Origin of the sequence: Paeniglutamicibacter selenitireducens (genome assembly GCF_051550675.1) — a bacterium.
Classification (GTDB): Bacteria; Actinomycetota; Actinomycetes; order Actinomycetales; family Micrococcaceae; genus Paeniglutamicibacter.
This window is the reverse complement of sequence record NZ_JBPULF010000006.1, coordinates 56,406-113,757: the sequence shown is the minus strand read 5'-3', so window position 1 is coordinate 113,757 and position 57,352 is coordinate 56,406. Positions and strand designations below refer to the sequence as shown.

At 67.5% G+C, this 57,352-nt stretch carries 53 protein-coding genes and 4 tRNA genes (2 of these 57 only partly in view); 35 read left to right on the top strand and 22 right to left on the bottom strand.

Features of this window, described 5'->3' with window-relative positions; translation table 11 throughout:
- From ACSYDW_RS12035 to ACSYDW_RS12020, 4 genes are all read left to right on the top strand, one after another.
- Positions 1-717, top strand: partial view of a cystathionine beta-synthase gene (locus ACSYDW_RS12035; RefSeq protein ID WP_438338962.1) — the 3' portion only. 660 nt of this gene lie to the left of the window's left edge; only the last 717 of its 1,377 coding nucleotides appear in the window; its start codon lies beyond the left edge, outside the window; the stop codon is at positions 715-717.
- 27 nt (positions 718-744) lie between these two features.
- Entirely contained in the window at positions 745-1,911 is a 1,167-nt protein-coding gene (locus ACSYDW_RS12030; protein WP_438338961.1) for a cystathionine gamma-synthase, read from the top strand.
- A gap of 208 nt (positions 1,912-2,119) precedes the next feature.
- Positions 2,120-2,686, top strand: a complete 567-nt coding sequence (locus ACSYDW_RS12025) for a heme NO-binding domain-containing protein (protein WP_438338960.1) — start codon at positions 2,120-2,122, stop codon at positions 2,684-2,686.
- Between the two features lie 8 nt (positions 2,687-2,694).
- Positions 2,695-4,734 carry a putative bifunctional diguanylate cyclase/phosphodiesterase gene (locus ACSYDW_RS12020; RefSeq protein ID WP_438338959.1) on the top strand — a complete coding sequence of 680 codons (2,040 nt, stop codon included), beginning with the start codon at positions 2,695-2,697 and terminating at the stop codon, positions 4,732-4,734.
- Here the strand turns inward: ACSYDW_RS12020 and ACSYDW_RS12015 are convergent.
- Entirely contained in the window at positions 4,731-5,192 is a 462-nt protein-coding gene (locus ACSYDW_RS12015; protein ID WP_438338958.1) for a hypothetical protein, read from the bottom strand. The genes ACSYDW_RS12020 and ACSYDW_RS12015 overlap by 4 nt on opposite strands.
- 4 nt (positions 5,193-5,196) lie before the next feature.
- The gene (locus ACSYDW_RS12010; RefSeq protein ID WP_438338957.1) at positions 5,197-6,681 is read right to left on the bottom strand and encodes an alanine/glycine:cation symporter family protein; all 1,485 of its coding nucleotides are present in this window, start codon (positions 6,679-6,681) and stop codon (positions 5,197-5,199) included.
- Positions 6,682-6,830: 149 nt separating this feature from the next.
- On the opposite strand from ACSYDW_RS12010, the gene ACSYDW_RS12005 reads away from it, so the two are divergent.
- The 8 genes from ACSYDW_RS12005 to ACSYDW_RS11970 all read left to right on the top strand — a co-directional run bounded on the left by ACSYDW_RS12005 (position 6,831) and on the right by ACSYDW_RS11970 (position 13,580).
- Positions 6,831-7,103, top strand: coding sequence for a metal-sensitive transcriptional regulator (locus ACSYDW_RS12005; protein WP_438338956.1), 273 nt, complete (start codon positions 6,831-6,833; stop codon positions 7,101-7,103).
- Between the two features lie 10 nt (positions 7,104-7,113).
- A complete protein-coding gene (locus tag ACSYDW_RS12000; RefSeq protein ID WP_438338955.1) occupies positions 7,114-7,794 on the top strand; it encodes an MOSC domain-containing protein in 681 nt (226 codons plus the stop codon).
- A 301-nt stretch (positions 7,795-8,095) separates the two neighbouring features.
- A complete protein-coding gene (locus ACSYDW_RS11995) occupies positions 8,096-10,063 on the top strand; it encodes a DEAD/DEAH box helicase (protein WP_438339084.1) in 1,968 nt (655 codons plus the stop codon).
- 618 nt (positions 10,064-10,681) lie between these two features.
- Positions 10,682-10,753: transfer RNA gene (locus ACSYDW_RS11990), tRNA-Thr, on the top strand.
- Between the two features lie 71 nt (positions 10,754-10,824).
- A tRNA-Met gene (locus tag ACSYDW_RS11985) sits at positions 10,825-10,898 on the top strand.
- A gap of 345 nt (positions 10,899-11,243) precedes the next feature.
- Positions 11,244-12,563: an alpha/beta hydrolase gene (locus ACSYDW_RS11980; RefSeq protein WP_438338954.1), complete on the top strand. Its 1,320-nt coding sequence runs from the start codon at positions 11,244-11,246 to the stop codon at positions 12,561-12,563.
- Between the two features lie 104 nt (positions 12,564-12,667).
- A complete protein-coding gene (locus tag ACSYDW_RS11975; protein ID WP_438339083.1) occupies positions 12,668-13,357 on the top strand; it encodes a VTT domain-containing protein in 690 nt (229 codons plus the stop codon).
- Between the two features lie 151 nt (positions 13,358-13,508).
- Positions 13,509-13,580 (top strand) — tRNA-Thr (locus ACSYDW_RS11970).
- Positions 13,581-13,670: 90 nt separating this feature from the next.
- Here ACSYDW_RS11970 and ACSYDW_RS11965 read toward each other — a convergent pair.
- Positions 13,671-14,279, bottom strand: a complete 609-nt coding sequence (locus ACSYDW_RS11965) for a DedA family protein (RefSeq protein ID WP_438339082.1) — start codon at positions 14,277-14,279, stop codon at positions 13,671-13,673.
- Between the two features lie 487 nt (positions 14,280-14,766).
- On the opposite strand from ACSYDW_RS11965, the gene ACSYDW_RS11960 reads away from it, so the two are divergent.
- From ACSYDW_RS11960 to ACSYDW_RS11925, 8 genes are all read left to right on the top strand, one after another.
- The gene (locus ACSYDW_RS11960) at positions 14,767-16,167 is read left to right on the top strand and encodes a MinD/ParA family ATP-binding protein (protein ID WP_438338953.1); all 1,401 of its coding nucleotides are present in this window, start codon (positions 14,767-14,769) and stop codon (positions 16,165-16,167) included.
- A complete protein-coding gene (locus ACSYDW_RS11955; protein WP_438338952.1) occupies positions 16,168-17,103 on the top strand; it encodes a DUF2797 domain-containing protein in 936 nt (311 codons plus the stop codon).
- 33 nt (positions 17,104-17,136) lie between these two features.
- Complete coding sequence (locus ACSYDW_RS11950; protein ID WP_438338951.1) at positions 17,137-17,412, top strand: hypothetical protein; 276 nt, start codon at positions 17,137-17,139, stop codon at positions 17,410-17,412.
- Between the two features lie 55 nt (positions 17,413-17,467).
- Positions 17,468-17,917, top strand: coding sequence for an FAS1-like dehydratase domain-containing protein (locus ACSYDW_RS11945; protein WP_438338950.1), 450 nt, complete (start codon positions 17,468-17,470; stop codon positions 17,915-17,917).
- Positions 17,917-18,357, top strand: a complete 441-nt coding sequence (locus ACSYDW_RS11940) for a MaoC family dehydratase (RefSeq protein ID WP_438338949.1) — start codon at positions 17,917-17,919, stop codon at positions 18,355-18,357. The genes ACSYDW_RS11945 and ACSYDW_RS11940 overlap by 1 nt, the downstream gene beginning before the upstream one ends.
- Positions 18,358-18,410: 53 nt before the next feature.
- Positions 18,411-19,718, top strand: a complete 1,308-nt coding sequence (locus tag ACSYDW_RS11935) for an MFS transporter (protein WP_438338948.1) — start codon at positions 18,411-18,413, stop codon at positions 19,716-19,718.
- Positions 19,719-19,833: 115 nt separating this feature from the next.
- Positions 19,834-20,910, top strand: coding sequence for a UDP-N-acetylmuramate dehydrogenase (locus ACSYDW_RS11930; RefSeq protein ID WP_438338947.1), 1,077 nt, complete (start codon positions 19,834-19,836; stop codon positions 20,908-20,910).
- Positions 20,911-20,942: 32 nt separating this feature from the next.
- Complete coding sequence (locus ACSYDW_RS11925; RefSeq protein ID WP_438338946.1) at positions 20,943-22,076, top strand: winged helix DNA-binding domain-containing protein; 1,134 nt, start codon at positions 20,943-20,945, stop codon at positions 22,074-22,076.
- A gap of 22 nt (positions 22,077-22,098) precedes the next feature.
- Here the strand turns inward: ACSYDW_RS11925 and ACSYDW_RS11920 are convergent, their stop codons facing one another.
- From ACSYDW_RS11920 to ACSYDW_RS11865, 12 genes are all read right to left on the bottom strand, one after another.
- Positions 22,099-23,880 carry an HNH endonuclease gene (locus ACSYDW_RS11920; protein WP_438338945.1) on the bottom strand — a complete coding sequence of 594 codons (1,782 nt, stop codon included), beginning with the start codon at positions 23,878-23,880 and terminating at the stop codon, positions 22,099-22,101.
- A gap of 333 nt (positions 23,881-24,213) precedes the next feature.
- The gene (gene asd / locus ACSYDW_RS11915) at positions 24,214-25,332 is read right to left on the bottom strand and encodes an aspartate-semialdehyde dehydrogenase (RefSeq protein ID WP_438338944.1); all 1,119 of its coding nucleotides are present in this window, start codon (positions 25,330-25,332) and stop codon (positions 24,214-24,216) included.
- Between the two features lie 189 nt (positions 25,333-25,521).
- Positions 25,522-25,761 (bottom strand): NF038396 family protein, encoded by a 240-nt coding sequence (locus ACSYDW_RS11910; protein ID WP_438338943.1) that lies wholly within the window; start codon positions 25,759-25,761, stop codon positions 25,522-25,524.
- Positions 25,758-26,330 (bottom strand): dihydrofolate reductase, encoded by a 573-nt coding sequence (locus tag ACSYDW_RS11905; RefSeq protein ID WP_438338942.1) that lies wholly within the window; start codon positions 26,328-26,330, stop codon positions 25,758-25,760. The genes ACSYDW_RS11910 and ACSYDW_RS11905 overlap by 4 nt, the downstream gene beginning before the upstream one ends.
- Positions 26,327-27,130: a thymidylate synthase gene (locus ACSYDW_RS11900; protein ID WP_438338941.1), complete on the bottom strand. Its 804-nt coding sequence runs from the start codon at positions 27,128-27,130 to the stop codon at positions 26,327-26,329. Before ACSYDW_RS11900 ends, ACSYDW_RS11905 begins: the two co-directional genes overlap by 4 nt.
- Positions 27,131-27,242: 112 nt before the next feature.
- Complete coding sequence (locus ACSYDW_RS11895) at positions 27,243-27,626, bottom strand: GntR family transcriptional regulator (RefSeq protein WP_438338940.1); 384 nt, start codon at positions 27,624-27,626, stop codon at positions 27,243-27,245.
- Positions 27,623-29,455, bottom strand: a complete 1,833-nt coding sequence (locus ACSYDW_RS11890; protein WP_438338939.1) for a hypothetical protein — start codon at positions 29,453-29,455, stop codon at positions 27,623-27,625. The genes ACSYDW_RS11895 and ACSYDW_RS11890 overlap by 4 nt, the downstream gene beginning before the upstream one ends.
- An 87-nt stretch (positions 29,456-29,542) precedes the next feature.
- Positions 29,543-29,869 (bottom strand): GNAT family N-acetyltransferase, encoded by a 327-nt coding sequence (locus ACSYDW_RS11885; RefSeq protein WP_438338938.1) that lies wholly within the window; start codon positions 29,867-29,869, stop codon positions 29,543-29,545.
- An 86-nt stretch (positions 29,870-29,955) separates the two neighbouring features.
- Positions 29,956-30,915, bottom strand: a complete 960-nt coding sequence (locus ACSYDW_RS11880) for an NUDIX hydrolase (RefSeq protein ID WP_438338937.1) — start codon at positions 30,913-30,915, stop codon at positions 29,956-29,958.
- Between the two features lie 10 nt (positions 30,916-30,925).
- On the bottom strand, positions 30,926-33,139 hold the full coding sequence (locus tag ACSYDW_RS11875) for an RNA degradosome polyphosphate kinase (RefSeq protein ID WP_438338936.1): 2,214 nt from the start codon (positions 33,137-33,139) through the stop codon (positions 30,926-30,928).
- A gap of 82 nt (positions 33,140-33,221) precedes the next feature.
- Complete coding sequence (mshD, locus tag ACSYDW_RS11870; RefSeq protein ID WP_438338935.1) at positions 33,222-34,211, bottom strand: mycothiol synthase; 990 nt, start codon at positions 34,209-34,211, stop codon at positions 33,222-33,224.
- A gap of 25 nt (positions 34,212-34,236) precedes the next feature.
- Positions 34,237-34,935 (bottom strand): response regulator transcription factor, encoded by a 699-nt coding sequence (locus ACSYDW_RS11865; RefSeq protein ID WP_438338934.1) that lies wholly within the window; start codon positions 34,933-34,935, stop codon positions 34,237-34,239.
- A 235-nt stretch (positions 34,936-35,170) separates the two neighbouring features.
- Here ACSYDW_RS11865 and ACSYDW_RS11860 point away from each other — a divergent pair, with 235 nt between their 5' ends.
- From ACSYDW_RS11860 to ygfZ, 3 genes are all read left to right on the top strand, one after another.
- Positions 35,171-35,908, top strand: a complete 738-nt coding sequence (locus ACSYDW_RS11860) for a hypothetical protein (protein WP_438338933.1) — start codon at positions 35,171-35,173, stop codon at positions 35,906-35,908.
- A gap of 349 nt (positions 35,909-36,257) precedes the next feature.
- Positions 36,258-36,857: a heme-binding beta-barrel domain-containing protein gene (locus tag ACSYDW_RS11855; protein ID WP_438338932.1), complete on the top strand. Its 600-nt coding sequence runs from the start codon at positions 36,258-36,260 to the stop codon at positions 36,855-36,857.
- A 3-nt stretch (positions 36,858-36,860) separates the two neighbouring features.
- A complete protein-coding gene (ygfZ, locus tag ACSYDW_RS11850; RefSeq protein WP_438338931.1) occupies positions 36,861-37,931 on the top strand; it encodes a CAF17-like 4Fe-4S cluster assembly/insertion protein YgfZ in 1,071 nt (356 codons plus the stop codon).
- 41 nt (positions 37,932-37,972) lie between these two features.
- Here ygfZ and ACSYDW_RS11845 read toward each other — a convergent pair whose 3' ends face one another.
- The 5 genes from ACSYDW_RS11845 to ACSYDW_RS11825 form a co-directional block, all read right to left on the bottom strand.
- Positions 37,973-38,701: a GNAT family N-acetyltransferase gene (locus ACSYDW_RS11845; protein ID WP_438338930.1), complete on the bottom strand. Its 729-nt coding sequence runs from the start codon at positions 38,699-38,701 to the stop codon at positions 37,973-37,975.
- A gap of 88 nt (positions 38,702-38,789) precedes the next feature.
- Complete coding sequence (locus ACSYDW_RS11840) at positions 38,790-39,818, bottom strand: 6-phosphofructokinase (protein WP_438338929.1); 1,029 nt, start codon at positions 39,816-39,818, stop codon at positions 38,790-38,792.
- A 239-nt stretch (positions 39,819-40,057) separates the two neighbouring features.
- On the bottom strand, positions 40,058-40,306 hold the full coding sequence (locus tag ACSYDW_RS11835; protein ID WP_438338928.1) for a PspC domain-containing protein: 249 nt from the start codon (positions 40,304-40,306) through the stop codon (positions 40,058-40,060).
- Between the two features lie 101 nt (positions 40,307-40,407).
- Entirely contained in the window at positions 40,408-40,635 is a 228-nt protein-coding gene (locus ACSYDW_RS11830; RefSeq protein WP_438338927.1) for a hypothetical protein, read from the bottom strand.
- Positions 40,632-42,290, bottom strand: a complete 1,659-nt coding sequence (locus tag ACSYDW_RS11825; RefSeq protein ID WP_438338926.1) for a PspC domain-containing protein — start codon at positions 42,288-42,290, stop codon at positions 40,632-40,634. The genes ACSYDW_RS11830 and ACSYDW_RS11825 overlap by 4 nt, the downstream gene beginning before the upstream one ends.
- Before the next feature lie 125 nt (positions 42,291-42,415).
- Here ACSYDW_RS11825 and ACSYDW_RS11820 point away from each other — a divergent pair, with 125 nt between their 5' ends.
- Both ACSYDW_RS11820 and ACSYDW_RS11815 read left to right on the top strand, forming a co-directional pair.
- Positions 42,416-43,711 (top strand): PspC domain-containing protein, encoded by a 1,296-nt coding sequence (locus ACSYDW_RS11820; protein WP_438338925.1) that lies wholly within the window; start codon positions 42,416-42,418, stop codon positions 43,709-43,711.
- A complete protein-coding gene (locus ACSYDW_RS11815; RefSeq protein WP_438338924.1) occupies positions 43,683-44,345 on the top strand; it encodes a LuxR C-terminal-related transcriptional regulator in 663 nt (220 codons plus the stop codon). The genes ACSYDW_RS11820 and ACSYDW_RS11815 overlap by 29 nt, the downstream gene beginning before the upstream one ends.
- 107 nt (positions 44,346-44,452) lie before the next feature.
- Here ACSYDW_RS11815 and ACSYDW_RS11810 read toward each other — a convergent pair whose 3' ends face one another.
- Together ACSYDW_RS11810 and ACSYDW_RS11805 are read right to left on the bottom strand one after the other, a co-directional pair.
- A complete protein-coding gene (locus ACSYDW_RS11810; protein WP_438338923.1) occupies positions 44,453-45,652 on the bottom strand; it encodes a pyridoxal phosphate-dependent aminotransferase in 1,200 nt (399 codons plus the stop codon).
- 101 nt (positions 45,653-45,753) lie between these two features.
- Positions 45,754-46,368 carry a hypothetical protein gene (locus ACSYDW_RS11805; protein WP_438338922.1) on the bottom strand — a complete coding sequence of 205 codons (615 nt, stop codon included), beginning with the start codon at positions 46,366-46,368 and terminating at the stop codon, positions 45,754-45,756.
- A gap of 169 nt (positions 46,369-46,537) precedes the next feature.
- Between ACSYDW_RS11805 and ACSYDW_RS11800 the strand changes: the two genes are divergently transcribed.
- From ACSYDW_RS11800 to ACSYDW_RS11755, 10 genes are all read left to right on the top strand, one after another.
- A tRNA-Trp gene (locus ACSYDW_RS11800) sits at positions 46,538-46,610 on the top strand.
- Positions 46,611-46,726: 116 nt separating this feature from the next.
- The gene (gene secE, locus ACSYDW_RS11795; RefSeq protein ID WP_438338921.1) at positions 46,727-46,993 is read left to right on the top strand and encodes a preprotein translocase subunit SecE; all 267 of its coding nucleotides are present in this window, start codon (positions 46,727-46,729) and stop codon (positions 46,991-46,993) included.
- Between the two features lie 56 nt (positions 46,994-47,049).
- A complete protein-coding gene (gene nusG / locus ACSYDW_RS11790; protein WP_438338920.1) occupies positions 47,050-47,805 on the top strand; it encodes a transcription termination/antitermination protein NusG in 756 nt (251 codons plus the stop codon).
- A 131-nt stretch (positions 47,806-47,936) separates the two neighbouring features.
- Positions 47,937-48,368: a 50S ribosomal protein L11 gene (gene rplK / locus ACSYDW_RS11785; RefSeq protein WP_438338919.1), complete on the top strand. Its 432-nt coding sequence runs from the start codon at positions 47,937-47,939 to the stop codon at positions 48,366-48,368.
- A 162-nt stretch (positions 48,369-48,530) separates the two neighbouring features.
- Positions 48,531-49,238 (top strand): 50S ribosomal protein L1, encoded by a 708-nt coding sequence (gene rplA / locus ACSYDW_RS11780; RefSeq protein WP_438338918.1) that lies wholly within the window; start codon positions 48,531-48,533, stop codon positions 49,236-49,238.
- Positions 49,239-49,444: 206 nt separating this feature from the next.
- Complete coding sequence (locus tag ACSYDW_RS11775) at positions 49,445-53,170, top strand: nitrate reductase subunit alpha (protein WP_438338917.1); 3,726 nt, start codon at positions 49,445-49,447, stop codon at positions 53,168-53,170.
- On the top strand, positions 53,170-54,831 hold the full coding sequence (narH, locus tag ACSYDW_RS11770; RefSeq protein WP_438338916.1) for a nitrate reductase subunit beta: 1,662 nt from the start codon (positions 53,170-53,172) through the stop codon (positions 54,829-54,831). Before ACSYDW_RS11775 ends, narH begins: the two co-directional genes overlap by 1 nt.
- Positions 54,828-55,505, top strand: a complete 678-nt coding sequence (gene narJ / locus ACSYDW_RS11765; protein WP_438338915.1) for a nitrate reductase molybdenum cofactor assembly chaperone — start codon at positions 54,828-54,830, stop codon at positions 55,503-55,505. The genes narH and narJ overlap by 4 nt, the downstream gene beginning before the upstream one ends.
- 1 nt (position 55,506) lies before the next feature.
- On the top strand, positions 55,507-56,274 hold the full coding sequence (gene narI, locus ACSYDW_RS11760) for a respiratory nitrate reductase subunit gamma (protein ID WP_438338914.1): 768 nt from the start codon (positions 55,507-55,509) through the stop codon (positions 56,272-56,274).
- 6 nt (positions 56,275-56,280) lie between these two features.
- Positions 56,281-57,352: the 5' portion of a nitrate/nitrite transporter gene (locus ACSYDW_RS11755; RefSeq protein WP_438338913.1), read on the top strand. Its footprint extends 152 nt past the window's final position; 1,072 of the gene's 1,224 nt are visible here — the first part of the coding sequence; its start codon is at positions 56,281-56,283; its stop codon lies off the right edge, out of view.

Below are 57,352 nucleotides of genomic sequence, written 5' to 3'. Positions count from 1 at the left end.
ACCGGGCGCCCCTACTTCGTCGAGGGCGTGGGGGAGGACATGTGGCCGGAAAACTACGACAAGTCCGTCCCGGACGAGGTGCTGCCCGTGGGGGACGCCGAGGCGTTCGAGATGACCCGCAGGCTGGCCAAGGAGGAGGGCCTGCTGGTGGGCGGCTCCTCGGGCATGGCCGTGGCGGCAGCCCTGCGCCTGGCCCGCACGCTGCCCGCCGACGCGGTGGTGGTAGTCATCGCCCCGGACGGCGGACGCGGCTACCTGGCCAAGATCTTCAACGACACCTGGATGCGCTCCTACGGCTTCCTGTCCACCGACGGGCAGGACACCGTGGCCAAGCTGCTGGGCTCCAAGGACGCGGCCCTGCCGGACCTGGTGCACGTGCACCCCAACGAGTCGGTGCGCGACGCGATCGGCATCATGAACGAGTACGGTGTCTCCGCCATCCCGGTGCTCAGCACCGAACCTCCCGTGCGGTTGGGGGAGGTGCGCGGCTACCTTGACGAGCGTACGCTGACCGAGAAGCTCTTCCGCAACGAAATCGCCCTCACCGACCCCGTCGGCCCGCTGGCGAGCGTCCCGCTGACCATGATCGGCGTGCACGAATCCATCGACAACGCCCGCACGCTGCTCGCCGGGCACGATGCCCTGCTGGTCACCCACGACGGCGCGGCCGTCGGGGTGATCACCCGCCACGACCTGCTGACCTACCTCACCCACTAGCACGCCCCCGCAAAGGACCCGTACGCCATGAGCCAGAACAACCACGCCGACCAGGGCTTCAACACCCGCGCCGTCCACGCCGGACAGGCCTTCGAACCGCGCACCGGGGCCGTCGTGCCGCCGTTGCACTTCTCCTCCACCTACGCCCAGGACGGGATCGGCAACCTCCGCGACGGCTACGAGTACGGCCGCGGCGGAAACCCCACCCGCGATTCCCTGCAGGAACAGCTCGCCGCGCTGGAGGGGGGAACGCACGCCTTCTCCTTCGGCTCGGGCCTCGCCGCGGAGGACTCGCTGATCCGCGCGCTGACCGCGCCGGGCGACCACATCGTGCTGGGCAACGACGCCTACGGCGGCACCTACCGCCTGATCGCACGGGTGCTCGGCGGCTGGGGGATCGGGAACACCCCGGTGAACATGGCCGACCACGCGGCGCTCGCCGAGGCCATCGCCGCGAACAACACCAGGCTGGTGTGGGTGGAGACCCCGTCGAACCCCATGATGCGCATCTCCGACATCGAGGCCATCGCGAAGATCACCCACGACGCCGGCGCCCTGCTGGTCGTGGACAACACCTTCGCCTCCCCGTACCTGCAGCAGCCGCTGGCCCTGGGCGCGGACGTGGTGGTGCACTCGACCACCAAGTACATCGGCGGGCACTCCGACGTCGTCGGCGGCGCGGTGATCGTCAAGGACGCGGAGCTGGCGGAAAAGATCGGCTTCATCCAGTTCGCCGTGGGTGCGGTTTCCGGCCCGATGGACGCGTTCCTGACCACCCGCGGGCTGAAGACCCTGGGCGTGCGCATGCGCACGCACTCGGAGAACGCCATGGCCGTCGCCACCTGGCTGGCCGGGCGCCCCGAGGTCGAGGCCGTGCACTACCCGGGCCTGGAGGACCACCCGGGGCACGAGCTGGCCAAGAAGCAGATGCGCGACTTCGGCGGCATGGTCTCGGTGCAGTTCACCGGCGGCGAGGCCGCGGCCCGCACCGTGGCGGAGGCGACGCGCATCTTCACGCTTGCCGAATCCCTGGGCGGCATCGAGTCGCTCATGAACTACCCCTCGGAGATGACGCACGCCTCCGTGAAGGGCACCGAGCTGGCGGTTCCGGTGAACCTGCTGCGCCTCTCGGTGGGCATCGAGGATGTCGCGGACCTGATCGCGGACCTCGAGCAGGCCTTCGCCAGGCTCTGAGCCGGCGCTCCCGGGGCCGGGTAACTCAACTCACCGCCCGGCGCGCCACGGCGACCCGCGGCCCAACCGCCCGATCCGGCATCGTGCCGGTAATCTGGAGATGATCAGTCTTTTTGTGATCCATGTCTGGAGGGTGGTGTCCGGGCCGCTGCCCCGGCCCGGGGTCCCGGGCCCGCGCCGGGCCCCGCGTTGTCCGAGGAATGGGGAAGTGCCCGTGCAGGGGATCATGTTCAACCTTGTCGAAGAGGTCGTGGGCCGCCACCAGGGCGAGGACGCCTGGGACGCCCTGCTGGAGCGGGCCGGCCTGGGCGGCGCCTACACGGCCGCGGGCAGCTACCCCGACGACGAGGCGCTGCGGCTGCTCGACGCCGCCGTCGGCGCCCTGGGTTCCACGCGGTTCGACGTGCTGCGCTGGTTCGGCCGCGAGGCCATCCCGATGCTCGCGGTCCGGTACCCCGCCTACTTCTCCGGGCACCGCGACGCGCGGTCGTTCGTGCTCCGGGTCAACGGCGTCGTCCACCCGGAGGTCGGCAACGTCTACCCGGGCGCCGCAGCCCCGTCCTTCGGATTCAGCGACGGGCCCGACGGCTCCCTGGTCATGGACTACGCCTCGCCGCGCAGGCTGTGCGCGCTGGCCCACGGGCTGGTGGAGGGGGCCGCCGACCACTTCGGGGAAACCGCGTCGTTCGAACACCTGCGCTGCATGAACGACGGAGCCGCATCCTGCCGCTGCCGCATCGACTTCCACACCGTGCAACCGGCCACCGCGGCATGAGCCGGCCGGTGCAGGCACAGCCGGAGATCCGGAAGCTGCAGCGGCGGCTCGAACGCGAGCGGCGGATCCGCCGCGAGGCGGAGTCGATCGCCGAGCAGGGGCTGCGCGAGCTCTTCACCAAGCACCAGCAGCTCCAGCTGCTCGAGGCCATCGCGGACGCGGCCAACCACGCCGAGTCCCTGCCCGACGCCCTGCAGGCCGCCGTGCGTTCGGTGTGCCGCTTCAGTCGGTGGCAGGTGGGCCACGCGTACGTTGTCGAGGAGGGTGCCGGCGGGCAGCGCCTGGTCTCCACCTCCATCTGGGACGGGGCGGGGGAGAGGCACTTCGAGGACTTCCACCGCTCCACAGGACTCATCGAATTCACCTCCGGCTTCGGGTTGCCCGGCCGCGTGTTGGCCGACGCGGCCCCGGTCTGGATCGGGGACATCGCCGCCGAGCCGGGCTTCGCCAGGTCCGCCTCGGCGGAACGCGCGGGGCTGCGGTCCGCGGCGGCGTTCCCCGTGTTGCTGGGCACCGAGGTCATCGCGGTGCTGGAGTACTTTGCCGACCGGGTGCAGGAGCCGGAGGAGACGCGGCTGCGCCTGATGCAGAAGGTGGGCACGCAGCTGGGCCGGGTCGCCGAGCGCGAGCGCGCCGAACGCCGGCTGATCCACGACGCCTTCCACGACCCGTTGACGCAGCTTCCCAACCGGGCCCTCTTCGCCGAGCGGCTGGCCGGCGCCGTGGCGCACAGCCGCCGGCACCGGGACGAGGATTTCGCCGTCCTGTTCATCGACATCGACAGATTCAAGCTTGTCAACGACAGCCTCGGGCACCCGGCCGGCGACAGCCTGATCACCGAGGTTGCGGCCCGGCTGCGGGCGCGCCTGGGCGGGGAACACACGCTGGCGCGGCTCGGCGGGGACGAGTTCACGGTGCTGATGGACGGGATAGCCGACGTCAACGACGCGGTGCGCACCGCCAAGGCGCTCATGGGCGCCTTCGACGAGCACTTTGCCGTGGCCGGGGAGGAGATCTTCGCCAGCGCGAGCATCGGGATCGCCACCGGCAACGGGGAGGATGTCACCGGGGACGAGGTCCTGCGCCACGCGGACCTGGCCATGTACCGCGCCAAGACCCAGGGCAAGGGCGGCTTCGAACTCTACGACCCGGACATGCACGAGTCGGCCGTCAGCCGGCTCGCGCTGGAGAGCAGGCTGCGCCGGGCCCTGCAGGACCAGGAGTTCGTGCTGCACTACCAGCCGATCATCTCCCTGGCGGAAGGCTCCATCGTCGGCGTCGAGGCCCTGGTCCGCTGGCGCAAGTCGGACACCGAGCTTGTGCCTCCCGCCGAGTTCATCCCCGTCGCGGAGGAGACGGGCCAGATCCTGTTCCTGGGCGTGTGGGTGCTGCGCGAGGCGTGCAGCACCATGGCCCGCTGGCACCGCGAGGTCCCGGGAAGCGCGGGCCTCTCGGTCAGCGTCAACGTCTCGGCCCGCCAGTTTGCCCAGCCCGACTTCGTGCAGCAGGTTTCACGGGTCATCCGGGAGACCGGCATCCGCCCAGGGGCACTGAACCTGGAGATCACCGAGGGGATCTCGATGGCCGATTCGGAACACACGATCGCGGTGCTCACCGAGCTGCGCGGACTCGGGGTGCGCATCAGCATCGACGACTTCGGCACCGGGTACTCCTCGCTGGCCTACCTGCACCGCTTCCCGCTGGACATCCTGAAGATCGACAGGTCCTTCGTGGCGCAGCTCGACGCGGGCGAGGAGGGCCGGCACGTCGTGCAGACCATCATGAACCTGGCCCGGAACCTCGGCCTGAACGTGGTGGCCGAGGGCACCGAGAACTCCGGCCATGTCGCCAGGCTCAAGACGATGGGCTGCGGGTTCGCACAGGGCTACTACTTCTCCAAGCCCGTCGCTGAGGAGGACCTGTCCCGGCTGCTGCGCAGCCGGGCCGCGGGGTCCGGCCAACGGAACGACAGCTGCCTCGACCCGGAGGCAACCCCGGAGGCAATCCCTGGGACACACCCGGAGCCGGCACGGACGCTGCGCACCTAGCGAGCTCCGGCCCGCTTGCGTGCCGCACGGCGTTCCGCACGCGCCGCCCGCGCCTGCGGGGCGAAGAACCTGGTGCTGCCCGGGGTCCACAACAGCGCGACGCCAACCAGCACCAGCCCCGCGAAGATCCCCAGGCGCAGCCCGCGGGTCATCAGCGGAAGCCCGATGATCAACCCGCACCAGGTCAGCGACATCCGTGCCGCAAGCTTGCCGCGCCACAGCTGGACGACGGCGAAGCCGACGAGCAGCCCGATCCCGACAAGCACCAGGCCCGCGGCCCAGAGCCCCGGTGCCTCGGCGGGCGGGCGCTGCGTGGAGTTGTGGAAGAAGCTCGCGGCGAACCCCAGCGCCGCCAGCGCCGTGGCAACCCACCACCAGCGCGCCACCACCAGCGAATGCGGAACGGAGGCCCGGGGCGTCACCTGCGGGGTCTGCGGGGATTGCTTGTCCGGTCCCAACGCCCTACTCGGCGACCTTCGCGGGAACGGCCCGGTAGTCGAGCACGTCCTCCTCGTTCCAGCAGTCGATGTTCTTCAGCTCGGGCAGCTGGGAGTGCACGAACGTGGGGTTCAGGCCCTGCTTGTGCTGCCGCGAGTAGTTCTTGAGCATCTTGAACGCCACGGGGGACAGCAGTGCGATGGCGATCAGGTTGATCAGCGCCATGATGCCCATGACCATGTCCGCCAGGTTCCAGACCACGTCGGCGGTGGCCATCGTGCCGCCGAGCACCGCGAGCGTGACAAGCACGCGGTAGGCGGCCATGACCTGCGGGTTGTCGGTGATGAAGCCGATGTTCGATTCACCGTAGTAGTAGTTCCCGATGATCGAGGAGAACGCCAGCAGGAAGATGATGATGGTCAGCAGCACGGCCGTCCAGGAGCCCAACGATGCGCTCAGCGCCTGCTGGGTCAGCTCGATGCCCTTGCCCGCGCCCACCGGGTCCTCGATCGCGACAAGGATGATGAAGGCGGTGATCGAGCAGATCAGGAACGTGTCGAAGTAGACGCCGAGGGTTTGCACCAGGCCCTGCTTGACCGGGTGCGTGACGGCAGCCGTCGCCCCGGCATTCGGAGCCGAGCCGAGGCCCGCCTCGTTGGAGAACATGCCGCGCTTGACGCCGATCATGATGACGGTGCCCAGGCCGCCGCCGATCACGGAGCTGAAGTTGAACGCCTCGGAGTAGATCGAGCCGAAGACCGCCGGAACCTGCTCCAGGTTGGTGAAGACGACGGCCAACCCGAGGAACAGGTAGAGCACCGCCATCGAGGGAACCAGGGACTCGGTGACCTTCGCGATGCGGCGCACGCCGCCGAAGACCACGGCGCCGGTGAGCAGGGCCAGCGCGACGCCCACGCCCAGCAGCAGCCCGGTGTTCGATTCGCCGGGGGTCCCGAACGCTCCTGCCACGGTGGCGCCGATGGTGTTCGCCTGCAGGGAGCTGAAGGCGAACGGGAAGCAGATGATCAGGATGACGGAGAATGCGACGCCCATCCAGCGGGCGTTCAGGCCCTTCTGCATGTAGTAGGCCGGCCCGCCCCGGTAGCCGTCGGCGGTGCGCACCTTGTACAGCTGGCCCAGGGTGGATTCGACGAAGCTCGAGGCGCCGCCGATGAACGCCATGGTCCACATCCAGAACACCGCGCCGGGTCCGCCGATGGCGATGGCCGTGGCGACGCCTGCGATGTTTCCCACACCCACGCGCGAGGCCGCGGAGATGGTGAACGCCTGGAACGCGGAGATCGACTTCTTCTCGCCCGCCTCGTTCAACAGCGCCTTGTCCGTGAGGGTCTTGAACATCGCGGGGATCATCCGGAACTGCACTGCCCCCGTGCGCACCGTGAAGTAGATGCCCACGACGGCCACCACGGGCAGCACGGCGAATGTCCACAGGAGGTCGCCCTGGTCGGCCAGCCATCCGGCAAATGCGTCATTATCTAGCAAGTTCATGTTCCGGAGGATACCGGAAATCGGGTGGCGGCGAGAGCGTGCCGACGCCGACGGGCCTCTCCCGGACGGTCCGTGTGCATGTGACAAACGATGACCCGGCGGCCGCTGCCGGTTCGCAGAAATTACCCCCGGGGGCATATTCTCAAGGCATGGAACTGGACCCAACAGAACTCAAACCGGTGCTCAACAGGCTCAAGCGCGCCCAGGGGCAGCTCGGCGCCGTGATCCGCATGATCGAGGACGGCCAGGAATGCGCGGACGTGATCACCCAGCTCTCGGCGGCCTCCAAGGCGCTGGACCGTGCCGGGTTCAGCATCATCGCCAGCGGCCTGGAATCCTGCATGCAGGCCGAGGCTGCGGAGGAAGGCTCCGGTGCCATGGACCGGCAAAAACTCGAGAAGCTCTTCCTCTCCCTGGCATAGACTGCAAGCCATGAGCGCACAGGTCAACATCGAAACAGCGAACCACCCGAAGCCCGGGACACTGGAGCAGGTCTGTGTCGTCCACGCGTTGAAGCCCGACCGGGGCATCGGCGTCACGGCGATCGACAAGCGAGCGGTTCCCGGTCCGGTCAAGGCCACCAAGGTCGGCCTCTACGCCGACGTGCAGGCCGACCGCGTCCACCACGGAGGCTACGACCAGGCGATCTACGCGTATTCGGAGGCCGAGGCGCAGCGTTGGGCGCTGGAGCTGGGCCGCGAGGTCCCCGGGGGAGGCTTCGGCGAGAACCTGAGGGTCTCCTCGCTGGAAACCACCGATGCCATCGTGGGGGAGCGTTGGCGGATCGGGCGGGACGTTGTCCTCGAGGTCACGCTTCCGCGCACCCCCTGCTCGACGTTCGCCCGGCACATGGAGGAAGACGACTGGGTTTCGCGTTTCACCGCGCGCGGCGACGTCGGCTGCTACCTGCGCGTGGTGAGGGTCGGCAAGATCCGGGCAGGTGACTCCATTGAAGTCGTTTCCCGTCCGGCGCACGGCGTGCGCGTGCGCGACGTCTTCACCGGCCCTACCGCGGAGCAGGCGCGTGCCATGCTCGACGAGCAGCGGGATACGGGAAACCCGCTGCCGGAGAAGATCCTCAAGAAATTCGGGCAGCTCGGGTTCGCAGAGTAGCGTTTTCCGGCCGCGGCGAACGGAGGGGAACTGCCGTGTGCGCAAGCTCACCGGGCAAAAAGGACCCCTGTTTGCGCCGGGGGCGATAAGCTTAGGTGTTCACTGTATCCGGCTTCCCTCGCATTCTGCCCAATTTTTGAGGCAGGAGCTCGTCGTGTGTGAGCCCGCCAAATCGTGCGGGAAGTTTCTTTCATAGGGGAGTCGCCGGACCAAGGTGATTGAGTCCGAATGTGCTGCGGAGCCTCGTTGAAACGGGGTGCATCCGCCCCTATGAATGAGGTTATTTTCCTTGTCTACTGACATGCCCGAAAACCAGAACACCAACGCCGACGCCAAGACCGAGGAGAACACCGTTCTCTTCACCGAGCTCGGCCTCGACGGCCGCGTCCTTGCCGCGGTTTCCGACCTCGGCTACGAGAAGCCGTCGCCGATCCAGGCGGCCACCATCCCGCTGCTGCTCGACGGCCACGACGTCGTTGGCGTCGCACAGACCGGCACCGGCAAGACCGCCGCGTTCGCCCTCCCGGCCCTGTCCAAGATGGCCGAACTGGCCGACCTGAACGGCACCGCACGCAACACCCAGGTCCTGGTCCTCGCCCCGACCCGCGAGCTTGCACTCCAGGTCGCCGAGGCCTTCACCTCCTACGCCAAGCACATGGGCGACTTCACCGTCCTCCCGGTGTACGGCGGATCGGCCTACGGCCCGCAGCTCAATGGCCTCCGCCGCGGCGCCCAGGTCGTCGTCGGCACCCCCGGCCGAGTCATCGACCACATCAACAAGGGTTCCCTGGACCTGTCGGACCTGCAGTACGTGGTCCTGGACGAGGCCGACGAAATGCTGCGCATGGGCTTCGCCGAAGAGGTCGACAAGATCCTCGAAGCGACCCCGGAAGAGAAGCAGGTCGTGCTGTTCTCGGCCACCATGCCTTCCTCGATCCGCCGCATCTCCAAGCAGTACCTGCGCAACCCGAAGGAAATCTCGGTCAAGGCGCAGTCCACCACCGGCAACAACATCCGCCAGCGCTACGTGCAGGTCATGGGTGCCCACAAGCTCGATGCCATGACCCGAATCCTGGAGTCGGAGTCCTTCGACGGCGTCATCGCCTTCGTGCGCACCAAGATGGCCACCGAGGACCTCGCCGACAAGCTCAAGGCCCGCGGCTTCACCGCGGCAGCCATCAACGGCGACATCCCGCAGCAGCAGCGTGAGCGCACCATCGACAACCTGCGCGACGGCAAGATCGACATCCTGGTCGCCACCGACGTTGCAGCCCGCGGCCTCGACGTCGAGCGCATCTCCCACGTCATCAACTACGACATCCCGCACGACACCGAGTCCTACGTGCACCGCATCGGCCGCACCGGCCGTGCCGGCCGCTCGGGCGACGCGATCCTCTTCATGACCCCGCGCGAAAAGTACCTGCTGCGTGCCATCGAAAAGGCCACCCGCCAGTCTGTTGAGCTGATGCACCTGCCGAGCGTCGACGCCGTGAACGACAAGCGCCTCTCGAAGTTCGCCGACAAGATCTCCGAGACCATTTCGTCGCAGGACCTGACGGTCTTCCGCAACCTGGTCGAGAAGTTCTCCGCCGAGCACGAGGACATCGACGAGGTCGAGATCGCAGCTGCACTGGCCCACATGGCACAGGGCGGCCGCCCGCTGCTCATGCAGGAACTCCCGGTTCCGCCGGCCAAGCAGGCACGCATGTCCAAGGGCGCGAACGACGGCTTCGGCTCCCGCGGCCCGTCGCGTCCGCTGACCGAGGGCAACGCCACCTACCGCCTTGCGGTTGGTCGTCGCCAGCGCGTCATGCCGGGCTCCATCGTTGGCGCGCTTGCCAACGAGGGCGGCCTGACCTCCGCACAGATCGGTGGCATCGACATCCGTGCCGACCACACCCTGGTGGAACTGCCGGCGGACCTCTCCTCGGAGCAGCTGCAGTCGCTTTCCCGCACCCGCATCGGCGGCGAGCTGATCCACCTCGAGCTGGATTCCGGCCGCAAGCCGCGCGGCGAACGCGATGACCGCGACGGCGGCCGTGGCGGCTACCGCGGCGGCAACGACCGCGGTGGATACCGTGGCGGCAACGACCGTGGCGGTTACCGTGGCGGCAACGACCGCCGCAGCGAAGGCGGATCCTCCGACGGCGGCCGTGGCGGCTTTGACCGCGACCGCGGCGGCTACCGCGGCAACGGCGGCGAGAACCGCTTCGGCGGATCGCGCAAGCCGCGTACCGCAGGTGGCGCACCGCGCCGTCGCGACTACTAGGCGCTGAATAGGCGAAGCCCCCGGCAAAGACGTCCTCCCCGCAAGTGGAGGCTCGTCCCTGCCGGGGGCTTTGTCGTGCCCGGCCAAGCACGCCATGCGGACAGGCCCTTTCGAGGGTCCTGGCGGGCCTCCGACCGCGTTGTTTCCCAGGGGCGAGCGGATGCCGCCCGGTGGACGGCCTGCGGTTGGAACCCGGGCATTGTGGGCAAATTACCCTCGATGCGCCCGCAGTGCGACTCGGAGGGCGCCTTGGACATCCGGATTCTGCCTCCGGCACTCCATCGGAGCGAGGTCCACGGTCGGCCCGGGCGAACTGCGGCCCGGATTCATGGCAAGCTCGCGCCGAGTGCCCAACTGCGGCAAGGCTTGGGCGGAGCCAGGGAGCAACTGCGGGCTAGTTCGTGGCAAGCTGCGGATACGAGCGGCGGTGCTCCGGACCTGGGGTCACCAAGAACCGTGCACTCACCGGCGCCGACCTGAACGACATGATCCCGGTCACCACTCGAGGCCCGATGAGGTACTCCAAAGACCAATAATCAGGCACTTTTGTGTCCTCTGACACAAAAGTGCCCATCGATTTCACAGTGCCGAAAATTGCTGGTAGAGTTCTTACTCGTTGCCCCCCTAGCTCAGTGGTAGAGCGCGTTCTTGGTAAGAACGAGGTCACCGGATCGATTCCGGTGGGGGGCTCTGAATGGAATGGCCCGCGTGTGATTCTGCCCGAAAGGGAACGTGATGCGGACGCGGGTTTTACCATTCGTGGCGGCTTAGCTCAGCTGGTTAGAGCGCACGACTCATAATCGTGAGGTCCCGGGATCGAGTCCCGGAGCCGCTACAGAATGATCCCCGTCTCCCTCGTGGAGGCGGGGATTTTTTGTGTTTTCGGATGTTGCCCGTATCTGCTTCCGGGACGAGATCCTGCAACGGGGCAGTCGTGGTTCCAGACGGTGCTGGACAGGATGAGACGGTATCGTCGCCTGGACGGCCTTGCATGAGTAGAGGCACCGCAATCACGGAGCGAGCCGCGCCAACTCGGTGGGCGCAGGTGATTCACAGGGTATTTTTCGCAGGTGCACAGTTCGCCCAGGGGCTCGTCGAGCGGAAATCAGCCTAGTCTCATTTCAGGACGAGGGCCGCGGCCCCCCCCGAAACGTTGTTGAGCCAAGGAATGGAAGCGGCCATGGGTTTCGTGAATTCGATCAGTTTGATTGGCGGTTGGTTTCCCGCAGTTGTGTGGATCTGTGGGGTGGTCGGGTTGTTGGTCCTGATTCTTCCCCGCAATCAGTCCAGATGGCTGCTCAAGGTCCTGACGTTGGCCGTCGTTGCGATACTCGTGACATTGCTGGGTCATTGGTTGCTGGTCTGGGTCTTCTATCTGCTTCCCGAGCCAATGCCCGGAGTCGTGATCACGTGGGGGTGCGTGGGCGTCTTCGCGGTGTTGCTGGGAGTCTTCGGGATGAGGGGCCTCGAAACGTGGCGCAGACTGGCCACGCCCTTTGCCGTGGTCGCGGTGGTCCTGTTGTCCGCGGTGCAGGTCAATGCCTATTTTGGCCAGTACATAAACATCGGGAGCTTCTATGATGCCGACACGTCGGGACTGCCAACCCTGAGTCAGCAGGACATGCGCACACCTAGGGAACTCGCCCATGAAATCGCCTCCAAACTCCCGGCCAGCGAAGGCTGGAGGCCGCCGGCCGATATGCCCGCGGGAGGCAAACTGTTCGAGAATGGCATTCCTGGAACTGTCTCAGGGTTCTCGGCCCGCAACGCGGTGATCTATCTTCCTCCGGCATATCTGGTTGCGAAACGCCCCCAACTGCCGGTGATGGTCATGGTGGCCGGCCAGCCGGGCAGTCCTCAGCGATGGCTCGACTCTGGGAACCTCGAGCGCATCATGAACAAGTTCGCCCATGGGCACCATGGTCTGGCCCCCGTTGTGGTCGTGGTCGATCCCAACGGCAGCGAGAACGGGAACACCATGTGCATGGATAGCCAAATCGCCATGGCCGGAACCTACCTCGCAGTGGATGTCCCGACGTGGGTCAAGGAGAACCTCGACGTCCAAACCGACACCTCCCGGTGGGCCTTCGGTGGTTTCTCCTTTGGCGGGACGTGCGCGATCCAACTGGGCACCGAGCAACCCGACATCTACCCGAACATCCTGGACCTGTCTGGTCAGCTCGAGCCGGCGCTGGCGGCGAACCGGTCCGTCACGATCCAACGCTCGTTCGGGGGCAACGCCGCCGCATTCAATGCCAAGACGCCGCTGGCCCTGCTGAGCCGGAACAAATACCACAAAAGCTTCGCGTACTTGTCCGTTGGTTCCGACGACCAGCACTACGGTCCGGAGATGAGTACACTCTCCGCAGCGGCCAAGGCATCGGGAATGACGGTCGTCGTGGCCTCTGTCGCGGGCATGGGCCATTCATGGAAAGCCGCAAAGGTCGGGCTGGCGGACGGCTTGAATGCGTTGGCCCAGCGGATGGGGTTGTCCCCGTAGTTCCGTGTGCTTTCTGAGCCTTGGCCATGAATTAACTGCGAGCCTGTTCCTGCGGAAACAGATCCGTCCATGGGCGACTGTGTGTGGCCTAGTGTTGGGTGGTGATTTCTTTTTCGAACGTACATGCGGCACTTGCCGCAGTTTCGGTACGGCCCGTAACCTCGAGTTTTCTGCCGGATTGGTTGAATCCGGACGTGTTCCTTCGTGATCCGGCCCTCGGCCCATGGGTCATCCTGCTGGTTTGCGGCATTGTGTTTGCGGAGACGGGCCTTTTGGTCGGATTCTTCCTGCCCGGCGATTCCATGCTCTTCACGGCGGGACTTTTGGTCGCGACTGGCGCGCTGGACGTCAGCCTGCCGGTTTTTGCGCTGCTGATATTCATCGCCGCATTCGTGGGCGACCAAACCGGGTACTTGATCGGACGCAAGGCGGGCCCGGCAATTTTCAACCGCCCCGATTCTCGGTTCTTCCGCCAGGAATACGTCGAGAAGGCCCACGCGTTCTTTGAGCGGTTTGGTGGCAGGGCGGTGGTCCTGGCCCGGTTCGTGCCCATCGTCCGGACCTTCGTGCCCGTCATCGCGGGAGTCGCACACATGAGCTACAAGGTCTTTGCGCTCTACAACTTGCTCGGCGCAATGCTGTGGGGCGTTGGCGTGACACTCCTGGGGTACTGGTTGGGGCAGTACGAATGGGTCGGCAAGAACATCGACGTGATCTTCGTTGTCATTGTCCTGATCTCCGTGATTCCCATCGGTCTGGAATTGTTCAAGGCAGGACGTAAGAAGGCCCGGTAAAGCTGGACACGGTTTCGGTGGCTTTGCTTTTCCCGGCAGGGCCTGAAGCGGTTTCGACGCCGTCACATCGGCAACAGAATGCGAGCTTCGTCACTTTCGGTGCTCTCGATGTGCATTTTGGGTCGGTTGTTGGGTAGAGTATTTCTTCGTTGCCCCCCTAGCTCAGTGGTAGAGCGCGTTCTTGGTAAGAACGAGGTCACCGGATCGATTCCGGTGGGGGGCTCGGAGATGAAAACCGCCGTTCACCCATGTTGATGGGTGAACGGCGGTTTTTTGTTGCCCACTAATTTCCTTTTCCGTTTTGCTGCAGCTTCTACTTCCGGAGCGACGTGTTGCCGCTGATGCGGGCGACGACCCTGTCGATCGCGATGCCGAGTGCCAATGCCACAATCACTGCGACCACCATTCCCAGAAGGTGGTACTCCTGGAACCACTGCCCGGCCAGCATGCCGATGAGCACGGAGTATGCGGCCCAGCCAACACTGGAAAAGCAGGTGAGCACAAGGAAATTGCGATGCGGGTAGCCGGTGGCTCCGGCGACCAGATTGACCGCAACACGGCCAATGGGCACGAAGCGGGCCACAAGGATCAATGACACGGGCCGTAGACGCAGCTCGTAGCCGGCCCAGGCAAAGGCGTGCTGAAGCCGTTTGCGGCGCATCCATGCGAATCGATCCGTGCCGATGGCCCTGCCGATCAAGTAGGCGACGTTGTCGCCCACGAACGCGCCCATCCCCGCCATGAGACCCAAGAGCCAAGGGTTGGGCATGCCCCTGCTGGGTATCAAGGACGCCAGCGCCACGACCAGTGACTCGCTGGGAACGGGCGGGAAGAAGCCGTCAATAGCGCAGAACAGGAAAATCATCAGGTAGGAGAGTGGGTGGCCCGCAGCCGAAAGGATAAAAGCGCTCAATGCGTCCAATGCGGTGCTGAGAATATCCATGGGCGGTCCTGTTCGTTGCGTGCATGGCGTCGTCCGCGCCGAGCGATGGGTCTCCACCAAGGCTAGCCATCGTCGAAATCAAAACCTACTTCGGTGTCCGATGGCACCATGCCGGGGGCAATCTGCTGGTTCGGCCGGGTTCCCCGATATGATGGAAGAAGTGCGAAATCTGTGGTCATGGGTGGCTTGTAGCTCTATGAAGGGCCGATGAGAGTAAGCGCTCGTGACGACGAAGACCCTTTATGAGAGGACAAAGCGCATGCCCCAGGCCGACTTCAACCAGGAGTTCCCGACCCGAGCCTCACTGAGACGTGCACGCCAGGGCCAGCCGGATTCGGGGAACCTGAGGGGTAACGCGGACGCTGAGCCGGCCGCAGCGCCCGAGCCTGCGGATGAGTTTGATTCGGTTCCGGAATCTGCGCGTCGGGAAGTTCCAACGCCCGATAGTGCTGCCACGGCGAAGCCGGTGGCTCCAGTCCCGGCAGCAATCAAGAAGGGTGCGCCGACCGCCAAGAGCGGCGCATCCACCTCGGAGCCAAAGCCCGCGAAGAACGCCAAAAAGGCGGGGAAAGCGACGGCGGACTTCACCAAACCTGCCAAGAAGGCCGAGCAGAAGGCTTCTGAAGGCGCAGGACCGGCGACAACCAAGGTTCCTGTCGTGGGTGATTCCCCGAAAGCAGGCGCCACGAAACCTGGGCCGACGGCAGTGTCCGAGGCGAAGGCTGCAATTGTCTCCGCACCCGCTGCTGCAGGCAAGCCCGGCGAACCTGGCCAGGCTATGGCTGCTCCCGCCCCATCCGCAGCTGCGGAGACAGCCCCGGTCGATGCCGAAGCAGGGGCGGCCGCCAGTGCGTCCGGGGAGACCGGTCCCGCAACTCGCGAGGACCTCTCCACTGCGGATGGACGGCGCCAGGCTTTCAGGGACATGACGCCGGGAGCGGGGGAGCGCGACACCTTCCTGAGGCCCGAGGACGAGACATCGTTCCGTGCCGAGCGAGGGTTCCGCGGTTTCCTCTCGCGGATGGGCTTCAACATGGAGCCATCGGCGCAGGAAGTGGAGGAGCGCAACTGGCGCCGGGCCGTGGGTACCCGCCTGAACGAGCCGAAGACCATCTCCGTGGTGAACGGCAAGGGCGGCGCCAACAAGACCCCGACTGCGGTGTTGCTCTCTGCGGTCTTCGGGCGCAACGGCGGCGACCCCGTCTTGGTCTGGGACAACAACGGGACGCGCGGAACCCTCGGATGGAGAACCGTCCAGAACTCGCATTCCCGGCACTCGATGGACCTGCTGGGGGAGGCTGGCAAGCTCAAGGACGTGAAGGTCGGCGATCCGGTCATCCACGACTACGTGCACTACCAGCCGGAGGACTGCTACAGCGTGCTGCGCACCGACCCGACGCTGCTGGCCTCGGAGCAGCACGTGAACGCCGCGGACTTCGACGTCCTGCACGAAATCGTCTCGCGCTTCTTCGCCCTGACCATCGTCGATTCCGGGAACGACGAATCGGCAGAGCGCTGGATGCGCATGATCGACCACACCGACCAGCTCGTCATCGCCAGCACCACGGTGGAGGAACATGCCGAAGCGGGCGCGCTGCTGCTCGAAGCACTGGCCAAGCGCGGCGGACACTACGCCGAGCTGGCGAAGAACGCCGTCGTCATCGTTTCTCAGCACCAGCCGCAGGGCAACAACGACCAGCTCAACCGGATCACCCACGGATTCCGCCGGCTGGCGCGCTCGGTGGTGACGGTTCCATACGACGCGGCGCTGGTGAAGGGGCAGATCCGTTTCGACGAGCTGCGTCCGGCCACCCGCCGGTCGTGGTTGCACGCAACGGCAGCCGTCGCCGATGCCTTGACCGACTAAATGCCGGATCAAGCGCTGCTGTGCCGGGGCGTCCTCTGGCCCGCCGGTCCCGGCGTTCCCCGGTTGGCCCTGCGCGATTCGGGCGACGGGGACCGCGGCATTGCGCTTCTCGCAGGGGTAGAACTCGGTTTCGAGGTACTTCCCGGGCGCTGGTGCCTGGGGTACCAGATGGTCCACGACCGGATACACCGTACCCAGGTTCCGTGCCCCGCCGGTGCGAGTGTGACACGCGGAACCCAGTGCGCTTCCTGCGAGGCTGCGGACCAGTCGCGGGCAATGCACGACTTCCACCGTTCCGGACGCGCCGGCGCCGGGCTGCGGGACTACCTCATGCAGGAACATTGGCTCTATGTGGCGTCTTTCGCCCACGGGGTCAGCAAGATCGGCACTGCGGCGAATCCCAGCAAGTGGCGCAGGCTTGCCGAGCAGGGAGCCGTCAGCGCCCGCTACGTCGGGCTTGCCGCCGACGGCGGCCAGGTGCGCATCCTTGAAGACCTGGTGACCGGGGAGCTGGGACTCACGCAGCAGGTGCGTGCCCGCTCGAAGGTTCGCGGCCTGCTGGACTCGCGCAGCAGCCTCGCCGCGCTGGAGGCCGCAACCGCCGACCGCGCGGCGCAAGTCAGGGAGTTGCTCGAGGGGCTTCCGGACCGGGGCGACGGCACCTTCACGGTTCTCGACGAACCCTGGACCGCCCCGGCGCAGGCGTCGGCCTTGCTGGAAGGCTGGGAATCCAACGCCCTGCAGCCCTATCCCGCTGACCTGGCCGCCGGCGGGCACGGGTTCACCGTGGATGCGGTCTTGGGGCAGGGCCTCGGCGTCCGGCTCGGGAACGCCCCCGATCTGTTCGTGGCCGACGCCTCGCTGCTCAAGGGAAGGAAGCTGGTGCCGGGGCCATACGTGACGAAGTCCCCGGCCATCCAGTCGGCCTTGTTCTGATGTCCGTGCGTGCATCTGAACTAGGATTGACCCATGACCAACACTCCCTGGGAAGCCTCTTCCGGACTCTACAAGAAACTGGCCTTCGGGTCGATGATCATCTCGGGAACCGGCATCATCCTGGCCGTCATTGGCGCCAACCTCAAGAACCAGCCGCTGATGTACACGGCCATCGGCATCATCGGCGTCGGGGTGCTGACCCACCTGGTCGGCATGACGGTGCGCGCCCGCGACGCACGGGCGTGGCGCGTTTCCCAGGGCCTGGTCCCGGCCTCACGGCCACGGCGCGAGCGCCGGAAGAAGTCCTAGCGCCACCCGCACTGCCCCTTTGTTTCCACACACCTGCCCAGGAGAGAAATATCCGATGAGCATCAACCCCGAGCTGGCCGGGCGCGTTTACCCGGCCCAGGATCCCTACGTCGTCGGCCGCGAGAAGGTGCGCGAGTTCGCCGCGGCCGTGAAGGCCACCCACCCGGCGCACTTCGAGCTGGCCGCCGCCGCCGAACTTGGCCACGCGGACCTGCTGGCCCCGCCGACCTTCGCCATCATCGTGGCCCAGCGTGCCGACGCGCAGCTGATCGCCGACCCGGCCAGCGGCATCGATTTCTCGCGTGTGGTCCACGCCGACCAGCGCTTCACCCACCACCGCCCGATCCTTGCCGGTGACGAGCTGCTTGCCGAACTGCACGTGGACACCGTCCGTGCCATGGGCGGCGGCGCGATGATCACCACGCGCGCCGAAATCACCACGACCGCGGGCGAGAAGGTCGCCACCACGGTTTCCTCCCTTCTGGTACGCGGAGAGGACCAGTAATGATCGACTTTGCAACCCTCGAAAAGGGCATGGAGATCGGCTCCACCACCATTCGCGTGAACCGCGCCGACCTGGTGCGCTACGCCGGGGCGTCGGGGGACTTCAACCCGATCCACTGGAACGAGCGCTTCGCGACAGAGGTCGGGCTGCCCGGCGTCATCGCCCACGGAATGTTCACCATGGGCTCGGCAGTGCAGCTGGTCAGCAACTGGGTGGGCAACCCGGGGGCGGTCATCGACTACCAGACGCGCTTCACCAAGCCGGTCCCGGTGGCCGATCCCGCCGGCAGCAACCCGAGCGACCACGAAGGCACGGCCGTCGAGGTCAGTGGCGCGATCGGCGCCCTTGACGCGGAGGCCCGCACCGCGCGCGTCGACCTGACCGTCACGCTCGATGGCACCAAGGTGCTCGTCAAGGCGCAGGCCCTGGTGCAATTCTGAGCAGCGGATCCCGTGCCGGGCGCGGCGCCGCGGGGCCGCGCCCGGCCAAGGCCGTGGCCAACCCCGAGGTGCTGCCCTGGCGCAATGGCGTCATCGCGGCGTACTTCGCCTCCGGGCTCGTCATCTCCACACTGGTGGCCCGGCTGCCTTCGGTGCGCGATGCGCTGGGGCTGAGCCACGGGGAGATCGGCCTGCTGCTGCTGTGCATGACGGCCGGGTCCTTCCTCTCCGTCTCCGCCTCCGGGTTCATCGTGATGCGGCTGGGTTCCAAGCGCACCATGGTGCTCGGTGCGACGCTTGCCTCAGTGGCCATGGCGGCGGCGGGCATCGGCTCGGCGGTCTTCGGATCAGTCGCCCTGACCGGGGTGGCCCTGGCGCTGCAGGGCCTGGGCACCGCCAGCTGGAACGTCGCCTCGAACGTACAGGGCGCGGCCATGGAACGGGCGCTGGGCAAGGGCATCATGCCCGCGCTGCACGGCTTCTTCTCCGTGGGCACGGTGGTCGGCGCGGCCGCCGGGGCACTGGGCGCTGCAGCAAACCTGTCGATCGCCTGGCACTTCGGGATCATGGCGCTGGCCGTGGCGCTGCTGGTCCACCTCGGCGCGCGGTCCTTCGGCGCCGAGACCGCGAGCACCGGCAGCGGTTCGTCCAACAAGGCGCTGTTGGCCGCAGCCTGGCGCGAACCGCGCACCCTGGTGCTCGGCGTGCTGGTGCTCGGTATGGCGCTGGCCGAGGGCGCCGCAGGCGACTGGGTCGCGCTCGCGCTTTCCGACGGCTACGGTTCGGCGAACACCGTCGGGGCCCTGGGCTACGGCGTGTTCGTGACGGCCATGACGGTGGCGCGGATGCTCGGCGGGCGGATCCTGGACAGGTTCGGGCGCGTGCTGGTCATGCGGGTCTCCGCGGCAAGCGCGCTGGCCGGGCTGCTGCTCTTCGTCTTCGGTCCCTCGGTGCAGGTGGCGATGGCCGCACTGGTCCTGTGGGGGCTGGGCGTGGCGTTGAGCTTCCCCGTGGCGATGACCGCGGCCTCGGACGACCCGATGCGGGCCGCTGCGCGGGTCTCGGTGGTCTCCACCATCGGCTACGGCGCATTCCTGGGCGGGCCACCGCTGCTGGGCCTGCTGGCGGACCGGATCGGGCTGCTCAACGCGCTGGCCTCCGTCGGGGTGCTGGTGGTCGTCTCGTTCCTGTTGGCCGGTGCCACGGCCCCGGAAGCCGGACGCGACGCGGAACCCGCACCCAACACGGAACCCGCAACGGTCCGCGGGCCTGCCCCCGCGGCGGCACCGGGTGCGTCCGATCAGCCGCAGGCGCATCCCGGCGGGCATTCGGACACCGGCGCGGCTACCATCAAGGAGTAGGCGCGCAAGCCACGGGCACCGCCGGCCACCGATCCTTCCACAGCATCCAACCACCCGCATCCTCCACCGCCGGGCATCGCACCGGCACCCATTCCCAGAACAGGTGCAAGAAACAGTGAACACCCCGTTGCTCTCCCAGATGACCACCACCGGCGTCGGCGGCCCGGCCCGCACCCTGGTGCGCGCCACCACGGAACAGGAGATCGTTGCTGCCGTCGCCGAGGCCGATGCGCGCCGCGACCCGCTGCTGATCATCGGCGGCGGGTCCAACCTGGTCATCGACGACTCCGGCTACGACGGAACCGTGCTGCACATCGAATCCCACGGGGTGCGGATCGCCGGGGAACTGGGCGACGGGCGGATCCGCGTGGACATCGCCGCGGGCCACCCCTGGGACAACGCCGTGGCGCAAACCCTGGCCGCCGGCCTCAGCGGGCTCGAAGCGCTCTCCGGCATCCCGGGTTCCGCCGGCGCCACCCCGGTGCAGAACGTGGGAGCCTACGGGGCCGAGGTCGCCCACACCTTGCTTGAGGTCCGCGTGTTCGAACGCTCCACCGGCAGCACCATGCACTTCGGCAACGCGGGCCTGGGCTTCGGGTACAGGGATTCGCTGCTCAAGCGGACCACCGTCGAGGGGTCCCCGGAATACGTGGTGCTCTCGGTCAGTTTCGCCCTCGAACGCCGCGCGGACTCCGCGCCGGTGCGCTACAAGGAACTTGCCGCCTCGCTCGGCGTGGAGGTCGGCGAGCGGGCCGACGCCGGTGCTGTGCGCACCAAGGTACTTGAACTGCGCGCCTCCAAGGGCATGGTCTTCGACCCGGCGGACCGCGACACCTATTCCACGGGTTCCTTCTTCACCAACCCGATCGTCGACGCCTCCGTGCTGGACACGCTGCCCGAAGGAGCGCCGAACTTCCCGGCCGCCGAACCGGGCAAGGTCAAGCTCTCCGCCGCATGGCTGATCGACCGCGCGGGCTTCGGCAAGGGCTTCGGGCTGCCCGGAACCCCGGGCGAACACGTGGCCCAGGGTCGCGCCTCGCTCTCCACCAAGCACACGCTTGCGATCACCAACCGCGGGGAGGCCGGCAGCGAGGACATCCTGGCCATTGCCCGGGCCGTGCGCGCCGGTGTGAAGGAACGCTTCGGAATCGAGCTGCACAACGAACCGCTGCTGATCGGCTGCGGCCTCTAGCGGCGGCACCCGACACCCGGCAGGCGGACCCCATGGCGACAGCACCCGCACCCCTCGGCGCCGGCGACAAGCTCCGCCTGGCGCGCCTGCGGCTCGCCGCGCAGGGCCTGCTGCCCGGGATCGCGGACGGAGCCGCTCATGCGACCACCCCGGCCGACGTGGTCCGGCGCATGGGCATGATGCAGGCCCAGGACCTGGCGCAGGCCTGCTGGGCACTGGGTGTCCGGCTGCCCGGGAGCACCCTGGCCCAGATCCACGCGGCCCTCGAGTCCGGCGGCGTCGTTCGTTCCTGGGGTGCCCGCGGAACGCTCATGTTCCTGGACCCTCAACTGCTCCGCCCGTTGCTGAGTGTCACAGCGCCGCGCATGCGGGCCCAGGCCGCTGCAACCTGGCGGCGGGAAGGCATCACCGAGGCGGAACTCGAAGTACTGCTGCCGGTGCTCGTGCAGCGCTGCGGCACGGCGGGCGCAAGCCGCTCCGATTTGATCGAGGAAATGTCCGCCGCCGGGTCTGATGTCTCCGGGCAACGCGGCTACCACCTGCTGGTCGCCCTGAGCCTCACCGGCGAGCTGGTGCAGGGACGCATGGAGCCAGGCTCCGCTACCCGCCAGTTGTTCATGTCCAGCGCCCGGTGGTCGCCCGGCCCCGAACCAACCGGCATCGACCCCGAAGATGCCTTGCGGGGGATTGTGCTGCGCTACTTCCTGTCGCATGGGCCGGCAACAGCCTCCGATTGCGCCTGGTGGCTTGGTCTTGGGCTGACACCCATCCGCGCGGCGCTGAAGGCCATTGGGGGCCAACTGGCCACCCGCGAACTCGGCGACAACGCCTACCATCTTGCGCCGGAGGTCGACGCCCTGTGGGACGACGCCCCCGGGGCACGCAGCATGCTCGCGCTGCCGGGGTTCGACGAGTTCCTGCTCGGGTACAAGGACCGCAGCGCCACGCTCGACCCGGAACATTCGGAGGCCATCGCCCCGGGCGGCAACGGGGTGTTCCGTCGGACGCTGGTCAGCGGCGGGCAAACGATCGGCACCTGGCAGGTGGACACCAAGGGCAGGGACGCCCGTGCGGTTGCGGTGCCCTTCGTGGCCGGGACATCGGCCGCGCTGCTGGCGCGGATACGCACCCGCATGGACGAGCACTTGGATTTCCGGGCCGGCTAGATCAGCGGACGCCAGGGCGTGTTCAGGCGGCCGCGGGTTGGGCGGCTGGGTGGAAGATCCAGTTGCGGCGGGGCACCTGCCGGGGGTCCATGGACGGGGGTTTGATGACGTGCGGGAGCCCGTTGAGCATCACGATGCGGAAGTGCCCGGCGTGGTGGTCGACGTGGCAGCGCACGCACAGCAGGCAGCCGCGCGAGACGTCGGTCCGTCCTCCGGCGCTCCATTCGTCGATGTGGTGCGCCTCGGTGCGGTTCACCGGCATGGAGCAGCCGGGGTTGCAGCAGCCCCTGTCCCTTACAGCGATGGCGCGGCGTTGGGCGCGGTTGAAGTAGCGCCGCGTGCGCCCCAGCTCCAGGGGGACGCCGTTGCCGTCGAGCACGACGGGGATGATCCCGGCGTTGCAGGCCAGGCGCCGGCAGGTGGCTGCGGAGATGTCCTGTCCGTGGTCGGTGACCCCGGCGTTCTCCAGTTCCCCGGTGAGGGTCTTGAAGTCGATGGTGACGGCGAGCATCACGTGCGGGGGCATCGGCATCATGTCCCCCTCCGATGTCCCGGGTTCCGCATCCCCGGACCGGGCCTGTTTCCCCTTGCGGGGGTCGCGGCCCGGCGAGGCGGCGATGATGCGGATGGAGTCGATCACGAAGCGGTGCAGGCGGGCGGCGCGTTGGCGGGCGCGGGCCTCGTCGGGGGTTTCCCCTGGGAGCGGCTCGACACCCGGCTCCCACGGGGCGGGCCCGGCGGGGATCCCGAACCCTTCCACGGGGCGTTGGGCCTCCGGGGTGGAGGGGCCGATGGCCCATTCGGGGATCGGCCGGGGTCCGTCGGCGGGTCCCTGCGCGGGTGCCTGTGCGGGTGCCTGTGCGGGTGCCGCGGCGGGCCCGGCCACCGGCGGGGTTCCGGCAGGGGTCTTGGGGTTGTTCAGGATGTCTGCGGCGGTGGCGAGCAGTTCGTGGCCTTCGGCGTCGGTGACGAGCAGGTACTCGTAGCCCTTGTGGGTGTGTCCGAGGTAGGTCAGTCCGGTGAACCGGGACTCCTGGTCCTCGCGCCGTTGGACGACGCCGGCGTTGAGCCGCTTCCGTTGGTCCTTCACGAGCATGTCGGTGCCCTTGGCGTCGCGGGTGCGCACGGCGGCGGCCAGTTCGGCGTCCAGGGCGCGGGCGGCGGAGGCGGGGTCCGGTTGCCGGGCGATCTCCGGGGCCATGGCCTCCAGCCGGACGGCCAGCCCGGCCACGGTCCGCGGGTCCGCCACGGCCTCGCCGAACACCTTTCCCAGCTCGGGGAACTTCGGCGGGACGGGTTTGCCGTTGAAGCCGGTGCCCGGGAGCAGGTTCCCGGGCGTGCGGAGGCGGTGGGTGGCTTGGAAGTGCGTGAGGTGGTGCTGGTTCTTCAGGAACTCCGCCTCGTCGCGGTACAGCGGTTTGCGGCCGGGGCGGTTGGTTTCATCGGCGGGCAGGTCGCGTGCCCCGCGCAGGAAGTCCGCGGGGTCGGCGAGCAGGGCGTTGAGTTGGGACAGCGGGGCCTCGGTGATGGTGTGCAGGTCGGCCTCGGTGGCGCGGGCGGCGGCGAGGACCTGGCCGTAGCCGGCGATCCGGTAGAGGTCCTCGGTGAGGGAGATGAATGCGGCGGCGCGGACCTGGGAGGAGCCGATGGAGGATGCGGCGGCGTCGGTCAGCTCGCGGAGGACCGGTTTGAGGGCGGCCAGCAACCGCAGCGCGCGGGCAGGGTCGTGCGCGGATGCGTCGATTCCGAGGGCGTCGGCGATCGCTGCCGTGATACCGCGCGTGGGGTCCTGCCGGGTGTTCATGGAACCCAGCATGCGCCATGGAACGCCGGGCCGGGGGCCGCGCGCAGGGACTGTGGAAAAACGGCGCCCCGGACAAGACCCGCGGGGTGAACCGGATCGATGCGCGCTGCGGGTGGGTCGGTCCCGTGCGAATCACGGGACCGGCGGGACGGCCTGCGCACTCCGGGACGGCTCCCCGCCGCACCGCTGAAGGCCCGCGCCGTGCGGGCAGCTTGGGCAGCCGGCAGTAGCGTCCGTCCCCGCCCACAAGAAATGCCGGGTATCGTCGCCCTCCGTTGGCGGAAGGCGACGATACCCGGCGTGGGGGTCCTGCCGGCGGGATACGGCGACGGGCTAGAGGCGTCCCTGCGCGATCGCCAGCATGCGGCGCAGCGGTTCCGCGGCGCCCCACAGCAGCTGGTCGCCGACCGTGAATGCCGAGATGTACTGCGGACCCATTTCGAGCTTGCGGATGCGTCCCACCGGGATGTCCAGGGTGCCGGAGGCGGCAACCGGGGTCAGCGCGTCGACCGTGGCTTCCTTGGTGTTCGGCACCACCTTGGCCCACTCGTTGTCCTCGGCGAGCAGCTTCTCGATCTCGGCGACCGTGAGGTCCTCGGTGAGCTTGAGCGTCAGTGCCTGGGAGTGCGAGCGCATGGCGCCGATGCGCACGCACAGGCCGTCCATGACGACCTTGTTGGCGTCCGTGGTGCCAAGGATCTTGTTGGTTTCGACGCCGGCCTTCCACTCCTCCTTGGACTGCCCGTTGCCCAGGTCCGAGTCGATCCACGGGATCAGCGAGCCGGCCAGGGGCACACCGAACTGGGTTGCGTCGAGCCCGCCGCGCTGGGTGGCAAGGACCTTGCGGTCGATCTCGAGGATCGCCGAGGCCGGGTCGTCGAGTTCGGAAGAGACATTGCCGTTGATCGTGCCGAACTGGTTGAGCAGCTCGCGCATGTGGCGGGCGCCGCCGCCGGAGGCAGCCTGGTAGGTCATCGCGGTTCCCCACTCGACCAGGCCGTTCTTGAACAGTCCGCCCAGGCCCATGAGCATGCAGGAGACGGTGCAGTTGCCGCCGATGAAGTCCTTGGTTCCGGCGGCCAGCGACGCGTCGATGACGTTGCGGTTGATCGGATCCAGGACGATGACGGAATCGTCGTTCATCCGTAGGGTGGACGCGGCATCGATCCAGAGGCCGTCCCAGCCGCGGGCGCGCAGGTCGCCGTGCACGGCCTTGGTGTAGTCCCCGCCCTGGGCGGTGACGATGATCGGCAGCTTGGCCAGGGCATCCAGGTCGTAGGCGTTCTGGAGTGCGGGTGCTCCCTCGGCGAATGCGGGGGCTGGGCCGCCGGCATTGGAAGTGGAGAAGAACACGGGATCGAGATTCGCAAAGTCGCCCTCGTCCTGCATGCGTTGCATCAGAACGGAGCCAACCATGCCACGGTAACCAACAAAGCCTACGGAAGAAGTCATGAAGCCATCTTAAGGCTTCCGCTCCGTGATTGGGGTGTTGGTTACGCCACGCAGCTGCCGCCATCCGGCTGCCGCGCGGGGCAGCTGAGGGCACAGTGCGGTGTGCCGGTGAGCCACATGAAAGACGCCGCACCCGTGCGGGAATGGTTCCCGGCGGGTACGGCGTCGAACATGGTGCGTGGTTTGCCGCTACTGATTCTTCTCGTCGTCGGCAAGCAGTTTCTTGCGCGCGCCAACGGCCCAGAGCGAACTGAACGCGAAAACCTGGGTCAGCGTGAGCAGCAGAATGAGGCCCGCGATCTTGGACCCGGTCAGGATCAGGAAGAACCCGAGTCCGGCAAAGATCAGGGCAAAGAGCGGGAAGAACATGTACCCGAGGATGAACAGGGCCTCGGGGTTGGTCTTCAGCGCCTTCAGGCTTTCCTTCACGCGCCGCGCTCCCATGCCTCGATGCGGTACTCGGTCCCGTTGGCCGAGGTGAGCCATCCGTTGTCCGGATCGCTCATGGCCTTGGACCATGCGCCGTCCAGCGCCGGGGCAGTGGTGTCGCCCTGCGGGCTGGCGTTGATGACCGTGACGACCGCGAGATTGGCCTGAGTGGCCAGCGCCGCGTAGATCTCTCCTCCGCCGATGACCCAGATTTCCTCGGCGCCGTCGCTGGCGCGCGCTACCTGGAGCGCTTCCTCCGGGGAGGACACCGGGGTTGCCCCGGCGGAGGCCAGTGCCGCGTGGTTCGATGCGTCGCGGGTGATCACGATGTTGGTGCGGCCGCTCAGCGGACGGAACTTTTCCGGGAAGGACTCCCAGGTTTTGCGGCCCATGATGACCGGGTGGCCCAGGGTGGTGCGCTTGAAGTGGGCCATGTCCTCGGGAAGGTGCCACGGCATGGTGCCGTCCAGGCCGATGACGCGGTTTGCCGCCTCCGCCCAGATCATGCCGAGTCGTTCGGGGGTGGTGGTCTCGGCGCGGTGTCCGGCGCTGGAATTCAGGGTGCTCATACGGCGATGGGGGCCTTAATCGTCGGGTGGTGTCGGTAATCCTCGATGACGAAGTCGTCGATCGTGTAGTCGAAGATCGAATCTGGGGTGCGCGTGATGCGCAGCTGCGGGTAGGGGTACGGCTCGCGGGTGAGCTGTTCCTTGACCTGCTCCACGTGGTTGGCGTAGATGTGCGTGTCGCCGCCGGTCCAGACGAACTCGCCGGGCTCAAGGCCCAGCTGGTCCGCCATCATGCGGGTCAGCAACGCGTAGGAGGCGATGTTGAAGGGTACGCCCAGGAACATGTCGGCGCTGCGCTGGTACAGCTGGCAGGAGAGTTTGCCGTCGGCGACGTAGAACTGGAAGAAGGCGTGGCATGGCGGCAGCGCCATGTTCTCGATCTCCGCGACGTTCCAGGCGGAGACGATGTGGCGTCGGGAATCCGGGTTCTGGCGCAGCGAATCCATGACCTGGGAGATCTGGTCGATGTGTCGGCCGTCGGCAGTGGGCCACGAGCGCCATTGCACGCCGTACACCGGTCCGAGTTCGCCGTCCGCATCGGCCCATTCGTCCCAGATCTTCACGCCGTTCTCCTGAAGGTAGGAGATGTTCGAGTCCCCGCGCAGGAACCACAGGAGTTCCGCGGCAACGGACTTGAAATGGACGCGCTTGGTGGTGATCAGCGGGAATGATTCCGACAGGTCAAAGCGCATTTGGCGGCCAAAAACACTGAAGGTGCCGGTGCCGGTCCGATCGCCTTTGGCGGTGCCGTGGGCCAGGACTTCGCGCAGCAAGTCTTCGTATGGGGTTTGAATCGTCACCCGCTAAGTCTAGTCGGGAGCACCGAATCGGCCTGCCCCATGTGACATCAACACGCGAAATGCGCTGATGATCACTACGAAGGCCGTCGTCGGCATTCCCTCGCCAAGCGCCCTATTCGGTGGCGCGCAGCCGTCCCCGGACCAGGGCCAGGACGGTCTCGTCGGCCATGCCCGCAGCGCGTGACTCCGCCACCAGTTCGGAGATCCGCAGCTCGATCCCCGGGGCGGCGGTAGCTCCGCCGTCGTTGACCGGGGAGCGCGCGACAATGGTGCCCAGACGCCGGCGGCTTTCGATAAGCCCGGCCACTTCGAGTTCCTTGTACGCGCGAGCCACGGTGCCTGTTGCCACCCCGAGGTCGGAGGCCAGGGCCCGTACCGTGGGCAGGCGCGATCCTTCGACGAGCCGTCCGACGGCAATCAGAGAAGCGATTTGGGTGCGGATCTGTTCGAACGGCGGCGTGGCGTCCCGCAGGTCGATCGTGACAAGGGCGCTCAACGCCGACCCGCGCTCAGTGCGCTGGAGCTGGGCTTGGGGGATCGGTAGGCCGTTGCAGCAGGTAGCATGCACAACGCCGCGCCAAGTATCAGGAATGTGATCTGGAATCCAGTGGGATCAAGCTCGGGGTTCATTCCTTCGCCATAGGTCATGCTTGCCGGTTCCCAGTACCTGGGCGAACCCAAGATGGCGGCGATGAGGAAAGCGATACCGCCGAACATTCGGGCCCCTCGGTGGGCTACGAGGATACGCACTTCATGGTCTTCCCGGATGCCGGCCTCGCGCAGAGACGCACGGGTTGCGGCCATTCGATAGAGCCCCACGGACGTCAGGCCGGCCACCAGGAGGAGGCCCAGCATCCGCCATCCCGCCACAGCAAGCGCCGGGGGACCCTTTGTTAGGAAGACGGTGATGCTCGCCAGGGCCGTGACTCCGGCAACGACGAGGATCGTGATGAACCAGGTGGGCAGCAATTCCGGGCGGGGCACGTCCAGCGGGATGCCGCTGCCCAGCCTGTTGGCGACTAGGCGGGCGGCAAGTGCCTGAATGAGGACGTAGCCGAGCAGGACAAACAGCATGGTTGCCGCGAAGGCTGCAAGTTCCGCCAACCTCGTTGGCCCGGTGGCGGAGACCAGGTTGTGTACCTCTTGCCCGTCGACGTTGACCATTTCCCACGTGGGGGTGTCGGGACTACTTGCAACCCAGGACGGAATCATCCCCAGGAAAGCGAGGGCAAAAACCGAAGCGCACTGGGCCAGCAACAGGAAATCACGAGCGGTGGTGTATGAAGCGGAGGGGATGCCCGCGGGGTGCGAGCCCGGCGACACGTGGTTCAGTGCCGGGGGACGGCAGGCAAGCACGACGATGACCAGGATCAACATTGATGAAAAACCGATCATGCTCAGGGCGTTGGCCTGGTCCTGTGCGGCCATGTCGATATCGAATCCGGGGCCGCCGACGGGAACGGCCCAGTCGGCGCGTGCACGTATCGAGGCAGCCAGGTAGTTCAACGACATGGCTCCGAACCCGCCGATGACAACACTTGCGGTGCGCAACAAACGGTTGATCCAGATGATGCGCAACACCGTGTTGGCCTCGTCGTCAAGGGCGTCCAGTGGTGGACGACGCACCACGAGTGCAGTGACGACGGCGACAGACGCCAGCACCAGGGCCAGCCCGCCGAGCAGGTAGGGACCGACGAAGGTGCCGGGGCGGGCTCCGGTGATGGAGGGGACGAATGGCTGGTTGGCCGCTTCTTCGGCTGCTTCCTCGTCCAGGAGGTTCCCGTATTCGTCCACGGGGTGGCCGTCTTGGTCCACCGGCACTCCGTCGATATATGTCTGCTCGTAGGTGCCGGATGACTCGGTGCCCACCCGGTTTGGGGCGCCGGGGTCGCTCCAGGCGAAAGCGATGGCTACGGTGCTGAGCAAAGTGCACACCAGGAGGAGACTGGCCAGGAACCTGGGAATCACGGTCCTGATGCTTCGTGCCTCCAGGGAGGCCGAGCGCACGGGTTTGAGGTGCCGCGGCCAGGTGAACTGACCCAGGGCGTAGATGACGCCCAGCCAGAGGCCGGGGGCAGCAGCGTGCATGACCAACACGGGAGAGCTGGTTTCCCCTGGGTAGTTTGGATCCGGGTTGGTCCACAGGTTCGCCAGCCCGGTCGTGCCGGAGGCGAGGAAAGCGATGACAGCCGTCCACATGGCATGACTGGAGACGGCCTTGCTGCTGTCGCGTGCCGACGGGTTGGCGACGAAGAAGCGCAACACCAGATAGAGGAGGGCCGCGGAAACGGCCAGCCCCACACCGATCGCGGTGAGCTGAGACAAGGTGGACCCCCTGGATTGAACTTTGTCTCAATGTATCAACTCATTGTGACAAAGTTCCACCGTCCAGGAGGTGTGTCAGGCGAAAAGTCAGGCAGCGAGCATGTCGTTGTACTCGGGGTAGCGGCGCAGGTAGTCCTGGACGTAGGTGCACTCGGGTACGACCGCCGCACCGTGCTTCCGCAGGTCCTCGAGGACGAGTGTGACAAGCGCCCGGGCGTAGCCCTGCCGGCTGTACTCTTCCTTGATGATGGTGTGCTGCAGCGTCGCCACGCCCTCGTCGAGGTGGTAGCCGAGGAAGCCGACGTAGGTCGGGCCCTGCCACAGGCTGTAGCGGCCGCGGTCCGCGTCGTTGTCCAGGCGCAGGCCCTGGTGGACGATCTTTTCCGGGACGGTGCCGTGATTTGCAACAGCCATGGTGCACTCCTCTTGTTCGTCAGGACCACGCCCCGCAAACCTCGCGCGGGGGGGGCTTGCTCCGAGCCTACCGCCAAGAGGAGGGGCTAGTCCTCGAACGCGTCGTAAACTTCCACCGAAACGAGCTTCCGCTTGCCGGCGGAGGGCTGGTGGAGCACCAGCAGGGACCCCGGGCGCAGGTAGGGGTCCTCGGCCGGGAGGAACGCCGCCAGCGATTCGTCCATCCGCCCGGTGAGCTCCGCGAGGACCAGCGGCAGCACCGGCCGGTGCGTGCAGAGTACCTGGGGGCGGCGCTTGTCCAGCAGCTTGGCCACGGCCTTGCGGGCCTTGGCCGGGTGGCGGTTTGCCTCGTGCTCGGTGGTGGGGTTCAGCAGCTTGACGGTGAAGCGGTGCTGCTTCACGTACGGGGTGATGGTCTGCACGCACCGGGTCCACGGGCTCGAGGCCACCCGTTCCGGACGCCAGGCATCGAGCAGCCGGGCGACGGCCAGGGCCTGGCGCTGGCCCGTGGCGGCCAGCGGGCGCTTGCCTTCCTCCCGGGTCCAGTTCGAGCGGGGCTTGGCCTTGGCGTGGCGGACCACCAGGAAGGGCTGGGTGTCCAGTATCCCGGCCTTGTGCGCCTGGACCAGGGACTCCAACGGAGCCATGTCGCCCGGGTTCGTCAGCCACTTGCCGGCGGTCTTCGGGGTGCACCAGCGCACGGCGTCGGTCTCCCTGCCGTCGGGAACGGGCTTGGTGGACGGTGCCTTGGCGGCCCAGTAGTAGACGACCTTGGTGCCGCTGCCGACCTCGTAGGTCATGGCAGGCAGGGGGATGCCGAGCTCGATGTCGAGCCCGACCTCCTCGAAGACCTCGCGGGCCGCGCACTCGGGCATCGTCTCGCCCTCGTCGAGCTTGCCCTTGGGCCAGGACCAGTCGTTGTAGCGGTCCCGGTGGATCATCAGGACTTCCAGCTCGCCGCGGTTGAGCCGCCAGACGATGGCGCCGGCAGCGACCACGGCGAAGGAACCCTCGCGAACCTCCAGGGAATCGCAGGAGCGAAGCATGTGCACGGTTCTAGCGCCTCACTGCCGTCCGCTGGCGGGCCCGCGAATCAAGCAACCACGACTGGATGTCCTGCAGGGGTGCCCCGTCCGCGTCCTTGTGGTGGCGCGTCCAGGCACCCTCCGCATCGAGGTGCCAGCTGGCGGTGCCCGGGGCCATGTAGCGGTCCAGCAGGTGCACGAGCTCGGTGATGTCCTCGTGGCTGCTCAGCGAGACCAATGCCTCCACCCGGCGGTCCAGGTTGCGGTGCATCATGTCGGCGGAGCCGATGTAGACCATCGGGGAGCCGGCGTTGGCGAACATGAAGACACGGCTGTGCTCCAGGAAGCGGCCGAGGACCGAACGCACCCGGATGTTCTCGCTGAGCCCCGGGATGCCCGGGCGCAGCGCGCAGATGCCGCGCACGATCACGTCGACCCGCACCCCGGCCTGGCTGGCCCGGTACAGGGCGTCGATGATCGCCTCGTCGACCATGGAGTTCACCTTGATGACCACGCGAGCGGCAAGCCCCGCCCGGCGGTTGGCGATCTCCGCCTCGATCCTGTCGATCAGCCCGGAGCGCAGCGAGCGCGGGGCGACAAGCAGGCGCTTGAAGGTGGAGCGCGGGGCGTAGCCGGAGAGCTGGTTGAACAGGTGCGAGAGGTCCTCGCCGACCTGCTCGTCGGACGTGAGAAGGCCCAGGTCCTCGTAGTAGCGTGCGGTGCGCGGGTGGTAGTTGCCGGTGCCGATATGGCAGTATCGGCGCAGCTTGTCGCCCTCGCGGCGGATCACCAGGGAGAGCTTGGAGTGCGTCTTCAGGCCCACGATGCCGTAGACCACGTGCACGCCGGCCTGCTCGAGCTTCCGCGCCCAGGAGATGTTCGCCTGCTCGTCGAAGCGGGCCTTGATCTCCACCAGTGCCAGCACCTGCTTGCCGGCCTCAGCGGCGTCGATCAGCGCGTCGACGATCGGCGAGTCGCCGGAGGTCCGGTAGAGCGTCTGCTTGATGGCCATGACCTTGGGGTCGTTGGCCGCCTGCTCCAGGAACGCCTGCACGGAGGTGGAGAAGGAGTCGTAGGGGTGGTGCAGCAAGATGTCGCGCCGGCGCATCGCGGCGAACACGTTGGCGGCCTTTGAGGTCTCCGACTCGTTGAGGTGCCGGGAGGTGTGGGCCAGCTGCTTGGGGTAGTGCAGGTCCGAGCGGTCGATGCCGGCGATGACGCCCAGCCCGCGCAAATCCAGCGGGGCCGGGAGCGCGAAGACCTCGTCCTCCTCGATGCCCAGCTCGCGCACCAGCAGGGCGCGGATGTTCGGGGCGATGTCGTCGACCACCTCGAGGCGCACCGGGGGGCCGAAGCGGCGGCGCAGCAGTTCCTTCTCCAGGGCCTGCAGCAGGTTCTCGGCGTCGTCCTCCTCCACCTCCAGGTCCTCGTTGCGGGTGACGCGGAAGAAGTGGTGCTCGACGATCTCCATGCCGGCGAAGAGGTGCTCCAGGTGCTGGGCTATCACGTCCTCGAGCGTGATGAAGCGAGCCACGCGGCCCGCGGTGTTTCCGGCGCGCGGCCCGTCCACAGAGATCAGCCGCGGCATGGTGTCCGGCACCTTCAGGCGGGCGAAGAGTTCCTTGCCGCTGACCGGGTTGCGGACCACCACGGCGAGGTTCAGCGAGAGCCCGGAAATGTAGGGGAAGGGGTGCGCCGGGTCGACGGCCAGCGGCGTCAGGATCGGGAAGACCTGGTCGATGAACCAGCGGTGCAGCTCTGTCTGCGCGCGGGCGTCGAGCTCGTCCCAGGTGGTGAGCAGGATCTGCTCGGCCTCCAGGGCGGGGCGGACCTGCTCGGCGAAGACCTTGGCGTGGCGCAGCTGCAGCGCGTGGGCGTCGGCCAGGATCATTTCCAGCTGGTCGATGGGGCTCATGCCGGCGGCGGAGGGCACCGCAAGGCCCGTGGCGATGCGGCGCTTGAGGCCCGCGACGCGGACCATGAAGAACTCGTCGAGGTTCGAGGAGAAGATCGAGAGGAAGTTGACGCGTTCCAGAAGGTGCAGGTCGGGGTCCTCGGCGAGCTCGAGCACGCGGGCGTTGAAGTGCAGCCAGCTCAGCTCCCGGTCCAGGAACCTGTCTCCGGCGAAGTCGCCGTCGGGCACCGCCGAGGGGCCGAAGTCGGGCAGTTCGATCCGGTCTTGGGTCGCGCGGGCTGCCGGCACGTCGGTGAGGCCCAGGGTGGTGGTGACTGGGTGCGGGTCCATTGCTCTGCCCCTAGCGTGGTGTGAAGTAGGAAGCCGCGTGCCCGGCGGCGGAACCCCGGGCACGCGGCTTTGCGTCTGGTACTTACTCTACCGAATCGCGCGAGGATGCCGGCGCATACATGACATCGACATCCCACTTGGTGAAACCGAGCTTCCGGTAGAGCGCGACGGCGGCCGTGTTGTCCGCATCCACGTAGAGCATCAGCGCGTCGAGCCCCTTGCCGTTCAGGTGTTCGATGCCGGCCAGCGTCAGGGCCTTGCCCAGGCCGGTGCCCTGCGCCTGCGGGACCACGCCGACCACATAGATCTCGCCGAGGGCCTGGTGTTCCCCGGTGGTGGGGGAGGAGGTGGCGGGGTGGACCTTGGTCCAGTGGAAGCCCAGGATGCGGTCCTGCGCATCGACGGCGAGCAGGAAGCCTGCGGCGTCGAACCAGTCCTCGTCCATGCGGGCCTGCAGGTCGGCCAGGGTCATGGCGCCCTGCTCGGGGTGGTGAGCGAAGGCTGCGGCGTTGGCGGCGACCCAGGCGGGGCCGTCGGAATGGGGGTCGAAGGCGCGGATCGCGACGCCTTCGGGCAGCACCGGGGCGGGCACCGGGGCGCCGTGGACCAGGCGCATGCGCCACAGTTCGCGCACCGGGGCGAAGCCGAAGCGCTCGGCAAGCTTCGCGGCACCCTCGTGGTTCCCGTGCGCCCAGGCACGCAGCTGTGCGAGGTCCGTGCGCCCGGCCAGGGCATCGAGCAGCGCGCCGGCGATCCCGTCCTCGCGGAACGAGGGGTGCACCGCGAGCTCGAGGGTGCCCGGCTGACCGCCGGTGCCCAGCACCGCGACGGCGGCACCGACCAGCTCGCCGGAATCGTAGTCGGCGCTTTCGAGCAGGTAGGCGTAGGCGCCGAGGATGGCGTCCGGGTCCTGCTCCCCGCGCAGCCGCAGCAGTGTCTGTTCGCCCAGCGGCGGGTTGCCGTCGGCCTCCTCGGCCGCGGCGGCAAGCGTGCGCACCGCACCTTGGACCGAGTGCTCCGGCGAGCCTTTGACGATGTCGATGGAGACGAGGGGGTTTCTGGCGGCGTTCATACCCCTAAACATAGCGCCGCGGTCCCTAGGCGTCGACGACCTCGTGGTTTTCCTGCCGTTGTGGCGTGAAGCGGTACCCGACGTTGCGGACCGTGCCGATGAGCTGCTCGTGGTCGGTGCCGAGCTTGGCGCGCAGGCGCCGCACATGCACGTCCACGGTGCGGGTGCCCCCGTAGTAGTCGTAGCCCCACACCTCGTGGAGCAGCTGCTCGCGGCTGAAGACCCGGCCGGGGTGCTGGGCCAGGTACTTGAGCAGCTCGAATTCCTTGTAGGTCAGGTTCAGCGGGGTGCCGTGCACCTTGGCGGTGTAGCTTGCCTCGTCGATCAGCACCCCGGCGGCGCGGATCGGGGCGGCCTCGGGTTCGTCCTGCGGAAGGTTGCGGGCCAGCGCCAAGCGCAGCCGGGCCTCGACCTCGGCGGGCCCGGCGGAGTCGAGGAACACGTCGTCGACCTGCCATTGCCCGGACACCGCGGCCATCCCTCCCTCCGTGAGGACCAGCAGGACAGGCCTGCTGATGCCCGTGGTGCGGAGCAGCTGGCACAGGGTGCGCGATGCCACGAGGTCCTTGCGTCCGTCGACCATGATCACCTGCGCATCCTCGGCATCCAGGAGCGCCGTGGCCTGGGCCGGGAGGATGCGGACCTGGTGCGAGAGCAGCTCGAGGGCGGGAACGACGTCCGGGGACGGGCCGGGTGCGTTTGTCAGCAACAGGATGCTTGCCATGGATGCCCCTCCTCAAGGTTGTGAATAAGAAACCGAGCACATCTACGGGATCGGGTGCATAAGAGCAGTATAGGTTGTCGGGTGTTTCACATCCGAGCATGTGACGACGACCCAGGTCCCGGATCCCGCGTCAGGGCCGGCCGGCGTGCCGCGAGCCCCGCGGGGACGGCTGCCGCGCCCGGTTCGCCCGGTCCGGATGGGGCCGCCCGGTGCCGGATAAGGCAGGATGTAACCTGTGAGACTCAAAGTTTTGGCCACAGGAACCATCATCCTTGCCCTGGTCGTCGGGGCGAGCTACCTCCCCGGTGCCGCCGCGTGGCCCGTGCTTGCTGTAGTGCTGCTGCTCCTGGGCGCCTTCGCCTTCGGCTGGCCCCGGTTGCTGAAGCTGCCCGCCCCGAACCCGGTGGGTCTTGTCATCTTCCTGGTTTCCGCGGCCGCCGCCCTGCTCGCGGGCCTTGGCGAACCGTTCCCGGGCCTGATGTGGCTGGCCCCGTGCATGGGCATCGGCGCGATCCTGATGTTCCTCACCCAGCTCTTCCGCGGCACCGATGCCCGTCAGCGCCTCGAATCGGTGGCCGTCGGCATCGCCGGCATGGTGGTTGCGGCGTTCGGCGCCGGGTGGGTGGCGCTTGGCACGGATCCCGAATGGCGCGTGCTCATGCTGATAGCGGGCCTGAGCATCCTCGCCGCTGCGGCCCCCGGCATGTCACGCCTGCCGGACCGCATCGTCTTCCCGCTGGGCTTCATGCTTGCGGCCCTGGTCGGCGGAGCCGCGAGCATGCTGGACATTGGCGTCAACGTGCTGCCTGCCATGCTGATGGGCGCCGCCTGCGGCCTGGTGGTGGTCGGCTGCCGAGCCATGCTTGTCACGGCCGGAGGCCCGCGCAACACCGCCGAGGTGCTCGCGGCGGCCGGCGCCCCGCTGCTGGTGTGCGGATCCGTCGTTTGGTACGCCCAACTGCTGATGGCCTAGGAGCCTTCCGCGGCCTTGGGCCCAGTGGTCTTTGTCACGCACAGAGTCCCGGACGTGGTGCACGGATGCGCTCCGGCGGGCCGGTGAATGCCCCGTGTCGCCGCCGATTCCCCGGAGTCCGCCGGCATGTCCCGGCGCGAAGGGGAGGCTCCTGTCGCAAAGATCGGTGGGTTGCTGCGGAAGCGGTTAGGATGGAGCCATGACTGAAAACTACCTTGGCCTCGAGATCTTCTTCCTTTCCCTGCTGACCCTCGCGGGACTGGGCATGGCCGGCTTCGCCGCACTTGTCGTCACCCGCCTCTTCAAGGGCCAGAAGTAACCAGGACACGCAGCAGGAAGCGCACGCCCCATGGCCATTGAGATCCCCACGGACCTGACCCCCGAGCTCGTACCCCTTTCCTGGCTCCTCGGAACCTGGGAAGGAAACGGCCGCCTCGGCGAGGGGGAAGCGGACGACGAGTTCTTCTGGCAGCGCGTGAGTTTCACGCAGAACGGCTTGCCGTTCCTGGAATACCGCTCCGAATCCTGGATCACCGACGAGCAGGGCACCAAGTTGCGCCCGCTGTCCGTTGAAACCGGGTTCTGGTCCCTGGAGCGCCCCATGGTGGACGGCGACCTCGGCCCGGGCATGGTGCCGGGAGACATCGTTCCGACCCTGCGCTCGGCCGAGGATGTCGAGGCACTGCGGACCGAGGACAACGGGTTCAAGATCCAGGCGAACATCGCCCACCCCGGGGCGATCTCCGAGCTCTACTACGGCGTCATCAAGGGCCCGCAGATCCAGCTGGCCACCGACCTGGTGATGCGCGGTTCCAACGCCAAGGAGTATGCCTCGGCGACCCGCATCTACGGGCTGGTCAACGGCGACCTGTACTGGCGATGGGACGTATCCACCGGCGGCAACGAGCTGAAGGCCCACGCCTCGGCCGCACTCAAGAAGCAGGCATAGGCCATGGCGCTCTCGCCGTTGCTGAAGCGACCTGCCGCAGTGGCCGGATCCGGCGTCGATGAGGGCGTTGCGGCCCACTACGGCGAGCTGAGTGCGGAGCAGCGCAGGCTGCTCGCCGGAACCGCAGTGGCCGACATGTCCCACTTCGACGTGGTGACCTTGGCCGGTGAAGACCGGTTGAGCTGGCTCAACACGCTCTCCAGCCAGATGCTGCTGGGGCTTCGGCCCGGACAGAGCACCCAGACGTTGCTGCTGACCGTCCAGGGGCGCGTTGAATTCGACATCCGCATCCTCGCCGACGAGGACAAGCTCTGGCTGCTCGTCGAACCGGGCCAGGGTGCGCCGCTGGCCGCGTGGCTCGACCGCATGCGTTTCATGCTGCGCGTCGAGGTCACGGACGTGAGCGCAGACTTCGGCCTCGTCGGTGCATGTGCGCCGCAGCCCGCGCTGGAGAAATACCCTTGCTGGGTCGATTCCTGGCCCGAGATCTCCCCGGGCGGCTATGCCTACTCGGCGGGGGAGCACCCGGGTGCCGAGCGCCCGTGGCGCGAGTACATCCTCCCGCTGGGCGACCTTGAGTCGGCCGTCGCCGACCTCCCGCTGGCCGGCATGATGGCGGTGGAGGCCTTGCGGATCGCGGCGTGGCGTCCGCGCTTCGGCTTCGAGACCGACGAGAAGAGCATTCCCCACGAGCTCGACCTGGTCCGCACCGCGGTCCACCTGAACAAGGGATGCTACAAAGGCCAGGAAACCATCGCGCGCGTGCACAACATCGGGCACCCGCCGCGCCGCATCGTGTTCCTGCATCTCGACGGTTCCATGCACACGCTGCCCGTCGCAGGGTCGGAGGTCCGCCTCGGCGGGAAGACCATCGGCAGGCTGACCTCGGTGGCCACCCACTTCGAGGCCGGACCGATCGGCCTGGCCCTGGTCAAGCGCACCATCGACCCCGAGGCCGCGCTGCAGGTCGTTGACGGCGAGGAATCCTACGCGGCATCCCAGGAAACGATCGTGGCCACCGACGCCGGGCAGACCGCCGGTCGCTTCACCGGTTTCCTGCGCCAACCGCACTAGTCCCGCCCGCACGCGCGGGCGGGACGACACCCCGGGCGTGCCTACAGTCCGTTGTGCAGCCGCACGCTCAGCAGCGATCCCACCAGCTCGAAGCCCAGGGACGTCGCCAGCGCGCTGGCAGCCTCCTGCCCGTCCTTGATGCGTGCCTGCGGGACAAGGCCCTCGCTCAGCGCGTCGTCGACGGCCAGCGCCGCCGCGTACTTGCCCAGCCCGTAGCCGCGCATCGCCGGGTGGGTGAGCACCGTGGTGTCGGCCAGCAGGCCGCCCGGTGCCCAGTAGCTGGCCGCCGCCACGGGATCATCGCCCGACTCGGGGAACAGCACGAAGCAGTTGTCGCAACCCTGCAGCGCGGTGGTCGAGGCGTCGTCGCGCGGGCTGCGGTCCTGCAGCCTGGCCAGGTCCGCGCGTGCCGTGGACATCGAGACGTGCTCGGAGTCGACGATCTCGAACGGGGCATCGACATAGGTCAGGGCGTCGATGCCCAGCGAGCGCACCGACGGGGCCAACCCGCTGCCGTGCAGCAGCGCCACAAGCGCCCGGTCGTCCATGAAATGCTCGTCGGGCGCGGAGCGCAGCAGCGGCAGCAGCGATTCGGGGGCGCGGACCACCTGGTGGTCGCCCAGGTGCAGGACCTGGACCATGTCCGTGCCGGTGGCCGGGACGAAGAGCCGCACCGGTGCCCGGTCCGGCTGCAGGGCCGAGTCATCGACGCCGAAGTCGCGCGCCCACGCCAGGGCGATGATGGCACGGGTGCCGAATTCAAGATTCACGCTTAGAGCCTAGTGCAGGGTGCCGGTTTTGTGTGGTGCCCGGCGCCGCGCACACGCGCGCGTCGCCGGGCATATGGCCGAAGGCGGTTCAGCCGAAGAGGATCCGGGCCTCGTCGTAACGTTCCTGGGGGACGCGCTTGAGGTTGTTCAGTGCCGCCTGGAACGGAACCCGGTTGATCTTGGTGCCGAGCAGCGCGACCATCGAGCCCCAGGCGGCGTCGTGCACCGAGTCGACGGCGGCCATGCCCAGCCGGGTGGCGAGCACGCGGTCGAAGGCGCTGGGAACCCCGCCGCGCTGGATGTGCCCGAGCACCGTGGCGCGGGTCTCGAGTCCGGTGGCGGCCTCGATGAACGGGGCCAGCTGCTCGCCGATGCCGCCGAGCCGCGGGCGGCCGAATGCGTCGAGCCCGCGGTCGGAGAACGCCGCGTCGGCGCCCTCGGGGACGAAGCCCTCGGCGACCACGACGAGCGGGGCGCGACCGCGCTCGTGCGCCTCGCGCACCCAGGTGTAGATCTGTTCCATGCTCGTGGGCTGCTCGGGGATGAGGATGGCGTGGGCACCGGAGGCCATGCCCGCGTGCAGTGCGATCCAGCCGACGTGCCGGCCCATGACCTCGGCGATCATGCAGCGGTGGTGGGATTCGCCCGTGGTGCGCAGCCGGTCTATGGCCTCAACGGCGATCTGGTTGGCGGTGTCGAATCCGAAGGTGTAGTCGGTGGCGTCGAGGTCGTTGTCGATGGTCTTGGGCACGCCGACGATCTTCAGGCCCGCCTCGCTCAACCGCTTGGCCCCGGCCAGGGTGCCCTCGCCGCCGATCGCGATGACCGCGTCGACGCCGATGCGCCTGAGCGTGGCCTTGATGTTCTCCGGGCCGCCGTTTTCGCCCTCGAACGCGTTGGTGCGAGAGGTTCCGATGATGGTGCCGCCCTGCTTGGAGATGCCGCGGACAGCCTCGCGGGGGAGCTCGATGAAGTCGCCGTCCTTCACCCCGCGCCAGCCGTCGCGGAAGCCGACGAACTCGTGCCCGTAGCTCTTGATGCCGTTCAGGACGGCGCCGCGGATGACCGCGTTCAGTCCCGGGCAGTCTCCGCCGCTGGTCAGGATCCCGATGCGCATGCAAACTCAATTCTCTGTCGGTGCTCGTGTCCGGGCCGCGGGGCCGGGACTGGGTGGTGGGAGCGCGACGCTGAGCTCGACAGGAACCAGTCTAGCCACGGGGCGGGTGTGATCGCCAACACGCCGGCGCAGTGCTACGCGGCGGCGCCGGGGAACGGTGTCCCCGTGGACGCGCGAAGGCCGGTGTCCCGCCTTCCGCGCGGGGCGGGAGGCGGGACACCGGCAGGGATCGCCGGGTCCTACTTCTTGAAGGAGCGGATGATCTTTTGCAGGGCGATGGTGTCGTCCTGTGCCGGAATCAGCAGCCACGCCACGAGGTAGAGCGGGATGCCCAGGACCGGCAGCAGGAAGCTGAGCAGCAGGCCGATGCGTACCAGGGTGACGTCCCAGCCGAACTTGTCGGCGATGCCGCCGGCGATGCCTGCGACGAGGCGCTTGGGGCCGCGGCGCAGCGGGACGGAACGGAGTGAGTTGAAGAAGGAGTCCATGTCGGCAAGTCTTTCATGCTGCGGGCCGGGTGGGGCCGTTGGTTGGGTGGGAATTATGTGTGCCGGGCGCGTGTTGCGCCCGGCACGGCGGTGTGTGGCGGCTAGCGGGTGCGGCGTGCCGCGGCGATCCCGGAGACCACGAGGATCAGTCCGGCGCCGCCGAGCAGCCCGATGAACACCAGCGGTCCGTTGAGCTGGATCCCGAAGAGCAGCCCGGCGAGCAGGAGCGCGCCGACCACCAGCAGGATCAGGCCGAAGACCAGGGTCCCGGTGGGGAACTTCGTGGGGGCCGCGTTTTCGGCCCCGGGGTGCGGGAATTGCTGGCTCATGGTGCCACCTCTGCTTTCTGGACGCTGACCTCGACGCTGTTGAAGGCGCCGTCGAGGTCGATTCGGAGGGTCGGGCCTGTGGCCGCGGGGTTGAGCCTGGTGCTGCCGCCGGTGGTGGCGGTGTCCGCCCCGTTGACGTTCAGCGAGGTGAAGGCTCCGCTGAACTCGAGCACGACGGGGATGTTGTCGGGAACCACCAGCTTCAGCGAGGAGAACACGTTGTCGATCGAAACCTCGGTGTCCTCGGTGATCGTCGAGTAGTGGCGCAGGTCCATCTCCCCGGAGTGGAAGACGTTGGTGCTGCCGCCCTCGTCGGTGGTGCTGATGCCGCTGCTGAACATGTTGAACTCGGCCATGCGCAGGGCGCCGCCGCTCCAGATGAGGGAGCAGACCAGGGTCGCGATGCCGAAGCCGACCAGGGCACCGCCGGTGCGCTGGTTCAGGGCCGCGCCCACCAGGCCCAGGGCGATGACCACGAGCGCCGCGGCGAAACCGACGGCGACGGGGCTGGCGGGAAGGTCCAGCCAGCCGAGCTCGTTGAGCCCGACGACCAGCGCGAAGACCAGCACCGCCAGCCCCAGCACGATGCTTGCGGCGTAGCCGGGCATGGCGCGCAGGCGCGGCGGCTTCGGTGCGGGCGCCTGGGGGGTGTAGACGGGCGGGACGTAGGGCGGGGGAGTGAAGCCGCTGCCGGTGTCCGGGGTTCCGGGCCATGCCGGATCCAGCGGCGGCAACGGCTCGTCGATCCTGGGCTCGCGCGGGGATGCGGCTGCTGCGAACGGCATGGTGCGCTCCTGGTCCGCGGGCCCGAAGCCCGCCTCGGCGGTGTCCGGCGAGGCCGCCGGGGTTGTTTCGGTGCTTGTGCGCGGTGTCCGGTCCAGCGGCGTCGTCGCATCGCCGTAGGTGTCGTTGTCGGCGGCGGCGGTTGCCGCTGAGCCGGTTGCGGAACCGGCGGCCGGCCCGTGGGGTCCGTGCACGTCGAACGGGATCGTGAGGTCCGAGTCCGGGTCAGAGTCGGGGTCCGGGGTGGACCCCTGCCCGGCCTCGGGCCCCATGGTGGTCGGGGACTGCCCGCCATGGGCGGTGTCGCCGGGGGAGGTGCGGGCCGGAACAGCGCCGAACGCCGAGGGGGCGCCCGGCGTGCCGGGGGCCTCGGGCCGCTGCCCTTCGGGGGAGGAAGGGTATTGCGCCGCCCAGGGGCCGGTCTCCGGAGTGCCTGCCTGGTTGGCCGCCATCGGGCGGTCCCCGAAGCGGCCGCTGCGGGAGAAGACGATGAAGAGGATTGCGGCAATCACCGCGAAGGTCCAGAAGCCGCCGTCCCACCAGCTGAAGAACCAGGGGAAACCGATGGCGCCGCCGACGAAGAAGACAAGCGCCCCGGTCATGCCGTTGCTCCAGCGCCCGGCCATGGCTTGCTGGGCGTGGATGCTGCCGTCGGGGCCCGGCAGCAGGGCCCAGGCCAGGCCGTAGACCAGCAGGCCCAGGCCCGCCAGGCAGGAGAGGGCAACAAAGATGCCGCGGACCAGGATGGGTGCCAGGCCCAGGCGTTCGGCAAGGCCGGAGGCCACGCCGCCGATCCAGTGGTCGGTGCCCCGGCGGACCTCCAGTTCCCTGACCCAACGGAAAAAACCGTGTTCGACTGGTGTTTCATTCATGACACCAATCCTTCCGCGCCCGAACGGCGCCCGCCATGGGGGTCGCCCCTGATTGAACCCTGAAGAACCCCCTGAAGCGGCCGGGGAAGCCCCTCCGGCGGCCCCGGACGTGCTTGTATTGAGGAATGAACACGACGCTCGAACGCCCCGAACTGGTCCGCGGACACTCCCGCGTGCTGGCCGGGGTGTGTTCCGGCCTGGCCGCGCACCTCGGGATCCAGGTGCGCTGGATCCGCATCGGGTTCGTGCTGGCCACGGGCCTGGCCGGGGCCGGCATCGTCCTCTACGCCTGGTTGTGGATCTTCCTGCCCAGCGCCACCGACGTCCGGCGCGAGGCCGAACGCCGCGAGGGCACCCGCCGGTTCGGCCTCGCGGAGGAACTGAACAAGCCGGTCGCCGGGGACCCCGACGACCCGGCCGGGGAGCAGCGGCAGCATTCGATGCGCCAGGTCCTCGTGGGTGCCGGGCTGCTGGTTGTCGCGGGGCTGGTCTCCGCGCAGATGCTCGGGGCCGAACTCCGCCTGGAGAAGCTGTGGCCCGTGCTCGTGGTGCTCGCCGGGGCCATCCTGGCCTGGCTTCAGCTCGACGACGAGGGCCGCGCCGGACTGCGCCGGAGCACCGGCACGCTGAGTACCGGCGCGCTCGTGCGCCTGGTGGTCGGGGTGGCGCTGGTGGTGACAGGGCTGCTGCTCTTCCTCAGCGGCATCGTCGGGTTGCGCGAGCTGCTCTCCGGCCTGGCCGTGGCGGTGGCCGTCATCGCGGGCCTGGCCCTGGTGTTGCTCCCGTGGGGCCTGCGCTTCTGGCGCGACTACGTTTCCGAGCGCTCCAACAGGGTGCGCGCCGCCGAGCGTGCGGACATCGCCGCGCACCTGCACGACTCGGTGCTGCAGACCCTGGCCCTGATCCAGAAGCGCTCCCACGACCCCGCCCAGGTGCTGACCCTGGCCCGGGCCCAGGAACGCGAGCTGCGCCAGTGGCTCTACAACACCCAGGATCCCGAGGAAGGCGAAATCACCGAGGCCATCCGCCGGGAGGCTGCGGAGGTCGAGGAGCTCTACCTGGTCTCCATCAACGTGGTTGCCGTCGGTGAACGCAGCGGCCTGGCCGGGCACGATGCGCTGCTCCAGGCAACCCGGGAGGCCATGACGAACGCGGCAAAGCACGCCGGCGGGACGATCTCGGTCTACGTGGAGGCCGGGGCGGAGCGTGTGGAGGTCTTTGTGCGCGACCGCGGCGACGGGTTCGAGGTGGACCAGGTCTCCGGGGACCGCCACGGCGTGCGCGAGTCGATTATCGGGCGCATGGAGCGCAACGGCGGCAGCGCCGGCATCCGCAGCACCGAGGACGGCACGGAAGTGCACCTGACAATGAACGAGAGAACCAAGGACGACGATGACCGAGCAGGCAGCAACACCCATTGACGTGGTGGTGGTCGACGACCACGCCATCTTCCGTTCGGGCCTCAAGGCGGACCTCGACGGGCGCATCCGCGTGGTCGCCGAGGCCGCCACCGTGGAGCAGGCCATCGCCGCGGTGCACGCCCACGCGCCGGCCGTGGTGCTGCTGGACGTGCACCTGCCCGGCGGGCGCGGCGGGGGAGGCGCCGAGGTGCTCGCGGGATGTGCCGACATGTTCGCCACCGTGCGGTTCCTGGCCCTGAGCGTCTCGGACGCCGCGGAGGACGTCGTCACGGTCATTCGCGCCGGCGCGCGCGGCTACGTCACCAAGTCGATCTCCGGGAAGGAGATCTCCGACGCCGTGGAGCGCGTGGCCGGCGGCGACGCCGTCTTCTCCCCGCGGCTTGCCGGGTTCGTGCTCGACGCGTTCGGGACGCAGGCCGCCGTCAGCGCCGACGACGAACTTGACCTGCTCAGCGCCCGGGAGCTCGAGGTGATGCGGCTGATCGCCCGCGGCTACAGCTACAAGGAAGTCGCCAAGGACCTGTTCATCTCCGTCAAGACCGTCGAGACCCACGTCTCGAGCGTGCTACGCAAGCTGCAGCTCTCCAACCGGCACGAACTGACCCGCTGGGCCGTGGACCGGCGGATCCTCTAGCCTCCCGGCCGGCCTGATGGGGCCCGGCCCCACCTGCCCGGGATGCAACAGTGGCCGGCAACCTCCGCGAGGAGCTTGCCGGCCACCGCCGTTTGTCGATGTGCTACCTACTTGGCCTCGCCCAGCAGGGCGGCCATGCGCCCGACGCCCTCGGCGAGGTCGGCATCGCCCAGCGCGTAGGACAGGCGGATGTATCCCGACGGGCCGAAGGCCTCGCCCGGAACCACGGCGACCTCGGCCTGTTCCAGGATCAGCGCGGCGAGCTCGGCCGAGGTGGTCGGGACGACACCGCGGATCTCGCGGCCCAGCAGGCCGCGGACATCGGCGTACGCGTAGAAGGCACCCTCCGGGACCGGGCAGTGCACGCCGTCGATCGCGTTCAGCGCCGAGACCATGGCCTTGCGGCGGCGGTCGAAGGCCGTGCGCATCTCGGCCACGGCGTCCAGCGGGCCGGAAACGGCAGCCAGCGCGGCGATCTGCGAAACGTTCGAGACGTTGGAGGTCGCGTGCGACTGCAGGTTGGTGGCAGCCTTGATGACGTCCAGCGGGCCCGCCATCCATCCCACGCGCCAACCGGTCATGGCATAGGTCTTGGCGACGCCGTTGAGGATGATGACCTTGTCGCCCAGCTCCGGTGCGGCGGTCGCGATCGAGGTGAAGACGGCATCGTCGTAGGTGAGGTGTTCGTAGATCTCGTCAGTGATGACCCACAGGTCCTTGGATGCGGCCCAGCGGCCGATCTCCGCAACCTGCTCCGGTGCGTAGACGGCACCGGTCGGGTTGGACGGCGAGACGAAGAGCAGCACCTTGGTCCGGGGCGTCACGGCCGCCTCGAGCTGCTCGATGGTGACCTTGTAGCCCTGCTCCGGTCCGGCGAACACCTCGACGGGCACGCCGCCGGCCAGGCGGATGGCTTCCGGGTAGGTGGTCCAGTACGGTGCCGGGACGATGACTTCGTCTCCCGGATCCAGCAGCGTGGCAAAAGCGTTGTACACGGCCTGCTTGCCGCCGTTGGTGACTAGGACCTGGGAAGCGTCAAGCTTGTAGCCGGAGTCGCGCATGGTCTTCTCGGCGATGGCAGCACGGAGCTCCGGCAGGCCGGCCGCGGGGGAGTAGCGGTGGTACTGGGGCTTGCGTGCCGCTGCGATGGCTGCTTCAACGATGTAGTCGGGGGTGGCGAAGTCCGGTTCGCCCGCGCCGAAGCCGATGACCGGGCGTCCGGCGGCTTTCAGGGCCTTGGCCTTTGCGTCTACGGCCAGCGTTGCGGATTCTGCGATGGACCCGATACGTCGGGAAATGCGTGACATGTCGTCGCTTCCTGGATGGGGAGGTGGGTTGGGGTGTGGTTTCAGCTTAGTGCTCCTCCGCCCCGCAAAACGACTAAATCAACCAATGCGACGCGCGGTGTTCACGGGCGCCGGCCGGCTGACGTTCCGGGTGCCGTCCACTCTGCGGGCAGGCGGCCGTAGCGACTGAGGTGGAGCTCCTCCCTGTGCTGCTCGTCCAGATCGATGTCCTGGGCCTGTGCGCGGACCTGGTGCCACTGGAAGTACGCGGCCGCGCACAGGAAAACCGGGACCGTGACGACGAATGGCAGGTACATGGCACCGGAGTAGTTGATCAGGTGGAACTGGGCTCCGGCCGCCAGCACCAGCAGGCTGGTACCGGCCCAGGAGAGCAGGTTCTGGCCCAACCGCATTGACCAGAGCACCAATCCCGCGCCCAGGTACCAGCTGACGGGAATCGGCGAAGCAAATTCGACGAACCAGGCGGGGAATGCCAGTGCGAACATGGCGATGCAGGTGCCGGAGAATTCCCGGTGCTTGCGCAGGACAACCCAAACGCCGGTGGCCACGAGCAAGGGAACCGTCGCGGCCATGGCCCGGATGGCAGCGAAGGGGCCGGGCCCTGCCAGGAGGGCGATGCCGAGAATGGCATCGAGGATCGAACCGCCGGCGAAGACCAGCAGGATCAACGCACTGGCGAGCTCATGTCGAATGGGCCCTGATTTGGATGTACGCACGCAAGACAACCTAACAGGGACGCCGGAAAACCCTTGAAAACACGGGGAACTTGTCCCCGGTTCGACAATCGACCCAATTCATGCGTAAACTTGTTCCTCGGTGTTGGAAAACATCTGAATCACTCAAGTCGCCAGCGGTTTGTGTGGTTGAACGAGTCCCTGGACTCGAAGGGTAGTGGCGCAATTGGTAGCGCAGCGGTCTCCAAAACCGCAGGTTGCAGGTTCGAGTCCTGTCTGCCCTGCGCAGTAGCAATCATTCTGGATTGCTCGGCGAAATTCACGTCACGGTGTGTCGTGGTCGATAAGACTGCGGCACACCGTGATTGTTTCAATTGGCATAATCTGAAACGAGGAACCGGTGACTGAAACGACTGCGAGCGATTCGCACGGCGCAGGGCGCAACAAGAAGCCGGCCAAGGCGGGTTTCTTCGCCGGAATCGCCTTGTTCTTCCGCCAGATGATTTCTGAGCTGAAGAAGGTCGTTACGCCGACTCGCAGCGAACTGGTGAACTACACGCTAGTGGTCATCGGCTTCGTCGTGTTGATGATGGTCATCATTTCCGCCCTGGACTTCGTGTTCGGCAGCGGATCTATTTGGATCTTCACCAACCCGGCCGAAAAGTAAGCCGGACGATTCGCCCCATATTTCTGGTGAACCAGTAACAGAAAGCAGGAACCGCAGTGTCCGATCAGGAACTCGAACCGCAGGCCATCGAAGAAGTTGAAGGCCAGGAAGCAGAGGTCGATACCGAAGAGGTGTCGACCGATTCCGTCGTTTCCGAGGACGCCGAGCAGGCTCCCGAAGAGGTAGCGGCCGAGGAAGCCCCGGCCGTTGACCCCATCGAAGAATTCCGCACCAAGCTGCGCCGCCAGCCCGGTGACTGGTACGTCATCCACTCCTACGCTGGTTACGAAAACCGCGTCAAGGTGAACCTCGAAACCCGCATCCAGACCCTGGGCATGGAAGAATTCATCTATGAAATCCAGGTCCCGATGGAAGAGGTCGTCGAGATCAAGAACACCACGCGCAAGATCGTGCGTCGTGTCCGCATTCCCGGTTACGTCCTGGTCCGCATGGAACTGACCGACGCCTCCTGGGGTGCCGTTCGTCACACCCCCGGTGTCACCGGCTTCGTCGGCAACGCCCACAACCCGGATCCGCTGCGCCTCGAGGAAGTCTTCTCGATGCTTGAGCACACCATCGTCAGCGAAGAGCAGGCTGCCACGATGAAGCCAGGGCGCGTCCCGATCACCGAGGTCACGGTCGACTTCGAGGTCGGCGAATCGGTCATCGTCAACGACGGCCCGTTCGAGACCCTGCCGGCAACTATCAGCGAGATCAAGCTGGAATCCTCCACTCTCGTGGTCCTGGTTTCGATCTTCGAGCGCGAAACCCCGGTGACCCTGTCGTTCAGCCAGGTCACCAAGATCCAGTAACATTAGTCTTCGTGCCTTTCCCGGTTTGCTTTACCGGGATATCGGCATGACCCGGCCGCCGCGCCACGGCGGCCAACCCCCCGAGGTACGCTCCTGTGCAACGGGGCAACGCATAAGAAGAAGGACCCGACATGGCCCCCAAGAAAAAGGTCACCGGACTCATCAAGCTGCAGATCCAGGCAGGCGCCGCCAACCCGGCACCTCCGATCGGCCCGGCGCTTGGTCAGCACGGCGTCAACATCATGGAATTCTGCAAGGCTTACAACGCAGCGACCGAGTCGCAGCGCGGTAACGTGATCCCGGTTGAAATTACCGTCTACGAAGACCGTTCCTTCACCTTCATCACCAAGACCCCGCCGGCCGCAGAGCTCATCAAGAAGGCTGCAGGCGTTGCCAAGGGTTCCGCAACCCCGCACACCGTCAAGGTTGCCAACCTGACCCAGGCTCAGGTTGAAGAAATCGCCGCTTCCAAGATGGAAGACCTCAACGCCAACGACATCAAGGCTGCTGCCCTGATCATCGCCGGCACCGCCCGTTCCATGGGCATCACCGTAGAAGGCTAATAGCCTCTCTGCACACCGCGCCGCCGGATTGATACCGGCAGCGTACCCCCATAACAAACAAGACGACCGGGACACTCTCCACCGCAGGGTGGGCACCCGATCGCAAGTGGCAGGGTCGCGCGCGACCCATACAGACCACGACTGCACAAGGAGAAAAAGCAGATGGCAAAGCGCAGCAAAGCATACGTAGCCGCCGCGGCTAAGATCGAAGCCGACAAGGTTTACGCACCGACCGAGGCAATCGCCCTGGCCAAGGAAATCGCTTCCTCGAAGGCCGACGAGACCGTTGAGGTTGCATTCCGCCTCGGCGTCGACCCGCGCAAGGCTGACCAGATGGTCCGCGGCACGGTCATCCTGCCGCACGGCACCGGCAAGACCGCCCGCGTCCTCGTTTTCGCAAACGGTGACAAGGCCGAGGCAGCAATCGCAGCCGGCGCCGACTTCGTTGGCTCGGACGACCTGATCGCCAAGATCGCCGGCGGCTGGACCGACTTCGACGCAGCAGTTGCGACCCCTGACCTCATGGGCAAGGTTGGCCGCTTGGGCAAGGTCCTGGGCCCGCGCAACCTGATGCCGAACCCGAAGACCGGCACCGTCACCATGGACGTCGCCAAGGCTGTCAACGACATCAAGGGCGGCAAGATCGACTTCCGCGTCGACAAGCACTCGAACCTGCACTTCATCATCGGCAAGGTTTCCTTCGATGCGCAGAAGCTGGCCGAGAACTACGCAGCAGCACTGGACGAGGTTCTTCGACTGAAGCCTTCCTCCTCCAAGGGCCGTTACATCACCAAGGCAACCGTTGCAACCACCTTCGGCCCCGGCATTGCCGTTGACCCGAACGTGACCCGCGTGGTCGTCGAAGCCTAAACAGCGCTTCGTTTTTCACCGCAGGCCCGGATCCCCGTCGCAGGGGGTCCGGGCCTGCGGTCTTTTTGTTCCCGATTGCGGGGCCCCATCTTGCACCGCATGGTGCGCAAGTACGCCCTGATAGGGGCAAACGGAAACGCAAAATTTGCAATCGTTCACCGCGATTCACCTAGCCAGCGCCGCTGGACTCTGGTTAGAGTGCACTCATGACCACAGGCGAAACCACACCGGGCATTGATTCCCCTGCCGCCGACGCGCTCCTGAGCGTGGGGCGGTTTTTCACGCGCTGGGAGACCTCCGAGGACCAGCGCGCGGTGTTCCGGGAGGGGGGCCGCCGCGGCGACGTCTTCTACCGGGACCGCTGGAGCCACGACAAGGTCGTGCGCTCCACCCACGGCGTGAATTGCACGGGTTCATGCTCCTGGAAGGTCTACGTCAAGGACGGCATCATCACCTGGGAGGCCCAACAGACGGACTACCCCTCGGTGGGTGCCGACAGGCCGGAGTACGAACCGCGTGGCTGCCCGCGCGGCGCCGCCTTCTCCTGGTACACCTATTCGCCCACGCGCGTGCGCTACCCCTACGCCCGCGGCGTGCTGCTGGAAATGTACCGGGAAGCCAAGGCCCGGCTGGGGGACCCGGTGCTCGCCTTTGACGAGATCGCCTCCAACCCGGAAACCCGCGCCCGCTACCAGCAGGCCCGCGGCAAGGGCGGGCTGGTGCGCACCAGCTGGGCCGAAGCCGTGGAAATCGCCGCAGCTGCGCACGTGAACACCATCAAGAAGTACGGCCCGGACCGCGTCGCGGGATTCTCGCCGATCCCGGCCATGTCGATGGTCAGCCACTGCGTCGGCACCCGATTCATCCAGTTGGTGGGCGGCGTGATGACAAGCTTCTACGACTGGTACGCTGACCTCCCCGTGGCCAGCCCGCAGGTCTTCGGCGACCAGACCGATGTGCCCGAGTCGGGGGACTGGTGGGATTCGACCTACCTGATGATGTGGGGCTCGAACGTGCCCGTCACGCGCACCCCTGACGCCCACTGGATGGCTGAGGCCCGCTACAAGGGCACCAAGGTCGTCTCCATCAGCCCCGACTACGCCGACAACACCAAGTTCGCCGACGAGTGGCTGCCGGCCCAGGCCGGGACGGATGCGGCGCTGGCCATGGGCATGGGGCACGTGCTGCTCAAGGAGTTCTTCGTCGACCGGGAGGTCCCGTTCTTCACCGACTACGTGAAGTCCTACACCGACCTGCCCTTCCTGGTCACCCTCAACGAGCACCCCGACGGCCAGGGGCTGGTGCCGGGCAAGTTCCTCACCGCCGCCGACCTCGCAGGGGAAGCGGCCGCCGCGGCGGACCCGCAGTTCAAGACGGTCCTCTGGGACACCGCCACCGCTGGCCCCCGGGTGCCCAACGGCTCGCTCGGCTTCAGGTACAACGAAGCCGACGCCGGCAAGTGGAACCTGGACCTCGGGGACATCGAGCCGGCGCTGAGCCTCGCCGGGGTTCCCGGCGGCGCACACGCGGCCATCCGGCTGCCGGTGTTCGACGACCCCGAAGGCGAAGGATCGGTGCTGCACCGCGGCGTCCCGACGGCGCGGGTCGGGCAGAACCTTGTCACAACCGTGTTCGACCTGATGCTCGCGCAGTACGGGGTGGGCCGCGAGGGGCTGCCCGGCGACTGGGCCGCGGGCTACGACGACGCAACAACCCCCTACACCCCGGCCTGGCAGGAGGAGATCACCTCCGTCCCGGCCGAGGCCTGCGCCCGCATCGCCCGCGAATTCGCGCAGAACGCCGAGGATTCCGGCGGCCGTTCGATGATCATCATGGGCGCCGGCATCTGTCAGTGGTTCCACGGAGATGCCACCTACCGGGCCATCCTCTCGCTGCTGCTGCTCACCGGGTCCATGGGGCGCAACGGCGGCGGCTGGGCGCACTACGTCGGGCAGGAAAAGTGCCGCCCGATCACCGGCTGGGTGTCACTGGCCAACGCCCTGGACTGGCAGCGCCCGCCACGCACCATGATCGGCACCGGCTACTGGTACATGCACACCGACCAGTGGCGGCAGGACGGGTACTCGGCCGACGCCCTGAAGTCCCCGCTCTCCGAGGGCTCGCTGGATGGCATGCACACCGCCGATTCGCTGGCGCAGTCCACACGCATGGGCTGGATGCCGTTCTACCCGCAGTTCAACAGGAACCCGCTGGACGTCGCGGAGGAGGCCGCCGCCGCGGTGGCTGCCGGGACCGCGGAGAACCCCGGAAGCCACATCGCCGAGGCGCTGCACAACGGCAGCCTCACCCACGCCATCGAGGACGTCGATGCCCCGGAGAACTGGCCGCGCACCCTGGTGCTGTGGCGCTCGAACCTCTTCGGGTCCTCGGCCAAGGGCAACGAGTACTTCCTCAAGCACCTGCTGGGCACGCACAACAACGTGATGGGCAGCGACAACCACGAAACCGAAACCCACCCGAAGGACGTGCGCTGGCACGAGAAGGCGCCCGAGGGCAAGCTCGACCTGCTGGTGAGCGCCGACTTCCGCATGACCAGCACGACGCTGCTCTCGGACATCGTCTTCCCGGCCGCCACCTGGTACGAGAAGCACGACCTTTCCTCCACCGACATGCACCCGTTCGTCCACGCGTTCACCCCCGCCATCGACCCTCCGTGGCAGGCAAAGACCGACTTCGAGACCTTCCACCTGCTGGCCCGGGAATTCTCCCGGCAGGCCGAAACCCACCTGGGCGTGCGCAAGGACCTGGTCTCGGTGCCCATGCAGCACGACACCCCGGGACAGCTGGCGGCCCCTGGCGGCCGCGTGGATGACTGGAAGGGCAGCGGCGCCCCCGGGGTGCCGGGGCGGAACCTGCCGAACTTCTCGATCGTCGAACGCGACTACACGGCGATCGCCGACAAGCTCGCGGCCGTGGGCCCGCTGGCCGACACCCTGGGATTCACCGTCAAGAACGTCACCTACCGGCTGGAACACGAGACCAAGCGGCTCGCGGACCTGCACGGGGTCATGAGCCACGGGGCAGCCGCCGGCCGCCCGGCCATCGACACCGACGAGAAGATGGCGGAGGCGATCCTCGCCTTCTCCGGCACCACCAACGGCGAACTGGCCGTGCAGGGGTTCACCGACCTGGAGAAGCGCACCGGGGTGAAGCTCGCGGACCTCGCGGAGGGCTCGGCGGAGAAGCGCATCACCTTCGCCATGACCCAGGCGGCCCCGCAGCCGGTGATCACCTCGCCCGAATGGTCCGGCTCGGAGACCGGCGGGCGGCGCTACGCACCGTTCACCGTGAACGTCGAGCGGCTCAAGCCGTGGCACACGCTGACCGGGCGCATGCACTTCTTCCTGGACCACGACTGGATGCGCGACACCGGCGAGCAGCTGCCGACCTACCGGCCGCCGCTTGACATGCACCGGCTCTTCGGCGAACCCAAGCTGGGGGCCGACGGCTCCAAGGAGATCACGGTGCGCTACCTGACCCCGCACTCCAAGTGGTCCATCCACTCCGAGTACCAGGACAACCTGTTCATGCTCTCGCTCTCCCGCGGCGGCCCCACGGTCTGGATGAGCCCCGCCGACGCGTCGGCCATCGGCGTCAAGGACAACGAGTGGGTGGAGTGCGTGAACACCAACGGGGTGCTGGTGGGCCGAGCCGTCGTCTCGCACCGCATGCCCGAGGGCGTCGCCTACGTCCACCATGCGCAGGAGCGCACCATCGACGTGCCGAAGTCGGAGGCGACCGGACGGCGCGGCGGCATCCACAACTCGGTGACCCGCCTGCTGGTCAAGCCCACCCACCTGATCGGCGGCTACGCGCAGCTGTCCTACGCGTTCAACTACCTCGGCCCGACCGGCAACCAACGCGACGTGGTCTCCACGATCCGTCGCCGCTCACAGAAAGTGGTGTTCTGATGCGAGTCATGGCCCAAATGGGAATGGTGATGAACCTGGACAAGTGCATCGGCTGCCACACCTGTTCGGTGACCTGCAAGCAGGCCTGGACCAACAGGGCCGGCACCGAGTACGTGTGGTTCAACAACGTGGAGACCCGGCCCGGCCAGGGCTACCCGCGCCGCTACGAGGACCAGGAGACGTGGCGCGGCGGCTGGACGCTGGGGAAGAACGGGCGGCTCAAGCTCAAGTCCGGCGGGCGGCTGCAAAAGCTGCTGGGCATCTTCGCCTCCCCGGTGCAGCCGGAGCTGAAGGACTACTACGAGCCCTGGACCTACGACTACAAGACGTTGATCGACGCCCCGGCCGGCGACGACTTCCCGGTGGCGCGGCCCAAGTCGCTGATCACCGGCAAGGACACCGAGATCACCTGGAGCGCCAACTGGGACGACAACCTCGGGGGAGTGGCGGAGCTCGGCCACCTCGACCCCATGGTCGAACAGGTCCGCCGCGAATCCAACGAGAAGATCCTCTTCGAGTTCGAGAAGACCTTCATGTTCTACCTGCCGCGCATCTGCGAGCACTGCCTGAACCCCTCGTGCATGGCCTCCTGCCCCTCCGGCGCCATCTACAAGCGGGTCGAGGACGGCATCGTGCTGGTTGACCAGGACAGGTGCCGCGGCTGGCGCCAGTGCGTGACGGGCTGCCCGTACAAGAAGATCTACTTCAACCACAAGACCGGCAAGGCGGAGAAGTGCACCATGTGCTACCCGCGCGTCGAGATCGGCCTGCCGACGGTCTGCTCGGAAACCTGCGTGGGCCGGCTGCGCTACCTCGGGCTGTTCCTGTACGACGCCGACAAGGTGGGCGCCGCGGCAGCGGCCGACGAGAAGGACCTCTACGAACGCCAGCTCGAGCTGATCCTGGATCCGCACGATCCGGCGGTGATCGCCGAGGCCCGCCGCCAGGGCATCGCCGAGGACTGGATCGACGCGGCCCAGCGTTCCCCGGTCTACAAGCTGGCCAAGGTGTACAAGGTGGCGCTGCCGCTGCACCCGGAATACCGGACCATGCCGATGGTCTGGTACGTGCCGCCGCTTTCCCCCGTCGTCGACCTGCTGCGCGACCAGGGCCACGACGCCGAGGGCGCCGGGAACCTCTTCGGGGCCATCGAGGAGCTGCGCATCCCGGTGGAGTACCTCGCCGGGCTGTTCACCGCGGGGGACACCGGGAAGATCACCGAGGTGCTGCGCAAGCTCGCGGCAATGCGCGCCTACCTGCGCGGCATCACCCTGGGCCAGGACCCCGACGACTCCATCCCCGAGTCCGTCGGCATGGACGGGGAGACCCTGTACGAGATGTACCGGCTGATGGCCATCGCCAAGTACGAGGACCGCTACGTGATCCCGCAGGCGCACCGCGAGCAGGCGCACGACCTCGAGGAGATGGGCTGTTCGCTGGATTTCGACGACGGACCGGGCATGTACGGCAACTCGCCGTTCGGCGAGGCCAGCGGCGCGCCGACCCCCGTGGCCATCGAGACGTTCAATGCGCTGCGCGACAGGCAGACCTCGGAGACGGCCCCGGGCAGCGAGTCGCTGCGCGGCAGGGTGAACCTGCTGAACTGGGACGGCACCGGGGCCCCGGACGGGATGTTCCCGGCCAGGAGGGACGGGAAGTGAGCGAGGTGCGTTTGCTGCACCGGGTCATCTCCGTGCTGCTGTGCTACCCGGACGCCCAGGTGCGCGGGGAAATCCCGGGGCTGCGGGCGGCGCTGGCGGACTGCAGGCCGCAACGGCCGGGCAGGTTCGCCCGCGCGGGGCGGGTTGCCGAGGCGGCCCGGCTGGCCGAGGCCCGCGGACTGGTTGGCTCGTTCCTCGAGCACGTCGAATCCACGGCACCGGAATCCCTGGAGCGCGGCTACGTGGAGACCTTTGACCTGAGCCGCAAGCACGCACTGTACCTTTCCTACTGGACCGACGGGGACACCCGGCGGCGCGGGGAAGTTCTTGCCGCCTTCAAGCAGGCCTACCGGAGCAGCGGGTTCCTCGTCGACACGCAGGGGGAGCTGCCCGACTTCCTGCCGATGGTCCTTGAGTATGCCGCCGTGGCAGACCCCGACGGCGGGCTGAAACTCATGCAGGACTACCGCGCCAGCATCGAATTGCTGCGGCTGGCCCTCGAGGAGGCGCAGTCGCCCTATGCGAAGCTGCTTCAGGCGCTCAGCGCCACGCTTCCGGGCCCGACCGTCAAGGACAGGGCGGAGGCGATGGCCCTGGCCGGGCACGGGCCGCCCGTCGAATCGGTCGGGCTCGAGCCGTTCAACCGCGAATTGTTGCCCGTGAGGAGTGTTTAGCATGCCCGAACAAGCCGTAGGTGCCTGGGACATCGTCCTGTGGGGCGTCTTCCCCTACCTCATGCTTGCCGTCTTGGTGGGCGGACTGATCTGGCGGCACAGGTACGACCAGTTCGGTTGGACCACGCGCTCGAGCCAGCTCTACGAGTCGCGGTTGCTGCGCATCGCTTCGCCGCTCTTCCACTTCGGCATCCTCGCGGTGATCGTCGGCCATGTCGTCGGGCTGATCATCCCCAAGGCCTGGACCGATGCTGTGGGCGTCAGCCAGGAGTTCTACCACTTCAACGCGCTGCTGGTGGGCGGCATCGCCGGCGTCGGCACGCTGGGCGGCGCCGCCCTGCTGATCTACCGACGGCGGACCAGCGGGCCGGTGTTCGCGGCAACCACCAAGAATGACAAGATGATGTACGTCGTGCTGGTGGCGGCGATCGTCTTCGGGCTCGCCACGACGGTGCTGTCCGTGTTCGAGTCCGAGCACACCCACAACTACCGGGAAACCGTGTCCCCGTGGTTCAGATCGATCTTCATCCTGCAGCCGGATGTCGCGTCAATGGCGCAGGCCCCGTTGTCGTTCCAGATCCACACGGTCATCGGCATGGTGCTGTTCGTGATCTGGCCGTTCACCCGGCTGGTCCATGCCCTGACGGCCCCGATCCACTACCTGTTCCGCCCCTACATCGTCTACCGGAGCCGCGACAAGCAGGGAACCTCGGCGATGCATCGCCGAGGCTGGTCGAAAGTCGGCACGAGCGACAACGCAAAGGAGTGATCCGCGATGACTATTGAACTGGATCCGAAGAAGGCCACCCTGAACCTGGTGTTGGCGACCCTCGCATCGACCGTCGGTTTCTGGGGATGGATGGTGATTTCACCGCTGGGGGCCAGATACACCGAAAACATGGGGTTGAGTTCGACATCGATTTCGGTGTTGGTCGCCATGCCGATCCTGGTGGGATCGCTCGGGCGCATCGTCGTTGGCTCGATGACGGACCGTTTCGGCGGCAAGGTCATGTTCACCGGCATCCTGGGCATCTCCGTGGTGCCGGTGCTGGGGGTGGCCTGGGCCGGCAGCGTCTCGTCGTATTGGCTGTTGCTGGTATCGGCTTTCTTCCTGGGTATTGCCGGCACGGTTTTCGCCATCGGCATCCCGTTCGTAAGTGCCTGGTACAAGGCTTCCCGACGCGGGTTCGCGACGGGTGTCTTCGGGATGGGCATGGGAGGCACCGCCATTGCGGCATTCATGACCCCTCGGCTGACTGCATCCATCGGGTACGTCCAAACGCACCTCCTGGTGGCGGCCCTGATGGCGGTCATGGCCGTGGTGGTGTGGTTCACCATGAGCGAGTCCCCGGCTCGCGTGCCGGTCGTCGACCCGTTCATCCCCAAGGTGATGGGCGCGGCCCGGCTTCCGGTGACCTGGCAAATGACGTTCCTGTATGCGGTGGTATTTGGCGGGTTCGTCAGCTTTTGCGCCTACCTCCCGACCTACCTGCGCGATATCTACGACATGAATCCCACCGCGGCAGGCACCCGCACCGCGGGGTTTGCCTTGGCAGCCGTGATTGTGCGGCCCATCGGCGGCATCCTCGCCGACAAGATCGGTCCGAAGCCGGTGGTCATCGTGTCGCTGATCGGAGTGACGGTGCTGGCCTTGGTGGTGATGTCCCAACCGCAAACGGAAGTCGCAACGGGCGCCACGTTCTTGTCCATGGCCAGTGCGCTTGGATTGGGAATGGGTGGCGTGTTTGCCTGGGTGGGACGGCTGGCCCCGGCTAAGAATGTGGGTGCCGTTACCGGTATCGTTGCAGCCGGCGGGGGACTGGGCGGCTATTTCCCGCCGATGGTGA

Bases quoted from the DNA above. Each gene is read 5' to 3' on its own strand.
- ACSYDW_RS12030 (WP_438338961.1), top strand. From the start codon at position 745: ATGAGCCAGAACAACCACGCCGACCAGGGCTTCAACACCCGCGCCGTC.
- ACSYDW_RS12010 (WP_438338957.1), bottom strand. From the start codon at position 6,681: ATGAACTTGCTAGATAATGACGCATTTGCCGGATGGCTGGCCGACCAG.
- ACSYDW_RS12005 (WP_438338956.1), top strand. From the start codon at position 6,831: ATGGAACTGGACCCAACAGAACTCAAACCGGTGCTCAACAGGCTCAAG.
- ACSYDW_RS12000 (WP_438338955.1), top strand. From the start codon at position 7,114: ATGAGCGCACAGGTCAACATCGAAACAGCGAACCACCCGAAGCCCGGG.
- ACSYDW_RS11995 (WP_438339084.1), top strand. From the start codon at position 8,096: ATGCCCGAAAACCAGAACACCAACGCCGACGCCAAGACCGAGGAGAAC.
- ACSYDW_RS11980 (WP_438338954.1), top strand. From the start codon at position 11,244: ATGGGTTTCGTGAATTCGATCAGTTTGATTGGCGGTTGGTTTCCCGCA.
- ACSYDW_RS11955 (WP_438338952.1), top strand. From the start codon at position 16,168: ATGCCGGATCAAGCGCTGCTGTGCCGGGGCGTCCTCTGGCCCGCCGGT.
- ACSYDW_RS11950 (WP_438338951.1), top strand. From the start codon at position 17,137: ATGACCAACACTCCCTGGGAAGCCTCTTCCGGACTCTACAAGAAACTG.
- ACSYDW_RS11945 (WP_438338950.1), top strand. From the start codon at position 17,468: ATGAGCATCAACCCCGAGCTGGCCGGGCGCGTTTACCCGGCCCAGGAT.
- ACSYDW_RS11940 (WP_438338949.1), top strand. From the start codon at position 17,917: ATGATCGACTTTGCAACCCTCGAAAAGGGCATGGAGATCGGCTCCACC.
- ACSYDW_RS11925 (WP_438338946.1), top strand. From the start codon at position 20,943: ATGGCGACAGCACCCGCACCCCTCGGCGCCGGCGACAAGCTCCGCCTG.
- ACSYDW_RS11920 (WP_438338945.1), bottom strand. From the start codon at position 23,880: ATGAACACCCGGCAGGACCCCACGCGCGGTATCACGGCAGCGATCGCC.
- asd (WP_438338944.1), bottom strand. From the start codon at position 25,332: ATGACTTCTTCCGTAGGCTTTGTTGGTTACCGTGGCATGGTTGGCTCC.
- ACSYDW_RS11905 (WP_438338942.1), bottom strand. From the start codon at position 26,330: ATGAGCACCCTGAATTCCAGCGCCGGACACCGCGCCGAGACCACCACC.
- ACSYDW_RS11885 (WP_438338938.1), bottom strand. From the start codon at position 29,869: ATGGCTGTTGCAAATCACGGCACCGTCCCGGAAAAGATCGTCCACCAG.
- ACSYDW_RS11880 (WP_438338937.1), bottom strand. From the start codon at position 30,915: ATGCTTCGCTCCTGCGATTCCCTGGAGGTTCGCGAGGGTTCCTTCGCC.
- ACSYDW_RS11875 (WP_438338936.1), bottom strand. From the start codon at position 33,139: ATGGACCCGCACCCAGTCACCACCACCCTGGGCCTCACCGACGTGCCG.
- mshD (WP_438338935.1), bottom strand. From the start codon at position 34,211: ATGAACGCCGCCAGAAACCCCCTCGTCTCCATCGACATCGTCAAAGGC.
- ACSYDW_RS11865 (WP_438338934.1), bottom strand. From the start codon at position 34,935: ATGGCAAGCATCCTGTTGCTGACAAACGCACCCGGCCCGTCCCCGGAC.
- ACSYDW_RS11855 (WP_438338932.1), top strand. From the start codon at position 36,258: ATGGCCATTGAGATCCCCACGGACCTGACCCCCGAGCTCGTACCCCTT.
- ygfZ (WP_438338931.1), top strand. From the start codon at position 36,861: ATGGCGCTCTCGCCGTTGCTGAAGCGACCTGCCGCAGTGGCCGGATCC.
- ACSYDW_RS11840 (WP_438338929.1), bottom strand. From the start codon at position 39,818: ATGCGCATCGGGATCCTGACCAGCGGCGGAGACTGCCCGGGACTGAAC.
- ACSYDW_RS11835 (WP_438338928.1), bottom strand. From the start codon at position 40,306: ATGGACTCCTTCTTCAACTCACTCCGTTCCGTCCCGCTGCGCCGCGGC.
- ACSYDW_RS11830 (WP_438338927.1), bottom strand. From the start codon at position 40,635: ATGAGCCAGCAATTCCCGCACCCCGGGGCCGAAAACGCGGCCCCCACG.
- ACSYDW_RS11825 (WP_438338926.1), bottom strand. From the start codon at position 42,290: ATGAATGAAACACCAGTCGAACACGGTTTTTTCCGTTGGGTCAGGGAA.
- ACSYDW_RS11820 (WP_438338925.1), top strand. From the start codon at position 42,416: ATGAACACGACGCTCGAACGCCCCGAACTGGTCCGCGGACACTCCCGC.
- ACSYDW_RS11815 (WP_438338924.1), top strand. From the start codon at position 43,683: ATGACCGAGCAGGCAGCAACACCCATTGACGTGGTGGTGGTCGACGAC.
- ACSYDW_RS11810 (WP_438338923.1), bottom strand. From the start codon at position 45,652: ATGTCACGCATTTCCCGACGTATCGGGTCCATCGCAGAATCCGCAACG.
- rplK (WP_438338919.1), top strand. From the start codon at position 47,937: ATGGCCCCCAAGAAAAAGGTCACCGGACTCATCAAGCTGCAGATCCAG.
- rplA (WP_438338918.1), top strand. From the start codon at position 48,531: ATGGCAAAGCGCAGCAAAGCATACGTAGCCGCCGCGGCTAAGATCGAA.
- ACSYDW_RS11775 (WP_438338917.1), top strand. From the start codon at position 49,445: ATGACCACAGGCGAAACCACACCGGGCATTGATTCCCCTGCCGCCGAC.
- narH (WP_438338916.1), top strand. From the start codon at position 53,170: ATGCGAGTCATGGCCCAAATGGGAATGGTGATGAACCTGGACAAGTGC.
- narI (WP_438338914.1), top strand. From the start codon at position 55,507: ATGCCCGAACAAGCCGTAGGTGCCTGGGACATCGTCCTGTGGGGCGTC.